Source organism: Streptomyces sp. NPDC058469 (assembly GCF_042721125.1).
GTDB lineage: Bacteria > Actinomycetota > Actinomycetes > Streptomycetales > Streptomycetaceae > Streptomyces.
Genome location: NZ_JBHXME010000003.1, coordinates 55,223 through 110,452, shown reverse-complemented (window position 1 = coordinate 110,452; position 55,230 = coordinate 55,223). Strand labels below are relative to the sequence as shown.

Here is a 55,230-nt window from a genome sequence, read left to right as displayed (position 1 = left end):
CTGGCTCCGGGGAGGGGTCCAGGTCGTCGTACGGCCAGCGGCAGTACGCGTACCTCCAGGGGAGTACGCGGGTTCGTTCCGGCTGCTCCCCCCATCCGTCGAAAACCTCTCGACGACTGTACCTACTAGTATGTACAGTCCCTCTATGAGCACCCCGGAGCGACTGATCGAGTCCACCCGCGAGCTGTTGTGGGAGCGTGGCTACGTCGGCACCAGCCCCAAGGCGATCCTTGAGCGCTCGGGCGCCGGGCAGGGCAGCATGTACCACCACTTCAAGAACGGCAAGCCGGAGCTGGCGCTGGCCGCGATCCGGCGGACCGCCGAGGAATTGTTGGCCGGCGCCGAGGGAGTACTCGACGGGCCCGGCACGCCGTACGAGCGGATCGAGGCGTATCTGCGGCGTGAGCGCGATGTGTTGCGCGGGTGTCCGATCGGGCGGCTGACGATGGATCCGGACGTGATCGCCAGCGCCGAGCTGCGGGAGCCGGTCGACGCGACGCTCGACGCGATCCGTGAGCGGCTCGCCGGAATCGTCGAAGAGGGCAAGGAACAGGGGCAGTTCGAGCCGGAGCTGGACGGGGAGGAGATCGCTGCCACCATCCTCGCGACCGTGCAGGGCGGGTATGTGCTCGCCCGCGCGTCCGGGTCACCGGCCGCCTTCGACACCGGAGTTCGGGGACTGCTCTCCCTTCTCTCGCCCATGTCTCGCCAACCCATGTCTCCCCGATAGGAGTTCAGATACGTGCGGATCAGCAGGAAGCACCCCGACACGCGGCAGGGGCCGGCGGAGAACTTCACCGGCACGGTGTGGCTCGACGAGATCGCCGCGCCCGAACCGCCGTCCCGGATACGGATGTTCAGCGTGCACTTCACACCGGGCGCGCACACCGCATGGCACACCCATCCGCACGGCCAGGTACTGCACGTGACGGAGGGCCAGGGGCTCGTGCAGCGCAAGGGCGGTGCCGTCGAACCGATCCGTGCGGGCGACACCGTATGGATCGAACCGGACGAGTGGCACTGGCACGGCGCCGCACCGGGCACGTTCATGACGCATCTCGCGGTCGTCGAGGCCGCGGAGGACGGCACCACCGCCTGCTGGTACGAGCACGTCGACCCTGCGAACTACCCCACCTGAGGAGGCACTTGATGCACGCGATGCAGTACGAACTGACCCTAGCTACATGGGCACCCTTGCATAGAGACTAACAGAGGGCCTGACCTGCGGAAACGCAGAAGCCCCGCCCCCTCCCAGGACCATGGGAGGTGAGCGGGGCTTCAGCCGCCCGAGCACCCTTGCGGATTGGGTGCCGTTCATCGGGCGGGTCCTCGTCCGTCCCAGGGGATACGCAACCACGTAGAGGCGGACGAGGAGTTTCGGGGCCGGCACCCGCCCACCGCCACGGGGGAGGCAGTGGGCGGGTACCGGAGCCCTGCCCACCTCCTCACGGCAAGGAAGCGGGCAGGGCCTTTCCAGCTCCGACGCAGCCCGGAAGGTGCCAACCGGCCGCGTCGGGTCCTCGCCCTCGATCGTTTGTCGATCAGCACATCGAGGGCGGGGAGTCGGGACGCAAGCAGGAACCGGGAGGGCCGACCTCACCAGCTGTCCGGTTCCTGCCACGCCCTCCGCGCGCCAACTGCACAGGCAGCCGGCGAGCGGGCTAAGGGGGCGGCACAAGCGACGTCGGGCGGTAGCCGGGGCCCCAGAAATAGGTGCCGGTCACCGTCTGACCGTCGTCGCCGAGGATCATTCCGCAGTGGACGACGTCCCCTTCCGCGCATGCGTGGGGTGGCTCGCCGCACGTCACAGTGACGCTTCTGAAGTCGGGCTCAAAGCCGAACTGCGCCAACCACTCCGGATCACTGGGGATCGTCTCCGTGACGCCACAGACAGGCTCGTCCTCGTCCTCGTCAGTCACTGCGAGCCCCGCCCGGTATGACGCGGAAGTTGGCCTGTCGCACGGTGCGGAACCTGTCGTGCCCGCGCTCCTTGGCGTGAAGCTCCGCCCACACGGAAGCCTCCGACCCGTTGCCGAGGGGCTCGTGCTCCATACATCCGGCGCACTCGACCCATTGACGCGTCGGGACGGCGCCTAGTTCGACGTCGCTGCGCACCATGGGGAAGGGATCAACCGTCATTGGAGGTACCGCCGTCCGCCTCATCCATGGGGGCGGGAAGTCGTTGCCCCCTGGACTCAGCAACTCTCAGCACGCCAGCCAAAGACTCTGATAGACGGACCGCCATGTACCGCACTTCAACAGTGGGAGTTACCGGGTCGCCGAGGACTTTAGCCGCTTCTGCGAGTAGCTCCTCTCCAGCTTCGAGCATCGCCGACTCGTAGTTATCAGCAAGTCGGGACATGATTCCGCCTGCGTCGTCGGTGCTCAGCAATGCGGGCTTGCCCTCTTCGGTCCACGGCAACAGTCGGGGCCGACCCGTTGGGACGTATGTGTGTTCGCCGCCGGTTCTCTGCATGAATTCGGCCCCCTCGCCGTTGGTCGGTAAGGGGACCGTACGATCGGACACACCGTCAATCCACACGCGGAGCGCGGTAGTTTGCCGACGCCGCGGAGAGAAGTAACACGGAGCGTGGTACTTAGCCGGCCACTCCTAGGAACTCGGCCATGCTGCGCATTTCTTCGGTCAGCGTGCGTTTCCGGGTCGAAAGAATGTCCGTCATCACGCGACGCGCCATCGGTTGGTGTGTCAGCCACACGTCGGCAGCGTCGCGAAGGTGGACTAGTTCGTCCATGGCGTCCTGGTGCGAGCCGAGAAGCACGTGAGCACGGGCCACGTCGAGGCGATGACGGCCGTAGTTGTTTGTGCTCAGCCGTCCGAAGTTCTTCACGCCCTTCGCGCTCAGCGGACCTTCATCAGCGCGACGCAACACGCCGCGAGCGTCGCCTACGAGCGCAAGATCTTCAATGGCCTTCGCTTCAGCCGTCACTGGACCGAAGGCACTCCAGTGCGTGGGGAATGAGGTGTGTTCCCGTTCGAGCGCGCCCCCGGCGGTCTTGGCCATGCGGCGAGCGTGCTTGGCCACGTCGTCACGGTTGTTGCGACGTGCGGCGGCAGCCACCCTGAGCCACAACTCACCCCACACGGCTAGCTGTGCAGGTGTCGCCTCAGACATGCGTGGTTCCATCTCCGCTGCTGTCTGCGCTGCGAGTTGTTCACTCTCGTCGAACCTGTCCTCACGCAGCAGAAGCCACCCGAGACCCACGATTCCAGTCGCTGCCAACTGCGTCTGACCAGTCTCGCGCGCAAGCCGGATCGCTTCCGCCAGTGCGAAGTACGCCATGTCGTACTGACGGACCTGAGTGAGGTACTTGCCGGCGAGCAGAAGTGCATGAGCCCGCGCGATCATGGCGTGCTGCTGCTCCTCGCCCTCCAGGGTGCTGACTGCTGCCTCAGAGGCACGCAACAGCTTCGGGAGGGCTCGCGCAACGGACGTGTACTGGTCCGCCTGATAGAGCGTGTGGCCGTCCTGTACGCCCTGCCGGATGGCGGACGGATCCTCGGCTTCGGCCGGCTCCGCTAGGGACGCTGCAAGCCCAATGGGCGGCATGAGCGCGCGCCTCAACTCCGCGAGGTAACGACGGTTCGCTTCGTCCGCCGGACCGACCACAGAAGTCGGCGCCTCGCTCGCGAGTAGGGCAGACGTCGTCACGCTCAGAGCCCCGGCAAGGATCGCGAGGGTATCCATGCTGACGTGTCCGCCCTGCTCGACCTTGCGGACCGTGCTCAGGGACAGGCCCGCAGCTATGGCAAGCCCCTCTTGGGACAACCCGGCTGTGCGTCGGTACTTCTTGACGTTGTCGGCCAACCCGGTAGACATCGGCACCACCTCACCAACAAGCGTATGCCCGCGCCGGGCGTGCGCGACGCGGGTTACTCACGCTTGCGGACGCGGGACGTCAGACAGGGAAGCCGAGCGCGCGCATGCGACGTCGGTACGTGCGTCCCGCCTCCGCTGAGCAGTAGCGGCGCACGCGCCCGGCGCCGGGCGTCTGCTCCAGTTCGGTCGAGCAGTGCGGGCACGTGACGACGATCTGGCTCTTCGTGCTCTTCGTGTAATCCATGGTCGGTCCTCTCAGAAATGGGGAGGGCCGGCCCCATGTCGGAGCCGGCCCGAGTGTGCGTCAGACGTAGCGACCGGCGTTGATGGCTGCGCCTGTCTCTGCGTCCCGCACCGTGATGCGGTGGTCGACGATGTCCGTGATCTCGCGGTCGCCCACCCACACGTGGTTTTCAACCATGATGTTGGGGGTTGCTCCGCCCCCGCTCTTTGCCGCGCGGATGTCGTCCCACTGGGATCCGGTGAACACGGGCTCCGGGGATCCGGTTCCGTTGGCGACGAGGGAAAGGCCCGTCGGGAGCATTCCGCCGTCGTCGTACCAATGCGGCGAACGCGCCATCCACTTGGAGTAGGCGTTGGCCGGCGTGCCGTAGCGGTCGTCGATGTAGCCGAGACCCCAACGGATCTGCGTGGCGTAGTTCGTCAGCCAGTCGGAGCCGGCGGACGCCATCTTCGACGCGGGCAGCGCCTGCGGGATGCCGTAGGCACCCGACGAGGGGTTCTTCGCCCGGTAGTTCCACCCGGACTCGCCGTTCCACAGGTTTTTCAGCGGGCCGAACTGCCCCGCATCCCAGCCGTGTTGGCCGAGCATGCCCTTTGCGTACTTCTGCGCCGTCCCCGCCGCTCCAGCGGTGAAGCCCTTCGATCCCGTCAAGTACGGCATCGGGTCGACGGACTTACCGTTGACGCGCGCCTCCAGGTGGAGGTGCGGACCGGTGACGTTGCCGGTCGCGCCGACCTTGCCGATCTCCTGACCTTGCGTCACGTGCTTGCCGACGGACGTCAGGATCTTCGACATGTGGGCGTAGAGCGACGCCAGGCCGCCACCGTGACTGAGGATCACGTGGTTGCCGTACGGTCCTCCGCTCGCTGCTCCCGTGACGTCACCGTCGGCCACAGCGTGAACGGCTGTCCCGGTCGGTGCCGGGAAGTCCAGGCCCGTGTGATGACCGGAGGACCACATGGGACCGGAGACACCAAAGCGCGTGCCATAAGGGACGTTGACGGGCTTGATCCACTGCCCGCCTCCCCCGCCTCCACTGGAGAACAGGGATTCAGCCGCAGTGACGATCTTGTCCTTCAGTCCAGCAACCATCTTCGTCGGGTACTGCGTCAGCGCCTTGCCCATGTGGGAAGTACCAACGCCGGCCGACACCTTGTTGAGGATCGGAGTCGTGAGCTTCTTCCACACCGACGAAGGGTCGGAGAGTAGGTTCGCTCCGGTCTTCGCCCAGTCGACGCCCTTGCCGACGACGTCAGAGACGGTGTCCTTCGTCCAGTCCCAGACGCCTCCGAGTACTCCGCCGGATTCGAGGAGCTGCGTACCCGCCTGGCGGTGCAACGCTTGCGCGCGTCCCCGGTACTTCGGATCCGTCGGGATGACGTACTCCGGGTAGCGCGGATTGCCCTCGCCGACGATTGCCGTCGGACGATTCGTCACCATCGGGCGGGCAGTTCCCCAGCCGCTCCCGACGGTTCCGCCGGCTTCAAGCAGCTTGGGTGCGGCAGGGAGTTTCGAGAGTCCGACGAACGAGGCGACCTTGTCCCAAACGGCCTTGATGCCGTTCGTGTACACCCATTTGATGATGAAGTTGACGGGCGTCTTGGAGTGGTCGACTACGTCATCCCACGCGGCCTTGATGTTCTTGCCCATGGACTTGAAGGCGCTGGCTATGTCGTCGACGATGGGCTTAACGCCCTTGTCGTACAGCCACTTGAACTTGCCTCCGAGCCACTGGATTCCGACCCAGATGGAGGAGAACGCCGGGGAAAGCCAGTGTTCCCACAGTGCCTTGAGCTGAGCGCCGATCCATTCGGATATCGGCTTGATCGCGTGGTCGTAAAGCCACTTGAACTTGGCGCCGACCCACTGGATCGCATCCCACATGCTCTTGAAGAACGGCTGAAGCTGGTTCTTCCAAACCCACTGCGCCAACGCCCCGATGAACCCGAGAGACGGCTTGATAGCCTTCTCCCACAGCCACACAGAGATCAGTCCGAGAGCCTGGAACGCTATCCACATGGGCGCCAGGACAGCAACTACCACGATCGCGAACATGATCCGGGCTGCCAGCCAAATAGCCTGGAAGACTGGTCCAATGGCCTTCTGCCACAGCCATACGGCGATGTCTCCGACCAGCTTGATCAGGAGCCACATGCCCTGGAAAACGGGCTTGAGTGCCTTCTCCCAGAGCCATAGAGAGGCCGTCTTCAGCCAGTCCCACACGACCTGAATACCTTGGCGGAACCACGTGAAGTGGTTGTAGGCGAGGATGACCGCGAGGACAACAGCACCAATCGCGAGAGCAATCCACCCCCACGGGCCGGCAGCCGCGATGACGTCGAATGCGGCCATCGCGCCGTTCACGATGAACTGAGCCACCGCCCACAACTTCGTTGCGACGTACAGGCCATAGATCCCGATGACCAACTCGGGCACGTTCGTCGCAAGCCAGCCGACGCCTTGCGCGAGTCCGTCGATTGTCTTCAGTAGCGGGCCGGATACCGGTGACAGGGCTGTTCCGATATCGAGAACCGCGTCCGCGATCTTCCCGAATGTGTCGGCGAGGAGTGGTGCCTTGTCTGCCGAGTACGACAGGAAGTGCTCGAATTCAGGTGAGCCCTTAAGTCCCTTGCCCCAGTTGGCGAACCGTCCCGTGATCCGCTGCATGGTGTCGGATATCGACCCCATGTGCGGGAGGAAGGCGTCGACGACCCCCGCCATTCCGGTGACGATATTCCCGAATGACACGCCAAGCCCGATGATGGCCGGCTTCGCGTTCTTGTTGATGTCGCCCTTGAAGCCACGCCAGAAAGGCGACTTCAGGGACTTCGACGCCTTGTCGAAGAGGATCCCGACTGCGTCCGCGGCACCCTTGACGAGGGGCGTAAGACCAGGGAGCGCGCTCTTTGCTCCGTTGACGCCGCGCGTGAAGAGCGGGAGGACGTCAGGCTGAAGTGACAGGGACCAGGCCTTGAAGGCGGACGTCAGCCCCTTCGGTCCTGCAAGGGAGTCGTAGAGGTCGCGTTGTTCGGGAGTGAGCTTGGCGAGTGCCTTGCGGTAGTCGTCGGTCGCATTGGCGCTCTTCGTCGAGGTATCGACCCCGGACAATTGCGCGGACTGGAGACCTCGTTCAGCAGACGCGACGGCCTCCGCACCCTGCACCTGCGCGTCACGGACCTTCGCCCGGTCGTCGGCAAGAGTGCGCTCCTGATCGGCAACCTTCTCGTTCGCTTGCCGGACCTGGTCTTGAGCCTGCTTTACCTGCTTACTGCCGTTGACTCCCGCCTTGTTGGCGTCGTCGACGGATTTCTTCAGCTCAGCGTTCTTCGTTTTCTGTTTGTCCGTGTTGCGTACGGCCTCGTCGTAGGTGAGCTGCGCGCGCTGACGCTCAAGGTCCGTCGACGTAGGGTCGGCAATCGTCTTGGCGAGATCGGCCCGCGCCTCATTGACGCGGAGCGTCGCCTCGCGCTGGTCCAGCATCCCGTCAAGGAGTTGGTCGTTCAGATCCTTCAGGGTCTGCGCTGCGTCGGAACGGGCCTGCGTGAGGTCCAACTCAGCCTGACGCGCGCCTCGTTGGGCGTCGGCAAGGGACCGCTCAGCGTCCTCAACCTGTTGGTTCGCCTGCGCGACGGCCTGCGATGCCTGACGGTGCGCGCCGGCGAGAGAGGCCTGAGCGTTTGCCAGCGTCAGCGCCTGTTGGGCAGCCTTAACCGACGACGCCGCGGAATTGTCCGTCGCGGTCTTGCTCTGCTGCTCCGCGGCCGTTTTCTGCTGGATTACGCTCGTGACGCCCTTGATTGCGGGAATGGCAGCGAGCGCCAGCGCGCCCACCCCCGCGCCGGCCGCGACTGCTGCCGACGCGATGGCGCCAATTCCCGCCGCACCTACGGGCACTATCGGGATTGCTGCGACGCCAGCGACCGCAATTCCGAGCCCGCGCAATGCGGCCATCGCTCCGGCGGAATCGACCTTGACGCGGATCCGTACGTCGTCCCCATCGACTCCGTTAATCGTTCGCTGGACTTCAGCCAACGCAGCGCGCGCAGCAGCGGTATCGGCGGTTACCTGAACGGTCGGGTGTTGAGCGGCCAACCGCTCCAAACGGGCGTTGATGTCGGCGATTTCCGTGAGCGCCGCGCCGGCGTCCAGGTCAATTCCGACCGTGCGACCGGACAACGACTGAATGCGGGCGCGCAAACGGTCGAGATCGGCGTTCAATCCCGTATCGCCAAGCCGAACGTCGGCCCGTGGCAGGGACCGCATTGCGGCTTCCAGTGAGCGCCTGACGGACTCGCCTAGTGCGCCGCCGATTTGCCCACCCTGACGCGTGGCACTTACCCGCGCGCGCTGACCTCCCAGGGTTACACCATCGGGAATGGCGATGACGAGGTTTCGGGCGATGGCGTCGCCCATCCGCCGGCCCGCCTCTTCCCCAACCCGGTCAGCCGCGGGGAGGACGATGGCCTTGAGCTTATTGTGGAAATTCGGCGCGATGGGGACGACGTCGACGGCCGCTCCGCCGACGATATCCAGATCACCGGCCATGGATCGACTCCAGTAGCGGGCCGACCTGAAGCGGCGTTGTGCGGCCGTTCAACAGCCGTTGGAGGGCGTTTAGATGCTGCCACGACGCCGCAACGTCGGGCGACGGCTCGGCGGTTTCCAGGGCTCTGCGGAGCCATTCGGCGTCAGCGCAGGCATCGCCGCAGTAAACGGCGGGAAGCGGCGCATCGCGGATCATCACCAGCTCAACATGGAAGTTGCAGCCGTCCCGTGCACATGTGTTTTCGTCGGTCATGAGATCTCATTCCGGGCATAGAAAAGGCCCATAGCTCGTCAGCTACGGGCCTGCAATTCGGGCTATGGAGTTGTTGTTCTCGTCGACGTCAGGGGCGCGGGGCGTCCTCCAGGAATATCCCGGAGACGAACTCCCGTGCATTCGTGCGGGCGTCCAGGAGATCGGACAGGCGGATAAGCTCCGCAGCCTCCAGCGGGTTGCCATCGCGTGATGCGACGCGCGCACGCATGGTCCAGGTGAAGCACGAGGAACTGCACCAGTGCGAACGACCGGAGCGCCCTCCCTTACGGCGTCGCACGCTCCGCTCGAAGCGGCATCCTGACCGACGGCACGTGGATTCCGCCGCGTACTCCATGACTCCTCCTGAGGGCATGCAAAAGCCCCGAGGAGATTCTTCGGGGCTGGGAACGCTTTTAGGCCTCTGACCTGCGGTTTGTAACGGTAGAAATTCGATCTTCCGCCTAGCGCTTGATCGTCTCGGGCACACGATCCGCCTCGTCCGCCGCGCGCCAGGACCCCCAACGGGGCGTCAGGGGCCGCTATAGGGGCGCCTGGAGGCGTTACGTCTCAGGTCCCCAGACCCGTACAGACAGCGAGACCCAGCACCTTTACGATTCGGAGATACTCCCGGAGGGGGTCACCCCCCTGGGTCCGGGCTAGTCGATCTTCGCTGCGAAGCCGGCACGAGGCGGGCGACGATGACCGTCAGCAAGCTCGCCCTTGATCTCCAGGCGACTCGGCACGAGCGTGATCTCGCGCGAGCGGATCACACTCCTGACAGTGCTAACGTGGCGTCGCTGAGACCGTGATGGTCGACGCGGCGGCGTATAGCGTCGCCTAAGACCGTCTCCGCGATGGAGGCGTCAGAGCTCCGCGACGGAGCTTGAACGGGTTGCTCACTCAAGCAACGGCCCTGAGTAAACAGGGGCCCAAACGGCGTGATGCCGTCAGGGACCCAAACTCTGTAGATCCTCCGTGATCTCAACGACATGCACCGCAACGGTGCAGCGCGCAGCTAGGGCCCTGCGCACTGACAGGTCACCTGTCGTCGTTGAGGTTGCTCACGCTTCCTCTCACGACACGTGGCACACACCGTTGCCGAGGAGAGCTTGTCGTGTGGTCCGTGCTGGGCGAACTCGCCCTAGCTGCACCATGGTTGGTTGGAGTGCTGGTGACTGCACTCTTCCTGATCGTTCTCGTCTCCCTGCCGCTCAGCCTGCATGGCTCAGCGGCCAATGAGAGACCGGAGATCATCCGTGCGCTTGCCGACTTATGGAGGTTCTGGCGCCGTTGACGTCAGCCCTGTCCGAGCGAACTCACGTGGTCGAGTCGCACCTTGTGCACCTTCGTCGACACGGCCACGGTCAGCGAGTTGGGCCACTGGTTCCCGCCCGCCGGCCAGCCGGCGAGTGTCTCGGTGACGTACGTCAGCGTGCCGGCGAGCGTCTGCCCACCGATCAGGTTGACGCTCACGGCCGTGCCGTTCAGCGCGATGGCCTGGTCACGGATCGTCGACAGGTACTCGTCACCCGTCAGCGTGTGGGTTGTGGGGTAGGCGGTCATCGGGACTCCATGCGGTAGGTGCGGGTAGCGAACGGGTTCCGCCCGTCCGTCACTGCGGGGCGCACCTCAGGGCGACGCCCCTCGTCGTCCAGGCCGTTGCGGTCGCGGTAGAGCGCAGCGCCTGCGCCCACCGTTCCGGAGCCGTTGCCGCCCGCGACGTCGCCTCCGCGGTTCCCACCGACGCGGGGAGCCGAAGGGGCAGGCGGGGTGAACTCCGTCAGGAACGCGTCCGCGTCCGCGCTGAGTTCCTCCGGGGTCTGCCCACGCAGGCGCGCGCACATGACCGGAGTCAGCCCCTTGGACTGTCCGGCTGCGAGTTGCTCGGGGGTTGGTTCCATGTCGTTCCTTCGGTCAGTAGGAGAGTGCAGGGGTTCGCTCAGCACCGGTCAGTGCCGGCGCGGGGGGAGTTGGGATCGGCGTCACGGTCGGGCGGTACCGGGACGTCTGGTCGTCGGTGTAGGAGATTGGATCCGTCGCAGCCACTACGTGCGCTTCGAGATCCGTCGCGGATGTCGGCACGTACGTGGTCCCGACATCGGCCAGGAACAGGAGGTACACCTCCGTGTACCGCTGCGAGCGCATGGCCTCCAGTGCGAATCCTGGAACGTCGTCGAGCCGAGAACGGATCTCGCCGTGCCCGTCGCTGCGCCAGGCGCGAACCTTCCGTCGCTCCTCGTCGAACCCGCCCACTGCGTCACCCGGACGCAGCCGCGGGAGGATCAACTCCCACTGCGCTGCACGGATGTTGGTCAGGTCGACGAGGAGTCCCTGAAGGCGCCCCCACGCCTCCACAACGGCGCCTCCCGCCTTGATGGCAGCGTCCGCGCTCCGCACGCCCGCGAGCACCTCCGCGGCCTCCCTGGCGTCGCTCAGGACGTCGTCCAGGCGCGTGCCGAGGTGTTCCAGAGCGTCAGCGGAGTACAGCACCCGGGTGTCGTACGCCAACAGCTCAGTGGACTTCTTCGCCTGGTCCCTGGCGATCCGCTCCGCGTGCCACTCGGAAGCTTCGACATGCGCCTTCGCAGCGCGCTTGCCAACGTCCCGGGGCCATGAGCCGTCAGCCTGGAAGGCACGCACGGCAGCGTCGATGACCTCATTCCGCGCGACGTCGGGGACGACGCCTGACGGGTGCTCGCGGAGACGCTTCTTCGCATCCTCCAACAGCGCCTCCGTGCGCGCGATTTCGGGCACTACGGCGAGCGCCGCGGAGAGTTCGGGATTGGTGGTCATGAGTGCCTCTCAGGGCTTACAAGAAAGGCCACTGACCCGAGTTGGTCAGTGGCCTGGTGGTGTGGCGTAGGGCGCCATTGCGGAGCGTCCCGGAGCAACTCCGCGCGCTGCGCCCGTCGCTGCCTCACACGGGCACGGATGGCGTCGGCCGACGCCGCATAGCGCCGACGCTCAGCAGCGTTGCAGCAGTCACGGCAACGTCGCCTGAGCCCCTGCCTGCCGAGCGCGTCACGCTGGAAGTGAGCAACGGTCCGCGGGAGTTGGCGCCGGCACACGGGGCACGGCTGATCCTGTTTCGGTGTGGGGACGTCGCACATCGACATGGCGTCCTCCGTTCTGTCCGTCTGGCGAATGGATTTGAAATAAGAAAGGCGCCACCCGGAGGCAGCGCCTGAAAGTTGAAGGTCGGTGGCGGAGCACGTCGACGAGGAGCGCGACCGGAGGAGAGTACGGGCGGCTCAACACGGACGAGGCTCAACGCCACCGACCTAGCGTCGCTGCGCGAGAGGAGGAGCAGCAGCGACGCAGCTTGCAGGAGGAGCCGCAGCCCACAGCTCGCGGAATCTCCTCCTACTACTGTTATGGGGTAGTAGTGACGCGACTTTCGGTTCATCAGGCGACTTAAGTCTCTAAACGGGCATGAGTCGATACATAACCGTTACTCACGAGCGCTTGACTCCCGTCACCGTGCGTGACAACTCGCTAGACGACACAGAGGGCGCCCCGTGCGCACCCGACACGCTCGATGGACTCGTTCCCACACTCAGGACGGGAGGCCCTCCAGCGGGCACGCAAGGGCCTTCTCGGGCCTCGTCCGCCCCAGCGCCTCCGTCGGCCTCCGCGCGCAGCGTCGACGAGGGGCCGCGGACAGAGTGAGGTCCAAATCGCCAAACTAACTGCCATTTTCCTTTCTCTCTTAACGCGTCTTAGAGAGAAGTGAAGTTAGGGGTTAGTTTGTCATTTTGGCACCCAGAACGGCCCCACGGTAGACGCAGTGTGACGACGAGGCGGAAACTGGTAACGCTCCGCACATACTCCTGAAGTGCATGCACCCCGCACGAACTTCCGGGCCAGCCGCGGAGGACGTCGACGAGGCCCCGGAACGCGCAGAGACCCCGTGCCAGCCGAGCCGACGCGGGGTCTTCCGTCACAGATAGTTACTTACTCGCGGCCTCTTCCGCGGCCATCTTCCCGCGGAGGTAGTCGGCGTTCCACGCGACGTCTGCGGGGTCCTCGTCGAGGGCGCCACGGATAGTGGTCCGCGCCCACATCGCGCGGTCGGCAAGGCGTCGGTCGTCGACGTGGTCACCCGGCACCGTGAGTGCCTCGTGGACGGCCTCCAGGAGGGCGCGGAGGTCTTGCGCCTCCGCGCTCATGCGGCGACCGCCGAGAGCCCGTGGAGCGCCACGCCGGCAGCCGTGGCAACGCAGGAGGGGCACACCGGGGCCGCCCACATGCCGCCGACGTAGACCGGGGCCGCCTCGTCGTCGTCCTCCAGGCAGTGAGCGCACGTCTTCACGGGCTCGAAGCCGTACAACTCCTGAGTGCCGATCGAAAACATATCGGCCTCCCCAGCCTCCACCCCCAGAACGGCGCTCGGGACGGAGTCGAGCCACGTGTCACAGAGGACGACGCCCTCATAGTCGGTGACGTCGTACGCCATGCCGACCGCGACGCGGGCGGGGAGGCCGAGACGGTCGGCCACATCGAAGGCGAAGGCGGTGAGGTCTTCCAGGTCCACGGGGGTGGTGGTGTTGCCGACGACGAGAATCGTGTTCCGTGCCATGCTGAGACCTCCAGTAATGGAACGAAGGGCCCGCTGCGTCCGCCAAGATTCTGCGGGCCCTTCGTCTTGCTTGCGTCGGGGTGTGGCTACACCTTAGGCGCGGGTGTAGCCACACCGCAACCCTTCGGTGTGGCTACACCTCTGCTACCGTCCCCCCATGCCCAACCAACCGAAGACACCAGTCAGCCGCTTCCGTATCGACGCGGAGTTGTGGAAGGCGTTCGACGACGCTGTACCTGACGACACAGATCGCTCAGACGTCCTGCGACGCTTCGTCGCGTATTACTGTCGTCGGCCCAATGCCAAGCTCCCCGAGCGCCCTCCAGCGGGACCGTGGAGCGAGGCACCGTAGACAGCGCAGAGCCCCCGTCGGGACGATCCGACGGGGGCTCTGTCGTGCGTGGCTAGTCAGCAGCCGGCGTAGCCCACGTGATGTCGCATCGCACGTCACCGATGAACGGTTTTCCGCGGAGCCCTCGCGTCACGGACACGCTGTCGATGGCCAAGCGGATCAGGTCACGCCTCAGGGCGTCATCTGCCCCATCCCACGCCGCATGCAGCACGTCGGAGTCGTCAAAGATCGTCAGATCAACGGCTCCGCTGAACTCCGCAGCTCGATTCCCCGCGGTGACAAGGTCCGACTCCGCCTCCGCTACGAGGCGGGGGTAGAAGCGACCCATGGCTCCGTCATAGATACCCGCCTTACGGTCCTCTGCGAGGCGCTCCAGGGACCGTTCAGCGGCTTTCACGGCTCCAAGCGCCTGGCGGTGCTCTTCCGTCTCCTCAGGCTTCGTAAGAGCTACCCACCGCTCCGCCACGGCCAGCATGAGTGGGTCGGCATTGTCGATGTCAGAGCTGACGACTGCGCCTATCCACTCCTCGAAGATGTACGCCTCTATCAGCGACCGCATGGCCGACGCCGGCTCTGCGCACGGTTTCCCAACGGTGTAGTTGAGGCAACGGTACGAGCGCCCGTGAATCGCCGTACCGCCCCCGCAGCTTGCACACCGGAGAAGGCCTGACAACAGGTGCTTCACCTTGCCCCGTTGATACTCCGGAGCAACGGGCAAGTGCCCCGCCACGGCCAGGCGGGCGCGCTGGACGAGGTCGCGCGTTACGGGCTCCACCCCTTCCGCAAGCACGGACACCCGCTCACCCTGCTTGTTGCGGTAGGGAACGGATCGCCCACCCCTCGTCAGTGATACTGCCTGCCAGCCCTCGTACACGGGCACCTGCACCATTCGGTGGATCGTCGATCCACCCCAGGAAATCCCTTCAGGCGAGGGAATTCCTTCAGCGTTCAGCTCCTGCGCAATAGTTCTTGCCGACTTACCTTCGGCAGTCGATTCGAAGATTCGGATGAGCGTTGGCCACGTCGACGCGTGGCCAAGCTTGCGAGTCTCTTTGTCCACGATCCGCAAGCCGTACGGCGCAGCGCCCAGCCAAGCACCCTCCTCGCGCTGCTGCTGTTTCGTACCGCGAACCCGATGCGAGAGAAGAGCCGAGTACTCCCGTGCCTCCTCAACTCGATTGATGATGTCCCGACGGTCCCGGTCGTCCGCCGAATCAAGCCGCTCGTAGTCGAAGATGATCCGCTTGCCATCGTCCAGAAGCGGCGTGATGTCGTTAGAACTCCTGCGAGAGAATCGGTCGGCTGCGTAGCACCAGAGGGCAGGAACTTCTCCCGCGCGCAGGGCATTAATCGCGCTGACGAATCCGGGGCGTACCGTGTCGGTGTACGCACTCAGGTTGTCGGTCCATACCTTCCGGACGGTGTAGCCATTCTCGTCAGCCCACCGACGCCCGCGATCCTCCTGAGCGCGGAACGTCAACGCCCGCTCCCTCTGCCGCGTGATGGCGGACTTCCGCAAATACAGGTCAACCTCTTGTGTCACAGCCCCTCCCCTGTTTCGGATCGTACATGCAAGGGTGTCGCTGCTGTCCTGCCCGGCGATTACGACATGGACATCATCCGGGGCCGGGTCGCGCGGGTCGGGCATCTGCTCGACGACTGGGACGGGCTCGGCTTCAAGACGTATCTGCTGCGTGAGCGCGGGGTGCACGGTTCGCCGGTCAACCAGTATGCGCCGTTCTATCTATGGAACACGGTGGAGGGCATGAACCGCTTCCTCTGGGGCGGCGCCTTCCAGGGGCTCGTCAACGACTTCGGGCGGCCGGATGTGTTGCAGTGGACGGGCCTCGCGTACGAGGAGGGCGGTGCCGCGGGCTCGCCGGTGGCCGTAGCTGTGCGGCAGCGCCAACGGATAGCAGGGAGTGGGGAGTTGGCAGCGGTGATGGAGGACGCGGTGGGAGAGACCCGGCGGCTGGCCGGGGAGGACGGTGCGGTGCTCGCGGCGGCGGCCGTCGACCCGCACAGCTGGGAGCTGGTCCACTTCTCGCTCTGGGAGCACGACACGCCGAAGGCGGAGGGGGACGTGTTCCAGGTGCTGCACCTTTCGGCGCCGGGGCGGGGCGGGTTACCGCGGGGTCGGCAGTGGTGAATGCCCTTGTCCGTACGGTACTTGGGGATGTGGACCCGCGACTGTTGGGTATGTGCGACGCGCACGACCATCTCTTCATCCGCAGCCCGCAACTCCCCGGCCGGGAGCTGGGCGACGCCTCGGCCGCGCGGGCCGAGTTGACCGCGTTCCGTGCCGTCGGCGGGGGCGGCGTCGTGCAGTGGACGCCGTACGGGATGGGTCGGCGGGTCGCCGATCTGCCGTCGCTGTCCCGGTTCACGGGTGTGCACGTGGTCTGCGCGACCGGGTTGCACCAAGCGGCGCACTACAGCCCTGAGTTGCTGGAGAGTCTGCGCGGCAGACTGGCCGAGGTCTTCGTCGCCGAACTGACGGAAGGCGTCGGTCCGACCGGTGTCCGCGCCGGGATCATCAAGGTCGCGGGCGGCTTCCACGGCCTCGACGCGCACGCCCGCTGGACGATGGCCGCCGCGGCCGAGGCCCACCGCGCGACGGGCGCGCCGATCGCCGTCCACCTGGAGCTGGGCACGGGTGCCCTCGACGTACTCGACCTGCTGTGCGGCAAGTTGGGGGTGGAACCGCACCGGGTGGTCCTCGGCCACCTCAACCGCTCCCCCGACCCGGTGGTCCAGCGACAGGCCGCCGACGCGGGCCCCTACCTGGCGTTCGACGGGCCGTCCCGCGCCCACCACGCCACGGACTGGCGGATGCCGGACGCGATCCGGGCCCTGGCCGAGGCCGGCTTCGGAGACCGCCTGCTGCTCGGCGGGGACACGGTCGTCGCCGACGCGCGCTCGGTGGACGGCGGCCCGGGAATGCCGCATCTGTTGCGGCGGGTTCGGCCACGGCTCGCGGTGGAGTTGGGGGAGGAACTGGTGCAGCGCGTCTTCACCGAGAACCCGGCGCGGGCGTTCGCGGTCGAGTGGCGTTGAAAGAGATCCGGTGAAGCCGAACTCGCTTGACAACGAGAGCAGTTGAGAGGAAGGAGACCCCTCATGCCCTTCGTCCGTATCGACGCGCTGCGCGCCGACCCCGCGCGGCTCGACGCGCTCGGCCGTGCCGTGCACGACGCGCTGGTGGAGACGATCGGGATTCCGGACGACGACCGGTTCCAGGTCCTGGTCGGTCACGACGGCGCCCACAGCACACTCCGCTACGGCGGCTATCTCGGTGTCGACCGCGACGACGGGATCGTGTTCGTCGCGAGAACCATGCGCTCCGGGCGCGGCCCCGAGCGGAAGCGGGCGCTGTACCGGCGGATCGCCGAACTCGCCCACGCGTACGCGGGGACCGAGCCCCGGAACGTGTTCGTCACGGTGACCGAGAACGAGTCGGTCGACTGGTCGCTCGGTGAGGGGGTCGCGCAGTACGCCCTCTCGTCGGCGGCGGTCGCCGAGGGCTGAGCCGGGCCCGCTATGTTCGACGCGAACATCGAACATGTGGAGCTCGTGTGCAGACGACGACGGTTTAGCCGCCGAGAGCGGCGGAAGCGGATGTCGCGGCGGCCGGGTGGCCCCGGTCCTGGCCGCTCATGCTGCTCGGGGCAGCGGTCGTTCCGGGGCTGATGCTGTTCGTCGTCGGGCGGTGGCTGGACGCGCCGGCCGTGCAGGCGTGGCGGACCGTGTGTCTCGCCATCACCACGCAGGCGCTGCCCTTCCTGCTGCTGGGTACGGCCCTGTCGGGGGCGATCAACGCGTTCGTGCCGGCGCGGGTGTTCACGAAGGTGCTGCCCAAGCGGGCCGTGTTCGCCGTGCCGGTGGCCGGGATCGCGGGGGTCGTGCTGCCGGGCTGTGAGTGCGCGTCGGTGCCGGTCGCGAACAGTCTGATCGGGCGTGGGGTCACCCCGGCCGCCGCGTTCGCGTTCCTGCTCTCGGCGCCCGCGATCAACCCGGTCGTGCTGACCGCCACCGCGATCGCGTTTCCCGCCAGCCCGGTCATGGTGCTGGCCCGGCTGCTCGCCTCGCTCGCGACCGCCGTGGTGATGGGCCGGCTGTGGCTCTGGCTGGGGCGTGAGGAGTGGCTGCGGCCGGTCGCGCGGCACACCGGGCACCGGCCGGGGCACAGCCGCTTCACGGAGTTCCGTACCGGCTTCCAGCACGACTTCCTGCACGCGGGCGGGTTCCTGGTCGTCGGTGCCATGGCGGCGGCGACCTTCAATGTCGCGGTCCCGCGCTCCGTGCTCGACACCTTCGCCGGCTCGCCCTGGCTGTCGGTGCTGTTCCTGGCCGCGCTCGCGATCATCCTCGCGGTCTGCTCCGAGGCCGACGCGTTCGTGGCGTCCTCCCTCACGGGCTTCTCCCCCACTGCCCGGCTCGCTTTCATGGTCGTGGGCCCCATGGTCGACCTGAAGCTGATCGCCCTCCAGGCGGGCACGTTCGGCCGGGCCTTCGCGGCCCGCTTCTCCGCCGCCACGACGGTCGTCGCGGTGCTGTCCAGCACGCTGATCGGAGCCGTACTGCTGTGAGACGACCCCTCCAGGTGACCCTGCTCGTCCTCAGCGGTCTGGGCCTGCTGCACGCCTCGCTCTTCACGGACCTGTGCCTGCGCTACGTCAAGCCGAGCATGCGCCCTATGCTCGTCGTGTCCGGGTTCCTGCTGATCCTGCTCGGCATCGCGGAGGCATGGTCTCGGTCACGGCAGAAACCGGGCGTGGACGACCATCACATGGGCCACGACCACATAGATCAAGACCACATGGGTCAGAACCACACCGAACCCTCCGAAGAGCACATGGGCCACAACCACTCCAAGGTCCCCCGCGTCGCCTGGCTGCTCTTCCTCCCCGCCCTCAGCCTCCTCTTCTAGGCCCTACCCGCCCTCGGCGCCTACACCGCCTCCCGCGCCGCCACCAAGGCCGTCCCCGTGCAGGACGCCTTCGATCCGCTGCCCGCGACCTCGCCGCTGCCGATGACGTTCACCGACTTCACGACCCGCGTGCAGCAGGACCGCAAGCGGGCCATCAAGGGCCGCACCGTCCGGATGACCGGTTTCGTCACGCCCGACAAGGGATCCGTCTCCTGGGACCTGACCCGGATCATGATCTCGTGCTGCGCGGCGGACACCCAGTCCATCAAGGTGCGGGTCTACGGCATCCCGGCACTGTCCGCCAACACCTGGGTGACGATCACCGGGACCTGGCACGCGGGCGGAACCCTGGGGACGAGTTCCGCCGCGGCCGCGCTCGACGGCGTCACCGTCCAGAAGGTCGCCAAGCCGGTGAACGCCTACCAGGACGCCCTGCCGTTCCCGGCCTCGCGTTGAGCTAGGCCACCGAGATGTCCACCGACGGCCGCAGTTTCGCCGCCGCGGCCAGGGCCTCGTGCATGGGGTGGCTGTCGAAGGCCGCCAACAGGGCCTCGTCCGCCGGGAGTTCGGCGGCCGGGTAGGCGATCTGCTCGTAGGCCGCCTGGAAGCGCGGGCCCCAACGGCGGGCGCCCAGGCGGGCCGTGCGGGAGCAGTTGTCCACCATGTACGCCACGTCGCGGGCGTGCATGTACGGCAGCAGGGAGTCGACCGCCTCGATGACGGACTCGTTGACGATCTCCGACCAGGGGTGGCCGCGCTCGGCGAACTCGTCGACCTGGGCGGTCATCGTCGCCACGAACACCCCGGCGGTGAACGGCTCGACGGGCAGGGCCCGTTCGGCCCGGCGCCCCCGCACCTCGGCTCCCGCGGCCCACATCGGCGAACCGCCGATCCCGCTCATCTCCCGTGCCCCGAGCCGCCGTTCGGCGAGGACGACGCTGCGCAGCTCGGTGCCGTCGGCGACCTCGTCGTAGATCTCGGCGACGATCTCGCGGGCGGGGCCGTGGGTCGCCGAGTACGCGCGGTCGAAGACCTCGCGTCCGGCCGGGTCCAACTCCTCGCGGACGGCGCGGAGTCCGGCCTGGGAGATGGTGCGGGCGATGGGTCCGGTGACGTTCTCGCAGGAGCGCTCGTACGCGGTCACCGCGTCGTCGCCGGTCAGGCGGTAGTGCGTGAAGAGACTCTCGACGATGCCGTGGACGGCGCCGAGCAGGATGGCGCGTTCGCCCACGATGTCGGAGCGGTACTCGCTCTCCAGGGTGGTGCGGAAGGTGTACGGCGAGCCGAGCGCGACCGACCAGCCGAGCGCGCGGTCGGTGGCCCTGCCGTCGGGGTCGGCATGGACGGCGTAACTGCTGTTGATACCCGCGCCGTTGATCTCGGCGCCCTGCTCGTAGAGCCGGCGCACGGAGTCGCCCATGCCCTTGGGGCAGACGGCGATGACTCCGTGTCCGGGCGGGAACTCCCCACCGGTGGCCCGGAGATGACCGAGCAAGAAGCCGTGCGAGAGGCCGATGGTGGCGCCGGGCCTGAGGGCGGCGAAGATCTGCTCGTGGTGGGCGGCGAGGGCCGCGTCCGCGATGAGCAGGATCACCAGGTCGCTGTCGGCGGTGACCGCGAGCCAGTCGCCGAGCGTGCCGTTCTCCTCGGTGAAGCCGTGGGCGCGGGCGTCGGCCGCCGATGCCGAGCCGGGGCGCAGGCCGACGCTCACCCGGATGTCCGTACCGGCGAGGGAGTCGCGCAGGTTGCGGGCCTGGGCGCGGCCCTGTGGGCCCCAGCCGATGACGCCGATGCGGCGGACGCCGGCGAAGGCCTGCGGGAGCAGCGGAAAGAGGTGCCGGCCGCCGCGCAGGATGGTCTCCGTGCCGCCGGGCACGTCCATCGTTTCGAGGGCGAAGACGGCGGAGGTGTACGTGGTCGAGGTCATGGAGGAGTTGTAGGCTCCGGGCGGGTGTTGCGGCAAGCGCAACCTTCGCAGCGGTCTGTTGCGCGAGGTGAAAGGGCCAGGTCACGGTATGCGGGACGACCATCGGGAGCTACGGCTTTTCCTGCATCTGGCGCAGACGCTGAACTTCGGGCGGACGAGCCTCGACTGCCATGTCAGTCCGGCGACACTGACGCGGACCGTGCAGCGGCTGGAGGCCGGCCTCGGACACCGGCTGTTCGACCGCGGGGCGCGCGGGGTGTCCCTGACCGCGGAGGGGCACCGCTTCCGTGAATACGCCGTCCAGTCACTGGAGTTGTGGCGTGCCTACCGCGAGGAGCATCCCGACCCGGCCGAACTCACGGGCAGGCTGGCCCTGTTCGCCACGGTGACCGCCTGCCAGGCGCTGCTGCCCGACCTGTTGGCGCCCTTCCGGGCCGCACATCCGCAGGTACTGCTCGACCTGCGCACCGGCGACGCGGCGGCGGCGCTGGCCCGGCTCGACGAGGGTGAGGTCGACGTGGCGGTCGCGGGCATCCCGGCGCGGCTGCCGGAGCCGTTGGTGAGCCGGACGGTCGCGGTGACCGAACTGGTCCTGGTCACCGCCCGCGACCGTCCCGATCCGGGGCTCGACGGCCCGTTCGTCCTCCCGCACCGGGGTCTGGTCCGCGAGGCGGCCGACCGCTGGTTCCGCGTCCGGGGCACGACACCGGACGTGGCCTGTGAACCGGACGGCCACGAAGGGCTGTTGACCCTGGTCGCGCTCGGCTGTGGGACGGGCGTGGTGCCCCGGCTCGTACTGGAGAACAGTGCCGTACGGGAACGGCTGGCGGTGGTCGCGGCGGACCCGCCGCCGGAGCCGTTCCCGATCGGGCTGTGCGTACGGCGGGCGGATCTGCGCCGCCCGCTGGTGGCGGCCCTGTGGAGCCTCACGGCGCCGTAGAACCGCCAACTCGGTTGTGCGGGTGGTCAGTCCAGGTCCACCGGGCCGTCGTTCTTCTTGTCGTTCTTCTTGTCGTCCTTCTTCGCCTGGAGCTGGAGCAGGTTCTTGACCTCCTCGCCGGGGCGGCGGCCGTCGGGGTCCGCGCCGCTCAGGTTGCCCCGGACCGAGTCCAGGATCGTGAGGCCCTGCGAGACCAGGCCGGCCGCGATCTCGCCGAGGCCGTCCGCGCCGTTGAGGACGTTGACGTTGGCGCCGGCGAGGCCGCCCGCCGCTTCCTTCACGATCTGCGGGAGCTGGTCGATCAGCATCCGGTCGAGCGCGACGCGGTCGTAGGAGGCCGCCGCCTCTGCCTGGATCTTCATGCGCTCCGCCTCGGCGATGGCGAGCAGCTTGATCCGCTGGGCCTCGGCCTCGGCCGGCTTGACGATCTCGGCGACCAGCTGCTGCTGGCGCAACTCGGCCTGGCGCTGGGCCAGTTCGGTCTGCGCGGCGAGCACTTCCTGCTGGGCGTGGGCCTGCGCGAGCGGTCCGGCCTGCGCGGCCTGGGCCTGGGCGCGGTCGACCTCGGCCGAGTACTCGGCCTTGACCACCGCGGTCTGCCGGGCGTACTCGGCCTGGTTGCGGGCCGCGACCTGCTCCGCCTCGACCGAGGCCTGGGTGGCCTGCGCCTGGGCGATCTGGGCCTGCCGCTGGATGGCCGCCTTGTGCGGTGCGGACATGGCCTCGATGTAGCCGACCTCGCCGTCGTCGATCGACTGGATCTGCAGCGAGTCCACGATCAGACCGATCTTGGCCATCTCGACCTTTGACGTGTCCAGGACCTCGGCGGCGAGCTTCTGCCGCTCCGTGACGATCTCCTCGACCGTCATCGAGCCGATGATGGACCGCAGGTGACCGGCGAAGATCCGGCCGGTCAGCACCGACATCTGGTCCTGGTCGGAGAGGAAGCGCTGGCCCGCGTTGATGATGCTCTCGGTGTCGTTGCCGACCTTGAACGCGATCACGGCGCGGACGTGCAGCGCGATGCCCTGCCTGGTCACACAGGTCTCGGTGACCTCGGCCTCGCACATCGACAGCGTGAGAAAACGGGTCTTGCGGAAGACCGGGAGCACGAACTTTCCGTGCCCTGTCACCACTCGGAACGGCGCGCCCCCCAGTCCCCGCCTGCCACCCGAGATCAGCATCGCCTCATCGGGGGCGGGAACGCGGTAACCGAACATGTCTTGCTCCTCACTCTGCGCCGGCGGGTTCGCCGCCCAGCGCGTCCAATGGATCCGCCCACTCGATGACGTGCACGGCACGACGTCCACGGGACTCGATCACGAGCACCCTGGCCCCCGTGGGCAGGGGATCATCCGACCAGGCCAGGAATGTCTCGGAGCCGCCCCGGACCCGCACGAGGATCTCGCCGGGGCCCGCGCTCCCGCGGGTCTCGATGATCACCTCACCCGTGCATCCGATCACGGCCTCGTCCTGCGGCATCACCGGCCGCCTCCATCCTCTGGCCTTAGGTTTCCGACGATAGACCCACTCGGGTCACGGACCCAACGGGCCCACCACACACCTTTTGTACGGCGTCTGCCGGGCGACACCGTGCGCAGTCAGGACAGGGCCGCCAGCGGGTCGTCGAGGACCGGCTGCCACGCCAACTCGGCTGCCCCGACCAGGCTGTTGTGGTCGAGGCTGCAGGCGAGGATCGGCACACCCCCGCTCTGCCCCCACAGGCTCCGGTCGGCGACGACCGCGCGCAGCCGGTCCGGGTCGGCGTCCAGGAGCGTGCGGTGCAGTCCGCCGAGGATGATCCGGTCGGGGTTGAGGATGTTCACCAGGCCCGCGAGCCCCAGCCCGAGCCGGTCGATCAGGGCCTCGGCGGCCTTCCGGACGGCCGGATCGTCGTAGTGGTGACGGATCAGTTCGTTGGACTCCTGGAGCAGGGACACCTCGGGGCCGGGCTCACGGCCGGCGGCGGTGAGGAAGGCGAGCGGGTCGGCCTCGACGTCGAGGCAGCCCCGGCTGCCGCAGTGGCAGGGGCGGCCCTCGGGGTTCACGGTGAGGTGCCCGACTTCGAGCGCGAGGCCCGAACTCCCGGTGTGCAGACGCCCGTCGAGCACCAGGGCGCCGCCGACACCCCGGTGTCCGGTCGCCACACACAGGAGGTCGCGGGCGCCGCGGCCCGCGCCGTGCCGGTGCTCGGCGAGCGCGGCGAGGTTGACGTCGTTGCCCGCGAACGCGGGTCCGGTGAGGCCGGCCGCGCGCACGCACTCGGCGAAGATCCGCCGCACGGGCGCGCCCGCGGGCCAGGCCAGGTGGAGAGGGTTGAGCGCGAGCCCTTCGGGCTCGGCGACGGCGGAGGGCACGGCGAGCCCGGCACCGACACAGCGCCGGCCCGTCTCGCGCAACAGATCCGCGCCGGCCTCGACGACCGAGCCGAGCACCTTCGCGGGGTCGGCGTCGACGGTCTCGCAGCCGGGCGCCGTCGCCACGAGCTGCCCGCCGAGCCCTACCAGCGCGGCGCGGAAGCCGTCGGCGTGCACCTGGGCGGCGAGGACGACGGGGCCGTCATCGGCCAGCGCGAGCCGGTGCGAGGGGCGTCCCTGCGAACCGGCTGCGGCGCCTGGCCTGGCGTCGACCCTGATCAGGCCGAGGGCCTCCAGCTCGGCGGCGACCGCGCCGGCCGTCGCGCGGGTCACCCCCAGTTCGGCGGTGAGTACGGCGCGGGTGGGGGCGCGTCCGGTGTGCACCAGCTCCAGCGCGGGGCCGAGCGCGCTGCGGCCCCGGTCCAGTCGCGCTCTTGAGGTGGTCCCATCCCCCGCCGGCCGGGGGTCCGCCTTGCCGCTCATGAGGGCGAGTCTCCCATGATCCGTAGAGCGAGCCGTTGGGGGTCGTGTTCACAGTGGCGGCCGGTGGGGGCTTGTCGCGCCACGCGGCGGAGCCGCATATCGATACAGCCCCGCGCCCCTTCAGGGCGCGTCCCACTCCCCCCGTTCAAAAGCCACTCACTCTCAGCGTCACGTTCAGCCTGCCCGTCAGGCCCAACTCCCGTGGTCCTGTGCCCTCGTACACCCTCGGCACGCCGTGATAGGCGAGCCGGGACGGGCCTCCGAACACGAAAAGGTCGCCGCTTCTCAGTTCGATGTCCGTGTACGGCTTGGTGCGGGTCTCGGTGTTGCCGAAGCGGAAGACGCAGGTGTCGCCGAGGCTGAGGGACACCACGGGGGCGTCGGACTGTTCGTCGCTGTCGCGGTGCATGCCCATGCGGGCGTCGCCGTCGTAGAAATTGATCAGTGCGATGTCGTACGACGCCGTCGGCGCCCCCAGTGTGTCGGCGACCGCCCGCCTGCCCAGCTCGTCGAGCCAGGCCGGGAACGGTTTCACCGGCGTGCCGTCGCCGTCGGTCACCGTGCGGGAGTAGGCGTACGGGTACCAGTGCCAGCCCAGGCACACCTGCCGGGCGGTCATCGTGCCGCCGCCTGGGGTGCGGACCGTTCGCAGGCCGGCCGGGGGCCGGGCCCACTCGCGGCAGCCCGTCAGGAGGTCGCGCCGGCGGTCGGTGTCGAGCCAGTCCGGCAGGTGCACCGCGCCCGGCGCGACCTCCGTACGGGCCCTGGGAAACAGCTCCGCGTCCATGGCCCCATCCTGCCCGACCGGCCGTGAACTGGGACTCGGTTAGCCTTGGCGCACGATGGACGACCATATCGACCGAATGACGACTCCGTGGGGCGAGCACGCCCTGGCCCGCTTTCCCGAGGACCCGCGCGACCAGCTGCGTGCCTGGGACGCCTCCGACGAATACCTTCTGCGGCATCTCGCGGAACAGGACACCCCGCTGTCCGGCACGGTCGTGATCGTGGGCGACCGCTGGGGCGCCCTGGCCACGGCCCTCGCGGACCATCAACCAGTGCAGATCACGGACTCGTTCCTCACCCAGGAGGCGACGCGGGCGAACCTCGCACGGGGCGAGGCCGACGCCGATTCCGTACGGCTGCTCACCACCCAGGATCCGCCGCCCGAGCGCGTCGACGTGCTGCTGGTCAGGGTGCCCAAGAGCCTCGCGCTGCTGGAGGACCAGTTGCTGCGGCTGGCGCCCGCGGTGCACGCGGACACGGTCGTCGTCGGTACCGGCATGGTGAAGGAGATCCACACCTCGACGCTGAAGCTGTTCGAGCGGATCCTCGGCCCGACCCGGACCTCGCTGGCCGAGAAGAAGGCCCGGCTGATCCACTGCACGCCACGGTCGTCGGCCCGCGCCGCCAACCCCTGGCCGCACAGCTACGCCCTGCCCGACGGCATCGGCGCGGTCTCGGGCCGGACCGTGGTCAACCACGCGGGCGTGTTCTGCGCGGAACGCCTCGACATCGGCACCCGTTTCTTCCTCCAGCACCTGCCCTCAAGTCGTGGGCTTGGCAGCGTCGTTGACCTCGGGTGCGGCAACGGAGTCGTCGGTACGGCGGTGTCGCTGGCCGATCCGGAGGCCGAAGTCCTGTTCGTGGACGAGTCGTTCCAGGCCGTGGCCTCGGCGGAGGCGACATACAAGGCGAACGGGGTTCCGGGGCAGGCCGAGTTCAGGGTCGGGGACGGGCTGGTCGGGGTCCCGGCCGACAGCGTGGACCTCGTGCTCAACAATCCCCCGTTCCACTCCCACCAGGCGACGACCGACGCGACGGCCTGGCGGATGTTCTCCGGGGCGCGGCGCGCGCTGCGGCCGGGCGGCGAGCTGTGGGTGGTCGGCAACCGGCATCTCGCCTACCACGTGAAGCTGAAGCGGCTGTTCGGCAACAGTCAACTGGTGGCCAGCGACGCGAAGTTCGTGGTCCTGAAGGCCGTGAAGAGGTAGCGCGACTCAGCACGCGGCTCAGACCGGCCGGCAACCGGCGAATGGATCACTTGAGGCTGCGGCTGGTTGGTCGGCCATCCCGGCGATAGCGGCTGCGTGTCTGCCAGGTCAGCGTGCGAAGTGTGTCGAGGGTAGCGGCGAGGTAGAGGTAGAGGTCTACGACCCCTGCCGTTTCTCTCGGTGCAGCGCTGAAGCTTGGCGTAGCCGTTCACCCACGAATGCGGGCGCTCGACGGGTCAGCGCCTGCCGGCCTGGATCGGGGCGGGCACACCCTTGCGGGCGATCTCGGCAGTGAACCCCGACTGGGCTGTCAACGCACGGGACTTGATGCTGTCGTAGCCCCGGTCGAGGTGGACGTTCCCGGTGTCCGGCAGGGTGCCGACCTGCTCCTGCGCGGCGTCCAGAGTCAGTCCGAGCGGGGGCGAGTCATGGCTATCGGCCCCCTCGGAGATGATCCCCAACGGAACGCCGCGGGCGTCGCAGGCGGCGGAGCGCTTCAGCCCTGCTTGCCCCGGTCGACCGGGGCGAGAGCGTGCGGCGCTTCGGAAATCCCCTGCCGGGACCGCTCTTTGAGGCGTCGGCGGATGGTGCGGTCCGGGCATCCGGGCGTGGAGATCCGCTCGTAGCCGGAACCATGGACCAGCGCGGGCACGGCCGTCCTTCGTGATCACTGAGCGTAGAGATGACGAGCGTGAGGTACGCGCAGGGCGGCGGGTCGACCGACCCCGAGCTCAGGGCAGGTTCACCACGGGAGGTTCCCGGACCGGTCGATGAACTGTCCCGTCGGCCCGTCCGGGCCGATCGTCGCGAGGGTCACGATGGACTCCGCGCCGTCGGCGACGCTGTGTCCGAGGCCGCCGGTGAAGTCGGTCGCGGTCTGCCCGGGGTCTGCGGCGTTGACCTTCACGTCCTTCAGTTCCTTGGCGTACTGCGTCGTGAGCATCGTGACCGCGGCCTTCGAGGCGCAGTAGAGGGGCAGGGCGTACTGCGACTCGATCCGCGCCGGGTCCTGGGTCATGCCGAAGGAGCCCATCCCGCTGGACACGTTGACGATGACGGGGTTCGGCGACTGGCGCAGCAGCGGGAGGAAGGCGTGCGTGACGCGCACGATCCCGACGACGTTCACGTCGAGCACGGAGCTCATGTCGGCCGCGGTGTACTCCTCGACGGGGCCGACCTTGCCGAGGACGCCGGCGTTGTTGACCAGGACGTCGATCGTTCCCTCATGCGCGGCGACATCCGCGGCCGCGGCCTGGACCGAAGCGTCGTCGGTCACGTCGATCTGGACGAACCGGGCACCGAGCGCCTTTGCCGCGGCCTCACCGCGCTCACGGTGGCGGGCACCGAGGAGGACGGTGTGCCCCGCCTCGACGAGACGGCGAGCGGTTTCAAGACCGAGGGACTTGTTGGCCCCGGTGATGAATGTGGTGGTCATGCTGGCTCCTCCTGGTCCGAACAGCACGGTCGTGCGCTGTTCACGCACTTCATGCTGGGTCCCCGGGAGGGTTGGCGGGAGCTACGAAACTTCCTGGTACGGCGCGTACCACCCTGCGGCCTGGTCCACCGGACGAGGCGGAACGCGGGCCTTCATCCCTGGGGAGACATCCTCTGGACCCCGATGGCCGCGAGGAATTCGAGTTTGCTGCGGGCGTCGGTGCCTGGCTGCGGCGTGTACACCACGAGGCGGAGGTTCGTGTCCTGGGTGTTGAGGATGTCGGAGTTCATGGCGATGTCTCCGACATCCGGGTGCTGGACGAGTTTGTGCGCACTCTGGTGACCGCCCACCGCTCGGCGGCTCCACAACTCGCGGAACCGTGGGCTGAGGTTCAGCCTCGATACCAACGCCGCGAGGTCGGGGTCGTCGGGGTACCGGCTCGTCGTCGCGCGCAGGTCGGCGACGAGGGACTCCTCGAACGCCGCCCGCTCGGCCGCCGTCTGCCGGACCCGGGGCAGCTCACCCAGGAACTGCCAGACCAGGACGTTGCGATCTCCCACGCCGCGGACCGTGGGATCGCCGAAGGTGGCCGCGAAAAGCGGGTTCCAGTGCAGCAACTGCCAGGTGGCGTCGTAGATCGCCAGCGGGTTGCCGGCGAGCTGGTCCACGATCCGGTACAGGCTCCCTGGAATCATTCGCGGAACCCGGCTCGGATCCGCTGCGTGACCGGCCATGCGCAAAAGGTGGGCATGCTCGTCGTCGGACAGGTGCAGGGCGCGAGCCAGGGCCGAGCAGACCTGCGCCGAGGGTGTCGCCACCCGTCCCTGCTCCAGCCGGACCACGTACTCGACCGAGATGCCGGCCAGCGTCGCCAGCTCCGCGCGTCGCAGACCGGGGACCCGACGGGGTGAGCCGTGTGCGAAGCCCACCGTCAGGGGGTCCAGCCGGTCCCGCCACGCCCGCAGCGCGGCACCGAGTTGATCCATGCACACCATCCTCCCGCACACCCCGCCCCGCTGGGTGGTACGCGCTGTACCACGAAGCCCCGTAGCTCCCGCCGACGCTCCCCGGGGCTCAGTGTCGAGTCGTGAACGGCGCACAACGACGCTGTTCGGAGCCAGGAGGAGCAAGCATGACCACCACGTCGAACCACTACGTCACCGTGTTGTGGGAAGCCCGGGCCAAACCCGGGAAGGAAGCCGCGATGAAGGCGTTCATGACAGCCGCCGTCACCGCATCACGCCACGACGCGGGCAACATCGACTACGACGCTCACCAGGTCGAGGGGCAACCGGGCACGTTCGTCATCTTCGAGCGCTGGGAGAGCCGCGAGGCCCTCGACGGCCACCTGCACGCACCCCGCATGCAGGACCTGGTGCCCCAACTGCTGGAACTGATGGACGGCGGCATCGAGGACGGGATCCGCTTCCTGCAGCCGTTCCGCCCGGCACGGTAGGCCGACCCGGAGCACGGCGGTCGTGATCGTCGTGCTCCGACGCCCAGCGGTTTCGAGCAGCACGACGGCGGCGCGGGCACGGCCGTCCTTCGTGATCACTGAGCGCAGATCTCCATGACCACGAGGACCCGTGCCTGCTCTGCGTCCTGTCCCACACCCGATGCCTATTGCCGGTCGTTCTCAGCAGCGGGCTTCAGCTCAGCACGCCGATGATCCGGGCCACCTCCCCCGCCATCGCCTCCCGCCCCACGCTCAGGTACTTGCGGGAGTCGACCGCCTCGGGGTGTTCGGCGAGGAACGCGCGGATCGCGCCGGTCATCGCGAGGTTGAGGGCCGTGCCCACGTTGACCTTGGTGATGCCGCCGGCGACGGCCGCGGTCAGTTCGTCGTCGGGGACTCCTGAGGAACCGTGCAGGACGAGGGGGACGTCCAGGGTGGCGGTGAGCCGCTTGAGGAGGTCGTGGTCGAGGGCAGCAGTACGGGTGGTCATGGCGTGCGAGCTGCCGATGGCCACGGCGAGCGCGTCCACGCCGGAGTCGGCGACGAAGGCGCGGGCCTGGGCCGGGTCAGTGCGGGCGCCGGGCGCGTGGGCGTCGAGGGGCGGCTCGCCCTTCTTGCCGCCGACCTCTCCCAACTCGGCCTCGATCCACAGCCCTTGGGCGTGCGCCCAGTCGGCGGCGGCGCGGGTCGCGGCGAGGTTCTCGGCGTAGGGCAGGCGGGCCGCGTCGTACATGACCGAGCTGAACCCGGCGCTGTGCGCCTGCCGCAGCAGGTCTTCGCTCTGGACGTGGTCGAGGTGCAACGCGACGGGTACGGCGGCCCGTTCGGCGGCGGCGACGGCCGCGCGGGCGAGCGGGAGGAGGCGGCCGTAGCGGAACTTGACGGCGTTCTCGCTGACTTGGAGGACGACGGGGGCGCCGGTGGACTCGGCGCCGGCGATGACGGCCTCGACGTGTTCCAGCGTGATGATGTTGAAGGCGGCGACGGCGGAGTGGGCGGTGGCGGCGCGGGTGACGAGCTCGCCGGTGGTGACGAGGGGCACGGCCTGTCCTTTCCTGTCCTGGAGTTCCGGGCTTCAGGGAGCCTGTCCTGGAGTTGGAGTACCGGGGCTTCAGGGGGCGAGGATCACCGAGCGGGTGAGGTGGCGCGGCCGGTCGGGGTCGAGGTCTCGGTACGCGGCGACGGCGACCGCCAGGCGCTGGGCGCGGACGAGTTCGGCGAGGGGGTCGAGACCGCCCTCGATCCACAACCCGCCGGTGGCGACCACCTGTTGGGCGAGTCCCTCGGGCGCCTCGCCGAGCATCCAGGTGGCGGTGCCGTGGGTGGTGATGCTGATCGGTCCGTGCCGGTACTCCATCGCCGGGTAGGCCTCGGTCCAGGACAGTGAGGCCTCCCGCATCTTGAGCCCGGCCTCGTTGGCGAGCCCGACGGTCCAGCCGCGACCGAGGAAGGTGAACTGCGTGCAGGCGACGAGTTGTTGGGGCAGTTCGGCGGCGAGTGCGGTGTGGGCGTCGGCGACCACGGCGTCGGTGTGCAGGCCCAGGTGGGCGCGGAGCAGGGTGACAGCGGTGGTCGCGAACCGGGTCTGCACGACGGACCGTTCGTCGGCGAAGTCGAGCACGACCACCTGGTCGGCGGCCGTCATGACGGGCGTGTGCGGGTCGGCGGTGATCGCGGTGGTGCGGGCCCGCCCCCTCAGCTCCCGCAGGAGTTCCAGCACTTCGGTGGTGGTGCCGGAGCGGGTGAGGGCGAGGACCCGGTCGTACGAGCGACCGTGCGGGAACTCCGAGGCGGCGAAGGCGTCGGTCTCGCCCTGGCCCGCCCCCTCGCGCAGGGCGGCGATGGCCTGGGCCATGAAGTACGAGGTGCCGCAGCCGACGATCGCGACCCGCTCCCCCGGCGCCGGCAGCGCGTCCCGATATCCCGGCGCCTCCAACGCGGCGCGTATCCAGCACTCCGGCTGGCTGTTCAGCTCGTCCTCGACATAGGTCATGCCGTACCCCTCCCCGTTGATGCTTGTTCCTGCAAGATATAGCGAGCTTTCGAGCACAATCAAGCAATTGAACCAAGGGAGCGTGCGCTAGGGTCGCGGAGAATCGAGGAACGGAGAGTGCGGATGTCGCGCGACGCCCGCTGGAAGACGCTGCTGGAGCTGCTCGTCGAGCGCGGCCGGCTGGACGTCGAGGAGGCGGCCGCCGACCTCGCGGTGTCGGCCGCCACGATCCGCCGTGACTTCGACCAACTCGCCGAGCAGCAGATGCTGGTGCGCACCCGGGGCGGCGCCGTCGTGCACGGGGTGTCGTACGAACTGCCGTTGCGCTACAAGACCGCCCGGCACGCCTCCGAGAAGCAGCGCATCGCCAAGGCGGTGGCCGAACTCGTCGCGCCCGGCGAGGCGGTGGGCCTGACCGGCGGTACGACGACCACGGAGGTGGCCCGCGCCCTGGCCGTGCGCAGCGACCTCACCTCCGGAACGCCGGCGCTGACCATCGTGACCAACGCGCTCAACATCGCCAACGAGCTTGCCGTACGGCCCCAGTTCAAGATCGTGCTGACCGGCGGGGTCGCGCGCCCGCAGTCGTACGAACTCGTCGGACCGCTCGCCGACGGGGTGCTCTCGCAGATCACCGTCGATGTCGCGGTGCTCGGTGTGGTGGCCTTCGACGTGACGCACGGCGCGGCGGCCCACGACGAGGCGGAGGCCGCGATCAACCGGCTGCTGTGCGAGCACGCCGAGCGCGTGATCGTCGCGGCCGACTCCAGCAAGCTCGGCCAGCGGGCGTTCGCCCGGATCTGCTCGGCCGAGTCGGTGAACACGCTGGTGACGGATGCAGGGGTGGGGGCGGACATGGTGCGGCGGTTCGAGGAGGCAGGGGTGCGGGTCGTCGCCGTGTGACGGCAGAGCCGCGCCGGGCCGCCCCAGACACCCGGTCAGCGTTTAGTCAGGACTTCGAAGCGCAGGTGGGTGATGTCCGGCGACTCGCGCGTCCAGAGCCTGCGGAGTTCGACGGGACCGCCGAGGTGGTCGAAGAGCCGCTTGCCCGCGCCCAGCAGCACGGGGACGAGCATGATGTGCACCTCGTCCAACAGACCGGCGTTCAGGGCGTGTTGGGCAACGCTCGCACCGTGGACCCCGACGTCGCCGCCGGCGGCGGTCTCCTTGGCGCAGGCCACCGCGGACTCGATGCCGTCGGTGACGAAGGTGAACACGTCGGGGGCGACGACGTCCGCCGGATCGGGGGCGCTGTGGGTGAGCACGACACAGGGGACCTTCCCCACGGGCCCTCCGTCGCCCCAGCCTCCGTCGCCTTCGCACACGTCGTAGGAATGCCGACCCATGAGGACCGCGCCGACGCCGTCGGCCATCTCGGCGAGGACCCGGGCGTCGGTGTCGTCCATTTCCTGGACCCATCGGTGCAGGCGTTCGCCGCCGACGCCCAGGGGGTTGGCGCGGGTGTCGTCCGGGGCGGTGATGAAGCCGTCCAGGGACATGGACATTCCTGAGATCACTTTGTCAGTCATGTCAGGTAGACCTTCCGCGCCGCCCGAACTCATCGGTCGTCGCGGTGCCCACTCCATGCCGGACGGCGAGATGCGGGACGCCGAAGGTCGACGTCCCGCACCGCCGTACCGGTTGCGGTCCGTCAGCCGAAGACCTTGACGGCCTGGTAGTACGTCCACGCCGTGCTGTTGCAGGTGGTCGCTGTGGCACCGCTGTAGCCGGTGCACACGCGCTTGAGGTCTTCGTAGAAGGCGCTGTCGAGCCGCGACTTGTTGGCGCTGAAGGCGTTCGCGGCCTTGTAGTTGCGGTAGCCGAAGTCGTGGCGGGCGCAGGAGGTGGCGAAGGGGAAGCCGAAGGGGTTGTCCGGCGAGTCGGAGCAGTAGTCGGTGGACCAGTCGAACTCGTAGGCGGACCAGGCGGTTTGGTTGGCGCGGGCCGCGGCCCAGAGGTTGTGGCTCGACGCGCTGGTCTGGGTCCAGCTCGAAAGGACCTGGGGCTTGTCGGCGGGGGCGGCGGTGGCGGCTGTCGCGGTGGCGACGATGGCTGCCAGAGCCAGAGTCGAGGCGGCGAGACCGGTGGCGAGTCTGCGGTGCATCCAACACCTCCATGAGACCGCGATCCGCCCGTCGGATCGCAGGTCCATGACAAGATGATTTACACGTCGACCATGCCTTCACACCGCATGTGCCCCAATGACCCGTTAACTCTCGGATATACCAGGAGTTCGGGACATGAACCCCATGGGAGAAACCAGCAGAGGGGACACCCAACACCCCTGCTGCCGACCGGAGTTCACGTTCTCAGGACGGTCTCAGGACGGGGTGAGGGGCAGGTCGTCCGTGAAGGCGTTGACCGGTTGGGCGATGGGCCGGGTGCCGTGGACGTCGAGGGCCGCCGCCGCGGTTCGCGTGCCGAGCGCACCCTGGGTGTGCCAGGTTCCGGTGACGGCCAGCCAGGTGTTGGCGGGCGGGGCCGGGGTGCCGTACATGTGGACCTTGACGGTCTGGGCGTCCGCCGCGCAGCAGGTGAAGATGATCCGGGTCAGGTCCCAGCCGCCGCCCCGGACCGGCGTCGCGAACCCGGTCATCTCGACGCTGCGCCCCTTGATGGCCAGCGCCTTGTCCTGCTGGACCCGGGTGGTGAAGTCCGTGAGGGTCATCGGCAGCGGTGAGGTCGCGGGCAGTGCGGCGAACCCCTTCTGCTGTTTGACGGCCTCGCTGCCCGCGTGGGAGGCCGTGTAGGCACCGAGGGCGGGTGGGGCGTAGAAGAGGAGGCTGAGCGCGGGGAGGAAGAGCAGCCAGGCGATGCGGGGGGCGGTGGAGTGGTCGTGTCCATGGCCGTGGTCGTCGGCATGGTCGTGGTCGTGGGCCTCCGCGTCGCCGCGGTCGCGGTCGAACGCCGCGTGGGCCAGGCCCAGTAGCAGGAGGAGGGCGCCGGAGATGATCAGGAGCGGGCGCAGGCCCTCCTTGACGTAGCGCAGGTAGAGGTCGGTGAAGAGGGCGGTGTGCAGGAGGCCCAGGCCGGTCAGGACCAGGAGCAGTACTTGGGCGGTGCGCTTCACAGCAGGGCGCCTCCGATCAGGACGCTGGCGGCCACGGCCACGACGGTGGTCGCGGTGGAGAAACGCACCGCGAACGCCCGGCCGAAGGTGCCCGCCTGAAGGGCGATCAGCTTCAGGTCGACCATCGGGCCCACGACCATGAAGGCCAGCCGCGCGGTGGGCGAGAACCCGGTGAGCGAGGCGGCGACGAAGGCGTCGGCCTCGGAGCAGACCGCGAGGACGACGGCGAGTGCGGCGAGGAAGAGCACGGACAGCCAGGGCGAGCCGGAGAAGGTGTCGAGGACGGAGCGCGGGACGGTCACGTTGAAGGTGGCCGCGGCCATGGCGCCCAGCACGAGGAAACCGCCGGCGTGCAGGAAGTCGTGCTGGAAACCGAGCCGGAACTCCGTGAAGCGGCTCTGCCCCGACTGGTGTCCGGTGTGCCGTACGACCGGACGCAGCCACTCCTCGCGACCGAGCCAGAGCCAGAGCCAGCCCATGACGGCGGCGGTGGCGAGCGAGGCGAGGAGCCGGGCCAGCACCATGGCGGGGCTGGCCGGGAAGGCGACGGCGGTGGCGGTCAGCACGATCGGGTTGATCGCGGGTGCCGAGAGCAGGAAGGCGAAGGCGGCGGCCGGGGTGACGCCCCGGCGGATCAGGCTGTTCGCGACCGGCACGGACGCGCATTCGCAGCCCGGCAGGACCACGCCCGCGATGCCCGCGACGGGGACGGCGAGCGCGGCCCGCTTGGGCAGCACCTTGGTGAACAGGTCGGCCGGGACGAAGGCGTTGATGGCCCCGGACAGGGCGGTGCCCAGGAGGAGGAAGGGCAGGGCCTGCACGGTGATGGCCAGGCAGACGGTGCGCCAGGCCGCCACGGCGGGGTCGTTCAGCCACGGCGTGCCCGACAGCACGAGGGCCGCCGCCGCCAGGCCGAGCGCGATGACGAGCGCCGTGGTCGGCGGGGGTCTGCGGAGGACGCGGCGCCGTCGCTCGGGTGGGCGGACGGCGGCCGGGAGCACCGTCTCCGTCACATCAAGCAGCTCATCCGTTTTTGGCATTTTTGCTCCGAATGTCTGATGTTGTGACAGAACATAGCGAGGAGTACGGCCGCCGCCGCGCCCACACGCCGTTCTAGTGCGCCCGGACCCTCGCCAGCACGTCACGGATCAGGTCGGCGCTGATCGTGAAGTGGCCCCGGGCGATCTCCTCGGCGCGCTCGGGCTCGCCCGCCGCGATGGCCTCGTACAGGGCCTTGTGGTCCTCGCCGCCCTGGTGGAAGTGGGCCTGCTCGCCCTTGCCCCAGGGTTCGACCGGGAAGCCGAGGCTGATCCGGGCGAGCAGGTCCTGGCTGAGCATGACGATCTGCGGGTTGCCGGTGGCGGCGCGGACGGCCTGGTGGAAGGCGCTGTCCGCGGTGTGTGCGTCGCGCTGGGTGTTCGCGGAGAGGTACGCGGACAGGGCGTCCCGCATGGGTTGCAGGTCTTTGGCGTTACGGCGCCGGGCCGCCGTCGCGGCGACCATGCCCTCGACCAGGCCGCGCAGGTCGAAGAGTTGCTCGAACTCCTCCCAGCGGGGCAGCAGGGTGTGCCGGACGGCGGCCGCCGTCGACTCGGTCCAGCTGTCGCGGACGTAGGTCCCGCCGTTGCGGCCGCGGCGGATCTCGACGACGCCGACGGCCTGGAGGCGGGCGACCGCCTCGCGCACGGTGGGGCGACTGACCCGCAGCAGCCTGGTGAGTTCACGCTCGGCGGGCAGCCGTTCGCCGGGCAGGAAGTCGCCGACGGCGATCGCGGTGAGCAGCCGGTCGGACACCTCGTCGACCGCCGAGGCCACCCGCACCGGGCGCAGCGCGGAGGTCGGGGAGCCGCCGAGGAGGACGCGGTCGAGCACGCGGGAGAACTCGTCCCCCGCTTCGGATGCCTCAGGTACGGATGTCAGCTGTCCTCCCCCTTCAGTGCCGCTTCTGTAAACGCGGGCGGGCCACGTGAACTCGCCGTTACGTCTTGCCCAGTCCCCGCTAAAAGGTCTTGTGCGCTGACCTTTTACCCAATCACTATCGCAGCCATCCGTCCCACCCTTTTTCGTCCCGGCCTTCGTCTCAGCTCCTCGTCCCGTCCGACGACCGGCCGCGATCCCGCCTGTTCAACGGCCTGCCTGGGAGGCATCCGCGTGGCGATCCCCGAACCGAACCACACCGGCACCGTCGACTTCAACGGCCGGTCCACCTGGTACCGGATCACGGGCGAACCCGGCAGGACCCCCCTGGTCGTCCTGCACGGCGGACCCGGCGCCGGTCACAACTACACGCTCAGCATCGCGGGCATCGCCGAGCAGGGCCGCCCGGTGGTGCACTACGACCAGGTCGGCACCGGGCTGTCCACCCATCTGCCCGACGAGGGCGCGGACTTCTGGACCGTCCAGCTCTTCCTCGACGAACTCGACAACCTCCTCAAGGCGTTGGGCATCGCCGACGCCTATCACCTCCTCGGCCAGTCCTGGGGCGGCATGCTCGCCGCGGAGCACGCCGTACGCCGGCCGGCCGGGCTGCGCGGTCTGGTCATCGCCAACTCCCCCGCGTCCATGGAGCTGTGGCTGGCGGCGGCGGCCGAACTGCGTGGCCAACTTCCGCCCGAGGTCCAGCGCACCCTGCTCGCCCACGAGGCCGCCGGGACCACCGACCACCCGGACTACCTCGCCGCCGAGCAGGTCTTCAACGAGCGCCATGTGTGCCGGCTGACCCCCAACCCGCCCGAGGTGCAGGCGACTTGGGAGAACATCGCGGCCGACCCGACCGTCTACCACACGATGAACGGGCCGAACGAGTTCCATGTCGTCGGCACCATGAAGGACTGGTCCGTGATCGACCGGCTGCATCTGGTCAAGGCACCGACCCTGCTGGTGTCCGGCCGGTACGACGAGGCGACTCCCGAGACGCTGCGCCCGTTCGCCGACCACATCCCCGACGTGCGCTGGCACATGTTCGAGCGCTCCAGCCACATGCCGCACGTCGAGGAGGAAGAGCTCTACCTCCGGGTCGTGGGCACGTTCCTCGACTCCACCGACTGATCCACCGGCGGATCCCTCGACCGGCCCCTCGACCGATCCGCCGCCTGATTCTCCGGCCGACCCAACAGCCGTTCCCCCGACGGGAGTTCCCTGGATGTCCCGCACCACGAGACGAGGCGCGTTCGCCGCCGCCACCGTCGCCCTCGCCCTGACCACCGCCGCCTGTTCGTCCTCCGGCAGCGGCTCCTCCGACCCGGCCACGTCCACGTCCTCGTCGGCGTCCGGCTCCTCCGCGTTCCAGCCGCAGCACAAGGGCGGGACGCTGAAGCTCGTCGCCCACGCGGCCGCCGGCAGCCTTGATCCGCAGGTCAACTACACGTTGCAGTACTGGCAGTTGTACCAGTCGATGTACGACGGGCTGCTCTCCTTCAAGAAGGTCGGCGGCCAGGAGTCGTTCACGGTCGTGCCGGACCTCGCCGTGGCGCTGCCGAAGGTCACCAACGGCGGCAAGACGTACACCTTCACGCTCCGCAAGGGCATCAGCTTCTCCAACGGCAAGGCGCTGACCACCGATGACGTGGTGGCGTCGTTCCAACGCATCTTCAAGGTCTCCAGCCCCACCGCCGGCACCTTCTACAACGGCATCGTCGGCGCCACCACCTGCTTGAAGACGCCCGCGTCCTGCACGCTCAAGGGCGGGGTGACCGGCGACGCGAAGGCGAACACGGTCACCATCAACCTGACGGCACCGGACTCGGAGTTCCCGTACAAACTGGCCGTCCCGCACGCCAGCATCGTGCCGAAGGACTCGCCGACGAAGGACGCGGGCACCAAGCCGCTGCCGACGACCGGCCCGTACACGGCGGCCTCCTACGACCCGAACCGCGCGCTGAAGCTGGTGCGCAACCCGCACTTCAAGGAGTGGTCGCGAGAGGCCGAACCGCAGGGGTACCCGGACCAGATCGACTACACCTTCGGGCAGACCGTCGAATCCGAGGTCACCGCCGTGGAGAACGGCCAGGCGGACTGGATGTTCGACCCGCCGCCCGCCGACCGGCTCAACGAGATCGGCACCAAGTACACGTCCCAGGCCCATGTGAACCCGCTGACCGCGTTCTACTACACGACGCTGAACGTCAACATGGCCCCGTTCAACAACAAGTTGGCGCGCCAGGCCATCAACTACGCCGTCGACCGGTCCGCCGTGGTGCGGCTGTACGGCGGCACCAACCTCGCCTCCCCCGCGTGCACGATCCTGCCGCCGGGCTTCCCCGGGCACGTCGACTCGTGCGACTACACCAAGGGCGGCGGCACGACCTGGAAGGCCGCCGACCTCGCCAAGGCCAAGGCGCTGGTGAAGCAGTCCGGTACGGCGGGGCAGGCGGTCGGCATCGTCGTGCAGGACGACGACGTCAACAAGTCGATCGGGCAGTACCTGCAGAGCCTGCTCACCCAGCTCGGCTACAAGGCGACGCTGAAGCCGCTGTCGGCGAACATCCAGTTCACCTACATCCAGAACACGAAGAACAAGGTCCAACTCGCCCTGACGTCCTGGTACCAGGACTATCCGGCGGCCTCGGACTTCCTCAACGTGCTGCTGTCCTGCGCCGCTTACCACCCCGGCAGCGACTCCAGCATCAACATCTCGGGCTTCTGCGACCAGGGCATCGACGCCAAGATGCAGACCGCGCTGAAGACCGCGCAGACCGACCCGACGGCGGCGAACAAGCAGTGGGGCGCGATCGACCAGGCGATCATGCAGCAGTCGCCGGTCGTCCCGCTCATCAACCCGAAGATCATCGACTTCACGTCGAAGCGCCTGGGCAACTACCGGTTCAGCAAGCAGTTCTACATGCTCGTGGGCCAGACGTGGGTCAAGTGAGCACCGCCGTACCCGAGTTGGCCATCGCGGAGGTCCGGCGCTCACCGGGCCCCTGGCGGACGGCCGGCGCCGACCTCCTGCACAACAGGTCGGCGCTGGCCGCGGCCGTCGTCCTCTTCCTCGTCGTCCTGGCGACCCTGTGCGCGCCGCTGTACGCCCACCACATCGCCCACACCGACCCCTTCCAGTCCCACGTCTCCGGCACCACGGTCGTCGGCGGCAGGACCGTGCCGGTGCTCACCCCGAGCAGCACCGGCCTCGGCCTCGGCGTCACCCCGATCGGGCCGACCTGGGACCCCGCCCACTATTTCCTCGGCGCCGACAACCAGGGCCGCGACGTCATGGCCCGCCTGCTCTACGGCGGCCGGACGAGCCTGTTCATCGGGTTCACCGCGGCGCTGCTCACCTGCGCCCTCGGTACGGTCGTCGGAGTCGTCGCCGGGTACGCGGGCGGCGCAGTGGACGCCGTCATCTCCCGTGTCCTGGACGTCATTTGGGCGTTCCCGGTGTACCTGCTGGCGATCTGCCTCTCGGTCGTTCTCCTAACCGACGGGCTGCATCTCGGGCCGCTCACGGTGGAGGCGGGAAGTCTCTGGCTGCCGATCGCGATCATCGCGGCGATCTATGTGCCGTACATCGCAAGGCCGTTGCGCGGTCAGGTGCTGGTGCTGCGCAACAAGGAGTACATCCAGGCGGCCATCGGGTCCGGGGCGCCGACCGTGCGCATCCTGCGCCGCGAGGTCCTGCCGAACGTGCTGCCCACGGCGATCGTGTTCGTACCGCTGATGACCGCGCTGGCCATGCTGACCGAGTCGGCGCTGTCCTTCCTGTCCGTCGGTGTCCAGCCGCCGGACGCCAGTTGGGGCACGATCATCGAGGACGGACTCGGGCTGCTCTACACCCGGCCCGCCGTGACGATCGCGCCCGGCCTGCTGATCGCGCTGACCACGGCGGCGCTCAACGTCCTCGGCGACGGGGTGCGGGACGCGCTCGACCCGGGCGCCCGGCTGCGCGGAGGGGTGTGAATCTGATGCTCCGGTTCATCGTGAAGCGCTTCGCGTCCGCTCTGCTGGTGATGTTCGCGATCAGTGTGCTGGTCTTCCTGATCTTCTTCGCCACACCGGGAGTCGACCCCGCCGCCCGTATCGCCGGGCGCAATGCCGACCCGGCCACGCTCGCCCAGGTGCGGCACTCCTTCGGCCTCGACCGCCCGATGCCCATCCGCTACTTGCTGATGATGCGTCACCTGCTGATCGACCGCGACCTGGAGTCGTTCGTCAACCGCGGCTCCCGCGTCATCCCGCAGATCGTGCAGGCCACCCCGGTGACCCTGTCGCTCGTCATCGGCGCCGCGCTGATCTGGATGACGGCGGGCATCGTCATGGGCACCGCCGCGGCGGCCCTGCGCGGCAAGGCGGCCGACCCGCTGATCATGCTCGTCGGCGTGGTCGGGGTCTCGCTGCCTGCCTACTGGCTCGGCGAGGTCGTCAACCTCATCACCCAGAAACAGCTGCACAGTTCGGTCTTCTCCTGGGTACCGCCACCGGGCTACGTCGACCTCAGCCACGACCCCGGCCAGTGGGCCCTGCACCTGCTCTTCCCCTGGCTGACCCTCGCGCTGCTGTATGCCGGGATCTACGCCCGGCTGCTGCGCGGCGAGGTCGTCACCGCGCTGACCGAGGACTACGTCCGCACCGCGCGGGCCAAGGGCCTCTCCGAGCGGCGCATCCTGATCCGGCACGCCCTGCGCTGCTCCCTGATCCCGATCGTGTCGCTGTTCGGCCTGGACTTCGGCGCGCTCGTGGGCGGCGCCGCACTGCTCACCGAGGTGGTCTTCGGCCTCCCCGGCATCGGCAAGCTCACCTTCGACGCCCTGCAGAACCTGGACCTGCCCGTGATCATGGGGACCGTCCTGTACGCGGCGTTCTTCGTGGTCCTCGCCAACGCGCTGGTGGACATCCTGTACGCCCGACTCGACCCGAGGGCCCGCCATGTCTGACCAACCTCTGCTGGACGTACGCGACTTGAGGGTGTCCTTCCGCACCCGCCGAGGCTCCGTCACCGTCGTCGACGGCCTGTCCTTCTCGGTGTCCCCCGGCGAAATCCTGGGCGTCGTCGGCGAGTCGGGCTCGGGCAAGAGCGTCTCGATGCTCGCCGTGCTCCGCCTGCTGACCAGTCCGAACGTGACCGTCGAAGGCGAAGTCAGCTTCCGTGGCCGGGACTTGCTCACCCTTCCCGACAAGGAGATGCGGGCGGTGCGGGGCCGGGAGATCGCCATGGTCTTCCAGGACCCGATGACCGCGCTGACCCCCGTGTACACCGTGGGCTGGCAGATCGCCGAGCAGATCCGGGCGCACGAGAAGGTGTCCCGCAAGGAGGCCCACGCGCGTGCCGTCCGTCTGCTCTCCGACGTCGGCATCCCCGACGCGGCCTCGCGCGCGAACGCCTACCCGCACGAGTTCTCCGGCGGCATGCGCCAGCGCGCGGTCATCGCGATGGCCCTCTCCTGCGGCCCCGCACTGCTGATCGCCGACGAACCGACCACGGCGCTGGACGTCACCGTCCAGGCCCAGATCCTCGACCTGATGCGGGAGTTGAACACGCGGGGCTCGGCCGTCGTCCTCATCACGCACGACATGGGCGTCATCTCACAGATCGCCGACCGGGTCCTCGTCATGTACGGCGGCCGGGCGGCCGAGGAGGGCCCGCGCCGGGCGGTGTTCCACGGACCGCGGCACCCGTACACCTGGGGGCTGCTGGACTCGGTGCCCCGCGTGGGCGGGCCGCGGCTGCGTCGGCTGCCCACCATCGCGGGGATGCCGGTGGCGCCGGGGAGCCTGCCGGAGGGGTGCGCGTTCGCGCCTCGGTGCCGGTTGCGGCACGAACGGTGCGAGGAGCGGCCCCTGTTGTCGACGAACACCGGTGACAGCGCACACCGCGACGCCTGCTGGCTGCCCGGCGACGACCGCGCCTCGCTGCGCCTGACCTCACGCGCGACGGCGACGGACGTACCGGACATGGAACGAGAGGCGACACCGTGACCGCGCAGGAGATCACGACGGAGGGCGACGGCAAGGTGCTGTTGCGCGCCACGGACGTCACCAAGCACTACCCCCTGCGCGCGGACGGACTCTCCCCGCGTCGCAGAGTGCTGCGGGCCGTGGACGGTGTGTCGTTGGAGGTGCGCGCCGGTGAGACGCTCGGCATCGTCGGCGAGTCGGGCTGCGGCAAGTCCACGCTCGGCCGCTGTCTGGTCCGGCTCACCGAACTCACCGGCGGCCGGGTCGAGTTCGACGGCCGGGACATCAGCAGCCTGTCCACGCGACGGCTGCGTCCCGTACGTCCGGGCATGCAACTGGTGTTCCAGGACCCGCAGGCCTCGCTCAACCCCCGCCGTCGCGCCGGGGACATCGTGGCGGAGCCACTGCTCGTGCACCGCTACGGCGACGGGGCCGCCGTGCGCCGTCGGGTCGCCGAACTCTTCGACGTCGTAGGACTGGCGGCGGCCCATCTGGACCGGTATCCGCACGAGTTCTCCGGCGGGCAGCGTCAACGCATCGGTATCGCCCGGGCGTTGGCGACGAACCCGAAGCTGATCGTCGCGGACGAGCCGGTGTCCGCGCTCGACGTGTCGATCCAGGCGCAGGTGTTGAACCTGTTCGCCGATCTGCAGGAGGAGTTCGCGCTCACCTACGTGTTCATCGCGCACGACCTCGGGGTGGTCCGTCATGTGTCGGACCGGATCGCGGTCATGTATCTCGGCGAGATCGTCGAACTCGCCGAGACCGAGGCCCTGTACAAGGAGCCCGCGCATCCCTATACGCAGGCGCTGCTGTCGGCGGTCCCGGACATCGACGACGGCACACTCACCGATGAGGTCCCCCGGGAGCGGATCGTGCTCACCGGCGAGGTGCCGAACCCGGTGGACAAGCCGACGGGGTGCCCGTTCCGGACCCGGTGCCCCTACGCGCGTGAGCGCTGCGCCACGGAACGACCCCGGCTGACTGTGACGGCCTCCGGTCGTCACACCGCCTGCCACTTCCCCTTGATCGACTGAGGGTACGAAGGGCGGACCCTGCATGATGGCCCGTATGCACCTCCGCATCGACGCCGTCGACCTGCCCGGCCGCACCTTCCCCGCCCCCGCCGACAAGCCCGTCGCGACGTACGACGACGTCCACGTCGCCGTGCAGCGCCGGGACCGGCCGGCCGAACTCCTCGACCCACAGCCGGGAGACGCCGCGTCCGCGACCTGGACGCTGGAGTGCACGGCGGAGGCCACGCCGGACGGCATCGTGGTCACGGGCCCCTATGTGCAGCACCGGATGGGTCTGCGGTTCGTCTATCTGTCGTGGGGGACGGTCGATGCGGCCGGTCTCTTCACGATGTTCCGGCGCGCCAAGCTCATGCTCGACTCCGTGCCCGAGGACGTCCTGGCCGCCGCCGCGCCCGACGGTCTGCTGGTCGGCCGGCTCGGTCTGACCGACGCGAACGGCGGCCCCCTGTGCGCGCGGGTCGATCCCCCGCACATCACCTGGACCGCCGCCGCCCTCTAGCTCTCGGTCAGGACGCCGAGTCCTTCTTGTTGGTCGCCGCCCGGTACGCCTGGGTCGGGGTCATCGGGACGCCGTTGAGGCTGACCGTCTTGTAGGTGCTGACCTTGGCGCAGGACTTCGACTGGTCGGCGGTCGAGGCCTGGGCGTTGGAGGTGGCCGCCTTGGTGTCGGCGGGGGCCGGGGACGAGGTGGAGCCGGGGTACGCCGTGCCGCTGGGCCAGTCCGTGCCGATCACCAGGGTCAGGCCGGTGCCGGTGCCCTGCTTGAGGTGCGAGGAGCCGAGGCCGATCGCCTTCGCCACCGTCTGGGCCTCGGCCTTCTGTCCGGTGCCGTAGGTGAGCGTGCTCGTGGTCGCGCTGACGGAGGCGTTGCCCGTGGTGGTGTCGGAGCTGAAGCCGCCGTCTATCAAGGAGGTGGCGACCGTGGAGGCACGCCCGCTGATGCTGGTGCCGTTCTCCACCGTCACGGCGATCTGGGCGGCGGGTACGGCGACCGCCGTGGCCGTCGCGGTGGCCGCCGCGGACTTCTTGCCGGAGGAGTTGGTGAGCGACTGGTCGTTGGCGATGGTCGCGAACAGGCTCTTCGCCGCGGTGGCGGGCACGACCCGGTCGGCGTTGTTCGGGTCGGCGCCGGTCTGCATCGTGGTGAACGTCATGCGCTTCGTGGGGACCTTGTCCAGGTCCGTGGCGAGCCCGATGAGTTTCTTGACGGTGCCGAGGCCCGTGTCCACGGTGAGCGCCTTGGTGGCGGCGTCGGCCAGGTTGTAGACCGCCGTGGGGTCGGTGAGCGTGCCGGCGCTCTTGAACTTGCGGATCATCGCGCTCAGGAACAGGTGCTGGGAGACCGTACGGCCCAGGTCGCTGCCGTCGCCGAAGCCGTGCCGGGAGCGGACGAACTCGAGCGCCGCGTTGCCCTTGAGGGTGTGGGTGCCCTTGGCGAGCTTCAGGTGCGAGTAGGTGTCGTAGACGTCGGCATCGACGCACACCGAGACGCCGCCGACCGCGTCGGACATCTTCACCACGCCGGAGAAGTCCATCTGCACGAAGTGGTCGATGGTGATACCGGTGAGCGCGTGCACGGTCTTGACCTGGCACTCCTGGCCGTACTGCAGCGCGCTGTTGATCTGGCCGTAGTAGCCGGGTGTCGACTGGCTGCTGTCCGGGTCCTTGCAGGCGGGGACGTTGGTCATGGTGTCGCGCGGGATGCTCATCACGGTGGCGTTGGAGCGGTCGGCGGAGATGTGCACCACCATCTCCACGTCCGCGTTGCCGTTGCCGGTCTGCACGCCGGTCGCCGAGCAGCCGCCGCCGAGCTTGCAGTCGGTCGCGCTGCTCCGGGCGTCGCTGCCCATCACCAGGAGGTTGATCGGCGTACGGCCGAAGGCGTCGGCCTTCTCCTTGCCGCCCGCGCCGTCGTCGATCGCGACGCTGTTGATGTTGCCGTTCAGGTGCTCGTAGAACCACCAGCCGACGCCGGCGGTCGCCATGATCAGCACCGACAGGGATATCGCGCTGATCTTCAACACCCGCTTGCCGCCCCGGGTCTGCTTGACGCGGCGGCGCGAGGCGGTGCGACCGCGCGCGCGGGATCCGCCGCGCGGGGTCTGCCGGGCCGCGGCGCGGGCGGCGGCCCGGCCGCCGGTGGGCAGCGGTTCGTCGGCCTCACCCGCACGTGGCCTGGGCACACCTCGTGTGCGGCTGCGCGTGGCGTGTCCCACGGGGCCGTCCCCGAGGTCGGTCATCTGGCACTCCCACATAACGGTCGGGCCGTTCAGGCCGTCGGTGCTGCGGCCAGGGGCGCGCGGCCGTGTCGGGCGAGGCGGGGTTCCCGTCTCTCTTGCGTGGTTGCGCAATATAACAATCTCAGATGAGAACCCTGTAGGGCCTTTCTCATTTACGGGATATCCTTTTACGTCAAACTCGGTCAACTGATCGGAATCCGTGCGGTGGTGATGGTCATCGGGGTACCGGTCACGGCGATGAGGTAGAAGCGGGGATGCGACCCGCCCGGCGCCCGCCGGACACCGCCGGGCGGCTTCACTACGTACGTCGCGGAGGCGTGCGGGGCGAGGGACGCCGGGCCTCCGGAGGCGGTCCACCAGTCGGAGGCGCCCTGTCCGAGGCGGCTGGCGAAGTGGGGAGTGAGCCGGGTGCCGGTGATGTTGACGACCCGGACCACGAGCCGCGTGATGTCCCGGTGTCCGGCCCGCTCCGTGAAGCTCGGTGTGACATTCATCCGCAGCGGCGGCGCACTGGCCGCGGCGACCGTCGCGCACAGCACGGCGGGCGTGACGAGCGCCACCGCGAGGATGCCCTTGGCCCGGTGTCCGGTCACGTGCGGGATGCGGGGCTGCCAGGCCGAGGCGAGCGCGGAGGCGGGGACGGTGGCGGCCGCCGCGAGCCACAGCGGGGTCATCATCAGGAAGTAGCCGTCCTGGGACCGGGTGGCGAGATAGAAGCTCAGCCAGGGCAGCACGGTGAGCGCCGGGCCGAGCCGTCGTACGAAGAGCAGCGTGGCGGCGAGCAGGCCGAACAGGAGCAGGATGCTGCCGTAGGAGTAGTAGTCGAGGTGCCTGCTGCCCGCGGTGAAGTAGTACGAGATCCCCATGAGGCCCTGGCCGTGCAGGATCGCCTTCTGGGTGAGCGGGAGCAGCAGGCCGTGCAGCCAGGTGTGGAAGTCCTGGGTGGCGAAGTAGGCGTTGATCGCGGCCCAGGTGAGGGCGGCGGTGCCGGTGTAGCGGGCGACCACGCCTAGGGCGAGCCGGGGGCCGAGGTCGCCGCGTCGGACGGCGTAGAGGCCGATGAGGAGGAACGGCGTGAGGAACCAGGCGAGTTGCTGGGTGGCGCAGGCCGCGCCGAGGCAGAGGGCCTGGACCACTCCGGGGAGTCCGAGCCGGCCGCCTGCTCCGGTGTCGGGCCAGCGGACCACCACCGGGATGAGGAGCGCCAGGGCGAGGACGGCGGGGTAGCCGGAGTAGGCGTAGCCGGGCAGGAAGCCGAAGCCGAGGCACACGGCGGTGGCGCCGGACCGCCAGGGGACCGGGAGCCGCCACCACAGCAGGACGGCGCCCCCGAGCAGCGCGCCGGTGGTGACGAGGGTGGCGGCGGCCGTCGAGTGGACCACGGCGTGGACGGGGGCGGCGAGCAGCGCGGTCAGGGGCGGATAGCCGTAGGTGTAGTCGGCGCCGCCCGACATGGTCTTGGTGATGCCGACCGCGGAACGGTCGAACAGCCACGGCCAGGGCTGGCCGTAGACGGGGTGTCCGCGCAGGATCTCGTGGGCGGCCTGCGCGGTGAGGACGCCCTCGTCGGTGCCGGCGTGGTTGAGCCAGTAGCCGCAGAGCACCAGCACGACGGCGAGCAGCAGGACGCCCGCGTCCACCCGGATCAGGGTGCGCCGGGTGCGTGCGGTGAGGGCCAGGACGCCCGCGACGAGGATCCCGGCGTAGCAGACGGAGATGATCGCGGCGACGGGCGGGTGGGACGCCATCGCCCTGGTCCAGGCGTCTCGGGTGCCGATGAACAGGCTGATCGCGGCGATCAGCGTCATGCCCCGGTGCGGCTGCTGCGGCGCCGCGGGCTCGGTCGCGAGTGGCCGGGTTCTCGGCGGCCCCGCCGTGGAGGGCGCGTCGCGCCGCCTCAGCCGGAGAGCACCGCCGGCGCGGGGACCGTCATCCATGGCGTCCTTCTCCTTCCGTCTCCTTCCGTCCCCGTCGATCGGCAGTTCGCGCCGGGGCAACCTCCACTACACGTCGTAGAGGTGAAAGGAGCCGCCGAGGTTCACCGGCGGAAGGGAAGAGCTGGGGAAGAAAGTAATGACATACAGGGCGCGTTGACGCGTCAGCCGAGGTCGGGCAGCGCCCGCCGGGCCACCTCGCGCGCGTCGTCCGGCGCGACACCGAGCATGCGCAGCAGCATCTCGGCGAGGTTCGAGGCCGCTTCCTCGCCGTCCAACTCCGGCTCGGCGAACCGCAGTTCGAGCAACGCCAGCAGAGAACCACCCAGCGCCGCGACGGCCACGGTCGGATCGGCGACGGTGAAGCGGCCGGAGGCGACACCGGCCTCCAGGTCGCGTACGGCGCGTGGGGCCAGGCCGCGGGCGGAGTGGATGTGGCGCAGCCCGCGGTGGCGCAGGACCTGCATCAGTTCCGGACGGGAGTCGGCCATGCGGCCACTGAGCCGCAGCCCGGCCGCGACGAGTTCCGCGGGATCGTCGATGCCCCGGAGGTGCTCGTCGAAGGTCTGGCCGAGTTCTTCGAGGGCGTCGACCACGGCCGCGTCGAACAGTTCCGTCTTCGATGCGAAGTGGTTGTAGAAGGAGCCGAAGCCGACGTCCGCGCGTTCCGCGATGGCCTGGATGCTCGCGCTGGTGTCCCCGGTCTCGGCGAGGATCTGCCGGGCCGCGCGGACGAGCGCCTGACGGGTCTCGGCGCGACGGCGCTCGAAGCGGTTGCGGGGCGGGGCTGACGTCGGCATACGCGCGAGCCTAGCAACGGGGCCTCGCATCCCACAGTTCTGATGAACCAATCAGTTCACCCCTGGGCGAGCTATTGCCGATGATGGAGTCAATGCTGATGATTTCATCATCACGGCGCTGCTGCCCGTCGGCGAGCGAGGAGACCATGGACGTCAGGACGGCCCGCCAGGACCTGCACAGCGAGCGGGGCGCCCTGCGCGGCGAACATCCCGGGCGCTCCCGGAACCCTGCGGTCAAGGTGGCCGACCTGGCCTGGCTGGAGTTCGAGAAGCCCGACCTGGAGCGGGCGGAGGTGTTGGCCCTCGACTTCGGCTTCTCCGTGGCGGCCCGCATCTCGGACGCCCTGTGGCTGCGCGGTACCTTCGCGGGCTCACCCTGCATGGTGATCCGGCGCGGCCGTACGTCCCGTTTCGTCGGCCCGGCGTTCCGCGCCGCCGAGCGGGCCGATCCGGACCGGCTGGCCCGGGCGACGGGGACGGACGTACGGGACGCCGATGTCCCCGGCGGCGGCAGGTCCGTGCATCTGCTCGACCCCTCGGGCCTCCCCGTGCGCGTGGTGCACTGCGCCGAGTCGCTCCCGGCACTCCCCGAACAGCCGCCCCTGCTCCTCAACTTCGGTGCGGATCACCGCCGCAGGGACACCGCGCAGCGCCCGCCCCGGGAGCCGTCCCGTATCCAGCGCCTGGGTCATGTGGTGCTGGAGACAAGGGTGTTCGGCCGTGCGCTGGACTGATATCTGGACACGCTCGGCATGATCGTGTCCGACTTCCTGTTCCTGGACGGGCGGCGCGACCGGGGTCCGACGATGGCGTTCATGCGGTGCGACGGGGGCGGTCCGGCCGTCGACCACCACACCCTCGCGATGCACCTCGGGCCGGGCAACGGCTATGTCCACTCCGCCTACCAGGTGACCGACCTGGACTCGATCGCCGTGGGCGGCGAGTACCTCAAGGAGCGCGGCTACAAGCGGAGTTGGGGCATCGGACGGCACATCCAGGGCAGCCAGCTCTTCGACTACTGGCGCGACCCCGACCACTTCATGCTGGAGCACTTCGCCGACGGTGACCTCTTCTCCCGTGACCTGGAACCCGGTTGGGCGCCGATGTCGGCGAGCGGGCCGGCCCAGTGGGGGCCGCCGGCCACGCGCGACTTCCTCGGCACGAAGCCGTCCCCCGCGAAGGTCCGTGACGTACTGCACGCCCTGCGCGGCGACAACGACCTCGACCCGGCACGCCTGTTGGGCCTGATGAAAGCGATGACCTCATGAGCACCAATGTCCTGCGAACAACCGATGGGTGGTGGGTGGTGCGGGGTGGACGCGCCGTCCGCATCGCGACGAAGGCCCGCACCACCGCCGAGCTGCTCGCCGACCGTGACGCCGTCCGCGAGGCCGTGGCAGCGGGCGAACCGGGCCCGCCCGTAGGCGACTTGGTCGCGTTGTCCCCGGTCACCACGCCCTGCCGGGTCGTCGCCCAGATGGTCAACCACCGCAGCCACGCCCGCGATTCGGGGTACACGGGCGAGGTCCCGCCCGCCTTCTTCCGCAAGGCGTCCGGCTCGGTGAGCGGCCCGGGCGAGGCCATCGTCCGGCCGTCCCATGTGAACTTCCTCGACTACGAGGTCGAACTCGGGCTGGTCATGGGGGCGTTGCTGCCGATCGGGACCGTGGTGGAGGAGCGGGACCTGCCGTCGTACGTCGCCGGGCTCGTCGTCACCGATGACGTGAGCGCGCGGGACGTGCAGCTGACGAAGACGCAGTTCTACGAGAGCAAGTCGTACCCCACGTTCACCCCGACCGGGCCGTACCTCTGTCTGCTGGAGCCGGAGGACTTCGCCCATCTCCTGGATCTGCGGCTGACGTTGAGCGCCAACGGGGAACCGCGACAGGACCGCACCCTCGCCGACATGATCGTGCCTCCGGCGCGGGCGCTCACGCTGCCGGCCCGGTTCCAGACCCTGGAACCCGGCGATCTGCTGCCGACCGGCACCCCCGGCGGCGCCGCGCTGAAGGCTCCGCCGACGGCCGTCGAGAAGCTCGGCGCGCTGCTGCCGCCGGCCGTGAAGTGGAAGGCGTTCTTCAAGAGCCAGGCCCGCAACCCTCGTTATCTGCACGCGGGTGATGTGGTGACCGCCGCCATCGCCACACCGGGCGGACGCATCGACCTCGGCGAGCAGCGCACCCCCGTGACCGACCCCCGGTAGAGAGGGTGGTGATTCAGCCACCAGGGATGCACCGTAACTCCTCGACCTCTTCACACGCTTGGGGGCCGGGCGGCGCCAACTCCCCCGCCCGTACGCCGTCTTGCAGGGCGAACTTTCGGACTCCCGCAGACAACAGTCGCGCCAACTCTGGATTTCCGGTGCGTTGCGGGATGCGGCAAATGGGTCCTATGCCACGTAACCAGTCCCCGTTCCCTTCATAGGAACCACCAGAGAACCGTTTCGGCAGGCCAGGTTGGGCGTCAGACGTGACGTGATTACACCGCATTAAGGATGGTGGCGTAGGGTGGCTGACCGTTAACTGTCGCATTCCTTACCGGACTTGACGGTTAATGTGCGCTGCGCGCCGTGTGTCCCACCCGGTTGATCGAGAGGACTCCGATGCCCGAAATCCCCTCCTATGCTGTGCCCTCGGAGCCCGGTCGAACGACTGGATCGGGCTCCGCGCGAAACAGACACGCCCGGTCCTCCGTCCAGGACGGACCGTCGGATTCGGCCACTCGGTCGCGCACGGTCCGGCTCGCCGTGCTGCCCGCCGCCGCGATGGCGATCCTCGCCACCGCCGTCGTCCTGGTCGTGCTGCGCACGCAGAGCGGTTTCGCCGACGGGACCACCTACACGGTGCTCGCCGTCGCCGCCGTGCTCGGTTGCGGAATTCTGTTCGCCGGCGTGCGGCTCGGGCGTTCCGAGGCCGCGGGGATCTCGCAGCAGTACGCGTCGCTGCGCCGTACGGTCGCCACCGGCCAGGCCGATCTGCAGGACGTGCTGCAGCGGCTGGAGCGGGGCGAGCCGGTGGAGCAGGTGCCGTTCATGCACCAGCCGCCCTCGCAGACCGACCCGCTCGGCCGGCTCACGTACGAGATAGGTGTGAGCCTGTGGCAGGCCCGTACCGTCGTCGCGCAGACCGCGCAGCTCGCCCGGGCCTCCGCACCGGACAGCGAGGAGCGCGTCGAGGTCTTCGTCAACCTCGCCCGGCGTCTGCAGTCCCTGGTGCACCGCGCGATCAACATGCTCGACCAGCTGGAGAACGAGGTCGAGGACCCGGAGCTCCTCAAGGGCCTCTTCCACGTCGACCACCTCGCGACCCGTATCCGCCGCCACGCGGAGAACGTCGCGGTGCTCGGCGGCTCGGTGTCCCGCCGACAGTGGACCCGCCCGGTGACGCTGACCGAGGTGCTGCGTTCCTCCATCGCCGAGGTCGAGCACTACTCCCGGGTCAAGCTGGTCCCCCCGATCGAGGGCACCCTGCGCGGCCACGCCGTCGCCGACGTCATCCACCTGCTGGCCGAACTCGTCGAGAACGCCACGACGTTCTCCGAGCCGCAGACCCAGGTGCTGATGCGCGCCCAGCGTGTGACCGCCGGTCTCGCCGTCGAGGTCGAGGACCGCGGACTGGGCATGCCCACACAGGAACAGGCCCGCGTCAACACACTGCTCGCCGAGCCGGACCGCATCGACATCAGCAAGCTGCTCGCGGACGGCCGTATCGGCCTGTACGTGGTGTCCGCGCTGGCCCGCCGGCACGGCATCGCGGTTCGCCTGCAGAGCAACATCTACGGCGGCATCCAGGCCATCCTGGTCATCCCGCGCGGCCTGATGGGCGACGAGCCCGGCCAGATACCCGCCCAGACGCACCACCAGGCGGTCGCCGACATGTCCCGGCCGGCCCAGGTCGCCCCGGCCCACCACCAGGCCGTACAGCCGGCCCCGGCCCACCACTCCGCCGCGCAGATCGCCCAGCCCGCCGCCCCGCCGCCCACGTTCCGCCAGCCGCTGCCCCCGGCCCGCACCGGGAACGCGCCGATGCCCGTCGTGCACCAGCCTCCACAGCAGCAACAGCACCCCAGGACCGTGGAGCCGTCGGCGCCGCGCGAGCGCGGGTCCGTGCCGTACGGCAGGGAGTCCCGCGACGACCGGCCGCGACTGCCCCAGCGGCACGCTCAGGAGCACCTCGTACCGGAGCTGCGTGACAGTCCGGCGCCCCGCAAGACCGAGGAACACGAGGTCGAGCACGATCCGGGACTGATGGCCATGTTCCGGCGCGGAGTCAGCCTCGCCGACAACGAACCCGACGAGCCTCCCACCGACAGCGCTCGCTGACCGCAGGCCCCGTTACTCGCAACAAGGAGAAGAACGCCACCGTGAGCGACATGCACGCCGGCCAGCAGAACCTCGACTGGCTCCTGGCGGGACTCGTCCAGAGGGTCCCCTATACCCGCAGCGCAGTGCTGCTGAGCACGGACGGCCTCGCGAAGGCCGCCGACGGGCTGGATACGGCGGCCGAGGCCGAGCATCTGGCCGCCCTGGCGTCCGGTCTGCACTCGCTGGCCCGTAGCGCGGGCGCGCAGTTCGCGCAGGGCGCCGATGTGCGGCAGGTGGTCGTGGAGCTGGACAGCGCGCTGCTGTTCGTGTGCGCCGCGGGCTCCGGCGCCTGTCTGGCCGTGCTGGCCGACCGTGAGGCCGACGCGGCCGTCCTCGGTTACGAAATGGCCATGCTGGTCAAGAGTGTTCGCCCGTATCTCGCCACGCCGGTCCGACAGCAGGGGGCCGGCTCGTCGATGGATCAGAGGCGCTGACCATGTCGGACGCGGAGGACGGGTCGTGGCTCGACGACGAGGCCGGGCGGCTAATACGGCCGTACACCGTCACCAACGGTCGAACCCGTCCCTCGGCGCACTTCGACCTGCTCACCCTTGTGATGGCCACCGGTACCAGGCCACAGAGCTATCTGGGCCCCGACTACGACCAGGTTCTCACCCTGTGCGACGCGCCCATCTCGGTCGCCGAGGTGGCCGCCCATCTGCGTCTGCCCGCGGTGACCACCAAAGTTCTGCTCTCCGACCTCGTGACGCACCAGGCGCTCTCCCTGCGCTCGCCGCGTGCCGTCGAGGCGGCCTCCCCGACCGACCGAAACCTCCTGGAGGCGGTGCTGCATGGACTACGTAAGCGGCTCTGACCCCTTCCCCACCGCCCTGAAGATCCTCATCGCCGGGGGCTTCGGGGTCGGCAAGACCACGTTCGTCGGTGCGGTCAGCGAGATCGAGCCGCTGAGCACCGAAGAACTGCTGACCTCGGTCAGTGCCCGCACCGACAGCCTGGTGGGCATCGAGGAGAAGTCGACCACCACCGTGGCGATGGACTTCGGCCGGATGTCCCTGGACAAGGAGCACGTCCTCTATCTGTTCGGTACGCCCGGGCAGGAGCGGTTCTGGTTCATGTGGGACGAGTTGTCGAACGGCGCGCTGGGTGCCGTGGTGCTCGCGGACACCCGTCGGCTGGACCACTGCTTCGCCGCCGTCGACTTCTTCGAACGGCGTGGCATCGGCTTCATCGTGGCCGTCAACGAGTTCGACGGCTCCTATCACTACGAGTCCGACGAGATCCGCGCGGCCCTCGACCTCAAGCCCGACGTACCTGTTGTGATGTGTGACGCGCGGCAGTGCAACTCCGGTACCCGCGTGTTGATCGCACTCGTACAGCATCTGCTCGCCTCGACTCCCGGCACCCCGCCCGCGGAGCTTTACCCGTCGCGCTGAGCCCACGCTCGACGCGACCGAATGGAGCCTGCATGTCAGCCCCGGTTCCCTACTCCACCCAGAATTCGTACGACCCGACCAGCCATCTGCTGCTGACGCCCGAGGACCGCGAGGCCACCGCCCGGGTGGCGCGGCTGCGCGAACTCGGCCTCGGGGACGCGCCGATCGCGGAGTTCGACGAGTTCGCCCGCAACCTGGCGCAGGTCACGGGCGCGCCGTTCTCGATGGTCAACTTCATCGACGAGAACCGTCAGTACTTCGCCGGTCTCTACGCCGGTGGCCGTCCGGGCGTCCAGTTGGCGCCGGACGAGCAGCCGGAGGTCGGCCGGACGATGACGCGTGATCAGGGGTACTGCCCGCACGTCGTCGTGCGGAAGAAGGCGCTGGTCCTGGAGGACGTCTGCGACTACCCGCGGTTCGCGGGGAACAGCGTCGTGGACGAGATAGGCATCCGCTCGTACATGGGCGCGCCGCTGATCGACTGGAAGACGGGCATGGCCCTGGGCACGATCTGCGTGGTCGACACGGACACCCATCCGTGGGGGCGCGAGGGTCTGGCGACGATCAAGTCGCTGGCACAGCAACTGGTCGACCGGCTCCACACGATGGAGACCCGGGGCGGGATCTGAGCCCGCTGCCAGGGCGGCCGCCGGGGCGAAGGACGTTCAAGTACGGGAGCCGCGGGCACAACGCTGTGTCCGTGGCTCCCCGGTGTTCAGCCCGCGTGCCCGGCCGTCTCCAACTGCCCCAGACGGCGCTGGGGTTGGACGGTCCGCACGAGGTCGGCCAGTCGCTCGGACCACTGGCCCTTGGCCGTGCCGAGGGCTACCTCGCCCAGCCTCAGCAGCTGGATGTCGGAGGTGCCGGCGGGGGCGTAGATGTGGTGGGCGTCGCGCAGATAGCGCTCCACGGGGCGGTCGGTGAACAGACCGCTGGCGGCGTGGATCTCCATGCTGTCACGGGCGGAGTCGACGGCCGCCTCGACGTTGAGGAGCTTGGCGTTCATCAACTCCGCGTCGCAGGACAGCCCTTGGTCGAGGAGGTGGACGGCGTGGTAGGCGGCCAGCCGGGCCGTCATCAAGCGGGACTTCATCCGGCCCAGCTTGAGTTTGATGTTGGTGAGGTCGCCGAGTGGTGCTCCGAAGCGCTCGCGCTCGATGCACAGCGCCGTCGTC

General features: G+C 69.0%; 52 protein-coding genes and 4 pseudogenes (1 of these 56 running past the window's edge). 25 read left to right on the top strand and 31 right to left on the bottom strand.

The genetic code is table 11. The features are described from left to right. Positions 1–145 precede the first annotated feature (145 nt). Positions 146–730 (top strand): TetR/AcrR family transcriptional regulator, encoded by a 585-nt coding sequence (locus ACFWP5_RS02945; RefSeq protein WP_384149278.1) that lies wholly within the window; start codon positions 146–148, stop codon positions 728–730. A 12-nt stretch (positions 731–742) separates the two neighbouring features. After that, entirely contained in the window at positions 743–1,138 is a 396-nt protein-coding gene (locus ACFWP5_RS02940; RefSeq protein ID WP_384149276.1) for a cupin domain-containing protein, read from the top strand. 523 nt (positions 1,139–1,661) lie between these two features. On the opposite strand, the gene ACFWP5_RS02935 is transcribed toward ACFWP5_RS02940, so the two are convergent. From ACFWP5_RS02935 to ACFWP5_RS02880, 12 genes are all read right to left on the bottom strand, one after another. After that, complete coding sequence (locus ACFWP5_RS02935; protein WP_384149274.1) at positions 1,662–1,919, bottom strand: hypothetical protein; 258 nt, start codon at positions 1,917–1,919, stop codon at positions 1,662–1,664. 209 nt (positions 1,920–2,128) lie between these two features. Beyond that, on the bottom strand, positions 2,129–2,476 hold the full coding sequence (locus tag ACFWP5_RS02930) for a hypothetical protein (protein WP_384149272.1): 348 nt from the start codon (positions 2,474–2,476) through the stop codon (positions 2,129–2,131). Between the two features lie 121 nt (positions 2,477–2,597). Further along, positions 2,598–3,839 carry a helix-turn-helix domain-containing protein gene (locus tag ACFWP5_RS02925; protein WP_384149270.1) on the bottom strand — a complete coding sequence of 414 codons (1,242 nt, stop codon included), beginning with the start codon at positions 3,837–3,839 and terminating at the stop codon, positions 2,598–2,600. 79 nt (positions 3,840–3,918) lie between these two features. Beyond that, positions 3,919–4,083, bottom strand: coding sequence for a hypothetical protein (locus tag ACFWP5_RS02920; protein WP_384149268.1), 165 nt, complete (start codon positions 4,081–4,083; stop codon positions 3,919–3,921). Positions 4,084–4,143: 60 nt separating this feature from the next. Beyond that, positions 4,144–8,628 (bottom strand): peptidoglycan DD-metalloendopeptidase family protein, encoded by a 4,485-nt coding sequence (locus ACFWP5_RS02915; protein WP_384149266.1) that lies wholly within the window; start codon positions 8,626–8,628, stop codon positions 4,144–4,146. Then, the gene (locus ACFWP5_RS02910; protein WP_384149264.1) at positions 8,618–8,881 is read right to left on the bottom strand and encodes a hypothetical protein; all 264 of its coding nucleotides are present in this window, start codon (positions 8,879–8,881) and stop codon (positions 8,618–8,620) included. The genes ACFWP5_RS02915 and ACFWP5_RS02910 overlap by 11 nt, the downstream gene beginning before the upstream one ends. Positions 8,882–10,177: 1,296 nt before the next feature. Further along, complete coding sequence (locus ACFWP5_RS02905; RefSeq protein ID WP_384149262.1) at positions 10,178–10,444, bottom strand: hypothetical protein; 267 nt, start codon at positions 10,442–10,444, stop codon at positions 10,178–10,180. Beyond that, complete coding sequence (locus tag ACFWP5_RS02900) at positions 10,441–10,782, bottom strand: hypothetical protein (protein WP_384149260.1); 342 nt, start codon at positions 10,780–10,782, stop codon at positions 10,441–10,443. Before ACFWP5_RS02900 ends, ACFWP5_RS02905 begins: the two co-directional genes overlap by 4 nt. Before the next feature lie 13 nt (positions 10,783–10,795). Beyond that, positions 10,796–11,674, bottom strand: a complete 879-nt coding sequence (locus tag ACFWP5_RS02895; protein WP_384149258.1) for a hypothetical protein — start codon at positions 11,672–11,674, stop codon at positions 10,796–10,798. A 1,157-nt stretch (positions 11,675–12,831) separates the two neighbouring features. Beyond that, on the bottom strand, positions 12,832–13,050 hold the full coding sequence (locus ACFWP5_RS02890) for a hypothetical protein (protein WP_384149256.1): 219 nt from the start codon (positions 13,048–13,050) through the stop codon (positions 12,832–12,834). After that, positions 13,047–13,460, bottom strand: coding sequence for a hypothetical protein (locus ACFWP5_RS02885; protein WP_384149254.1), 414 nt, complete (start codon positions 13,458–13,460; stop codon positions 13,047–13,049). The genes ACFWP5_RS02890 and ACFWP5_RS02885 overlap by 4 nt, the downstream gene beginning before the upstream one ends. 404 nt (positions 13,461–13,864) lie before the next feature. Further along, positions 13,865–15,355: a recombinase family protein gene (locus ACFWP5_RS02880; protein ID WP_384149252.1), complete on the bottom strand. Its 1,491-nt coding sequence runs from the start codon at positions 15,353–15,355 to the stop codon at positions 13,865–13,867. A gap of 48 nt (positions 15,356–15,403) precedes the next feature. Between ACFWP5_RS02880 and ACFWP5_RS02875 the strand changes: the two genes are divergently transcribed. From ACFWP5_RS02875 to ACFWP5_RS02855, 5 genes and pseudogenes are all read left to right on the top strand, one after another. After that, positions 15,404–15,961: a DUF4865 family protein gene (locus ACFWP5_RS02875; RefSeq protein WP_384149516.1), complete on the top strand. Its 558-nt coding sequence runs from the start codon at positions 15,404–15,406 to the stop codon at positions 15,959–15,961. Further along, on the top strand, positions 15,955–16,869 hold the full coding sequence (locus ACFWP5_RS02870) for a phosphotriesterase (RefSeq protein ID WP_384149250.1): 915 nt from the start codon (positions 15,955–15,957) through the stop codon (positions 16,867–16,869). The genes ACFWP5_RS02875 and ACFWP5_RS02870 overlap by 7 nt, the downstream gene beginning before the upstream one ends. 63 nt (positions 16,870–16,932) lie before the next feature. Continuing rightward, positions 16,933–17,340 (top strand): tautomerase family protein, encoded by a 408-nt coding sequence (locus ACFWP5_RS02865; protein ID WP_384149248.1) that lies wholly within the window; start codon positions 16,933–16,935, stop codon positions 17,338–17,340. Between the two features lie 80 nt (positions 17,341–17,420). After that, positions 17,421–18,401, top strand: a pseudogene (locus ACFWP5_RS02860) (permease); the annotation flags it as partial. Beyond that, positions 18,398–19,198 (top strand): annotated as a pseudogene (locus ACFWP5_RS02855) (TIGR03943 family putative permease subunit). The pseudogenes ACFWP5_RS02860 and ACFWP5_RS02855, both read left to right, overlap by 4 nt. Before the next feature lies 1 nt (position 19,199). On the opposite strand, the gene ACFWP5_RS02850 reads toward ACFWP5_RS02855, so the two are convergent. Beyond that, a complete protein-coding gene (locus tag ACFWP5_RS02850; protein ID WP_384149246.1) occupies positions 19,200–20,669 on the bottom strand; it encodes a ketol-acid reductoisomerase in 1,470 nt (489 codons plus the stop codon). Between the two features lie 88 nt (positions 20,670–20,757). Here ACFWP5_RS02850 and ilvY point away from each other — a divergent pair, with 88 nt between their 5' ends. Beyond that, the gene (gene ilvY / locus ACFWP5_RS02845) at positions 20,758–21,609 is read left to right on the top strand and encodes an HTH-type transcriptional activator IlvY (protein WP_384149244.1); all 852 of its coding nucleotides are present in this window, start codon (positions 20,758–20,760) and stop codon (positions 21,607–21,609) included. Between the two features lie 26 nt (positions 21,610–21,635). On the opposite strand, the gene ACFWP5_RS02840 is transcribed toward ilvY, so the two are convergent. The 4 genes from ACFWP5_RS02840 to ACFWP5_RS02825 form a co-directional block, all read right to left on the bottom strand. After that, the gene (locus tag ACFWP5_RS02840) at positions 21,636–22,829 is read right to left on the bottom strand and encodes an SPFH domain-containing protein (RefSeq protein WP_384149242.1); all 1,194 of its coding nucleotides are present in this window, start codon (positions 22,827–22,829) and stop codon (positions 21,636–21,638) included. Positions 22,830–22,839: 10 nt separating this feature from the next. After that, positions 22,840–23,091 (bottom strand): hypothetical protein, encoded by a 252-nt coding sequence (locus ACFWP5_RS02835; RefSeq protein WP_384149240.1) that lies wholly within the window; start codon positions 23,089–23,091, stop codon positions 22,840–22,842. A 119-nt stretch (positions 23,092–23,210) separates the two neighbouring features. Continuing rightward, complete coding sequence (locus ACFWP5_RS02830; RefSeq protein WP_384149238.1) at positions 23,211–24,449, bottom strand: ROK family protein; 1,239 nt, start codon at positions 24,447–24,449, stop codon at positions 23,211–23,213. Positions 24,450–24,594: 145 nt separating this feature from the next. Further along, positions 24,595–25,236: an alpha-ketoglutarate-dependent dioxygenase AlkB family protein gene (locus ACFWP5_RS02825; RefSeq protein WP_384149237.1), complete on the bottom strand. Its 642-nt coding sequence runs from the start codon at positions 25,234–25,236 to the stop codon at positions 24,595–24,597. 76 nt (positions 25,237–25,312) lie between these two features. Between ACFWP5_RS02825 and ACFWP5_RS02820 the strand changes: the two genes are divergently transcribed. Next, complete coding sequence (locus ACFWP5_RS02820) at positions 25,313–26,443, top strand: methyltransferase (protein ID WP_384149514.1); 1,131 nt, start codon at positions 25,313–25,315, stop codon at positions 26,441–26,443. 46 nt (positions 26,444–26,489) lie between these two features. Here ACFWP5_RS02820 and ACFWP5_RS02815 read toward each other — a convergent pair. The 3 genes and pseudogenes from ACFWP5_RS02815 to ACFWP5_RS02805 all read right to left on the bottom strand — a co-directional run. Further along, a pseudogene (locus ACFWP5_RS02815) lies at positions 26,490–27,095 on the bottom strand (IS5/IS1182 family transposase); the annotation flags it as partial. A gap of 90 nt (positions 27,096–27,185) precedes the next feature. After that, positions 27,186–27,878: an SDR family NAD(P)-dependent oxidoreductase gene (locus ACFWP5_RS02810; protein ID WP_384149236.1), complete on the bottom strand. Its 693-nt coding sequence runs from the start codon at positions 27,876–27,878 to the stop codon at positions 27,186–27,188. A 152-nt stretch (positions 27,879–28,030) separates the two neighbouring features. Continuing rightward, a complete protein-coding gene (locus ACFWP5_RS02805) occupies positions 28,031–28,864 on the bottom strand; it encodes a helix-turn-helix transcriptional regulator (protein ID WP_384149233.1) in 834 nt (277 codons plus the stop codon). A gap of 146 nt (positions 28,865–29,010) precedes the next feature. Here ACFWP5_RS02805 and ACFWP5_RS02800 point away from each other — a divergent pair, with 146 nt between their 5' ends. Next, on the top strand, positions 29,011–29,334 hold the full coding sequence (locus ACFWP5_RS02800; RefSeq protein WP_384149231.1) for a putative quinol monooxygenase: 324 nt from the start codon (positions 29,011–29,013) through the stop codon (positions 29,332–29,334). 193 nt (positions 29,335–29,527) lie between these two features. On the opposite strand, the gene ACFWP5_RS02795 is transcribed toward ACFWP5_RS02800, so the two are convergent. Together ACFWP5_RS02795 and ACFWP5_RS02790 are read right to left on the bottom strand one after the other, a co-directional pair. Further along, complete coding sequence (locus ACFWP5_RS02795; RefSeq protein ID WP_384149229.1) at positions 29,528–30,376, bottom strand: ketose-bisphosphate aldolase; 849 nt, start codon at positions 30,374–30,376, stop codon at positions 29,528–29,530. Between the two features lie 69 nt (positions 30,377–30,445). Continuing rightward, a complete protein-coding gene (locus ACFWP5_RS02790) occupies positions 30,446–31,327 on the bottom strand; it encodes an SIS domain-containing protein (protein ID WP_384149227.1) in 882 nt (293 codons plus the stop codon). A gap of 123 nt (positions 31,328–31,450) precedes the next feature. On the opposite strand from ACFWP5_RS02790, the gene ACFWP5_RS02785 reads away from it, so the two are divergent. Then, a complete protein-coding gene (locus tag ACFWP5_RS02785) occupies positions 31,451–32,230 on the top strand; it encodes a DeoR/GlpR family DNA-binding transcription regulator (protein ID WP_384149225.1) in 780 nt (259 codons plus the stop codon). A gap of 35 nt (positions 32,231–32,265) precedes the next feature. Here the strand turns inward: ACFWP5_RS02785 and ACFWP5_RS02780 are convergent, their stop codons facing one another. The 5 genes from ACFWP5_RS02780 to ACFWP5_RS02760 all read right to left on the bottom strand — a co-directional run bounded on the left by ACFWP5_RS02780 (position 32,266) and on the right by ACFWP5_RS02760 (position 36,269). Beyond that, positions 32,266–32,856: a dihydrofolate reductase family protein gene (locus ACFWP5_RS02780; protein WP_384149223.1), complete on the bottom strand. Its 591-nt coding sequence runs from the start codon at positions 32,854–32,856 to the stop codon at positions 32,266–32,268. Positions 32,857–32,978: 122 nt separating this feature from the next. After that, complete coding sequence (locus ACFWP5_RS02775) at positions 32,979–33,431, bottom strand: phospholipase (RefSeq protein ID WP_384149221.1); 453 nt, start codon at positions 33,429–33,431, stop codon at positions 32,979–32,981. A 216-nt stretch (positions 33,432–33,647) separates the two neighbouring features. Continuing rightward, entirely contained in the window at positions 33,648–34,397 is a 750-nt protein-coding gene (locus ACFWP5_RS02770) for a TIGR03943 family putative permease subunit (RefSeq protein ID WP_384149219.1), read from the bottom strand. Beyond that, positions 34,394–35,437: a permease gene (locus ACFWP5_RS02765; protein ID WP_384149217.1), complete on the bottom strand. Its 1,044-nt coding sequence runs from the start codon at positions 35,435–35,437 to the stop codon at positions 34,394–34,396. Before ACFWP5_RS02765 ends, ACFWP5_RS02770 begins: the two co-directional genes overlap by 4 nt. Before the next feature lie 73 nt (positions 35,438–35,510). Further along, positions 35,511–36,269: a FadR/GntR family transcriptional regulator gene (locus ACFWP5_RS02760; RefSeq protein ID WP_384149215.1), complete on the bottom strand. Its 759-nt coding sequence runs from the start codon at positions 36,267–36,269 to the stop codon at positions 35,511–35,513. 279 nt (positions 36,270–36,548) lie between these two features. On the opposite strand from ACFWP5_RS02760, the gene ACFWP5_RS02755 reads away from it, so the two are divergent. The 7 genes from ACFWP5_RS02755 (at position 36,549) to ACFWP5_RS02725 (ending at position 43,823) form a co-directional block, all read left to right on the top strand. Then, positions 36,549–37,445 carry a proline iminopeptidase-family hydrolase gene (locus ACFWP5_RS02755; RefSeq protein ID WP_384149213.1) on the top strand — a complete coding sequence of 299 codons (897 nt, stop codon included), beginning with the start codon at positions 36,549–36,551 and terminating at the stop codon, positions 37,443–37,445. Between the two features lie 94 nt (positions 37,446–37,539). After that, positions 37,540–39,267 carry an ABC transporter substrate-binding protein gene (locus ACFWP5_RS02750; RefSeq protein ID WP_384149211.1) on the top strand — a complete coding sequence of 576 codons (1,728 nt, stop codon included), beginning with the start codon at positions 37,540–37,542 and terminating at the stop codon, positions 39,265–39,267. Next, entirely contained in the window at positions 39,264–40,292 is a 1,029-nt protein-coding gene (locus ACFWP5_RS02745; protein WP_384149209.1) for an ABC transporter permease, read from the top strand. Before ACFWP5_RS02750 ends, ACFWP5_RS02745 begins: the two co-directional genes overlap by 4 nt. Positions 40,293–40,297: 5 nt before the next feature. Continuing rightward, complete coding sequence (locus ACFWP5_RS02740; protein ID WP_384149207.1) at positions 40,298–41,266, top strand: ABC transporter permease; 969 nt, start codon at positions 40,298–40,300, stop codon at positions 41,264–41,266. Next, positions 41,259–42,308: an ABC transporter ATP-binding protein gene (locus tag ACFWP5_RS02735; RefSeq protein ID WP_384149205.1), complete on the top strand. Its 1,050-nt coding sequence runs from the start codon at positions 41,259–41,261 to the stop codon at positions 42,306–42,308. The genes ACFWP5_RS02740 and ACFWP5_RS02735 overlap by 8 nt, the downstream gene beginning before the upstream one ends. Then, positions 42,305–43,324 (top strand): ABC transporter ATP-binding protein, encoded by a 1,020-nt coding sequence (locus tag ACFWP5_RS02730; protein ID WP_384149203.1) that lies wholly within the window; start codon positions 42,305–42,307, stop codon positions 43,322–43,324. Before ACFWP5_RS02735 ends, ACFWP5_RS02730 begins: the two co-directional genes overlap by 4 nt. A 34-nt stretch (positions 43,325–43,358) precedes the next feature. Further along, entirely contained in the window at positions 43,359–43,823 is a 465-nt protein-coding gene (locus tag ACFWP5_RS02725) for a DUF5990 family protein (protein WP_384149201.1), read from the top strand. Positions 43,824–43,830: 7 nt separating this feature from the next. Here the strand turns inward: ACFWP5_RS02725 and ACFWP5_RS02720 are convergent, their stop codons facing one another. The 3 genes from ACFWP5_RS02720 to ACFWP5_RS02710 all read right to left on the bottom strand — a co-directional run bounded on the left by ACFWP5_RS02720 (position 43,831) and on the right by ACFWP5_RS02710 (position 48,298). Next, positions 43,831–45,564, bottom strand: coding sequence for an LCP family protein (locus ACFWP5_RS02720; protein WP_384149199.1), 1,734 nt, complete (start codon positions 45,562–45,564; stop codon positions 43,831–43,833). A 182-nt stretch (positions 45,565–45,746) separates the two neighbouring features. Then, positions 45,747–47,501 carry a hypothetical protein gene (locus ACFWP5_RS02715; RefSeq protein ID WP_384149197.1) on the bottom strand — a complete coding sequence of 585 codons (1,755 nt, stop codon included), beginning with the start codon at positions 47,499–47,501 and terminating at the stop codon, positions 45,747–45,749. 161 nt (positions 47,502–47,662) lie between these two features. Next, positions 47,663–48,298 carry a TetR/AcrR family transcriptional regulator gene (locus ACFWP5_RS02710; protein WP_384149195.1) on the bottom strand — a complete coding sequence of 212 codons (636 nt, stop codon included), beginning with the start codon at positions 48,296–48,298 and terminating at the stop codon, positions 47,663–47,665. 146 nt (positions 48,299–48,444) lie between these two features. On the opposite strand from ACFWP5_RS02710, the pseudogene ACFWP5_RS02705 reads away from it, so the two are divergent. The 7 genes and pseudogenes from ACFWP5_RS02705 (at position 48,445) to ACFWP5_RS02675 (ending at position 54,684) form a co-directional block, all read left to right on the top strand. Next, a pseudogene (locus ACFWP5_RS02705) lies at positions 48,445–49,566 on the top strand (VOC family protein). Next, positions 49,563–50,501, top strand: a complete 939-nt coding sequence (locus ACFWP5_RS02700) for a fumarylacetoacetate hydrolase family protein (RefSeq protein ID WP_384149193.1) — start codon at positions 49,563–49,565, stop codon at positions 50,499–50,501. Before ACFWP5_RS02705 ends, ACFWP5_RS02700 begins: the two are co-directional and overlap by 4 nt. A gap of 543 nt (positions 50,502–51,044) precedes the next feature. Next, positions 51,045–52,619 (top strand): sensor histidine kinase, encoded by a 1,575-nt coding sequence (locus ACFWP5_RS02695; RefSeq protein ID WP_384149191.1) that lies wholly within the window; start codon positions 51,045–51,047, stop codon positions 52,617–52,619. A 50-nt stretch (positions 52,620–52,669) separates the two neighbouring features. Continuing rightward, the gene (locus tag ACFWP5_RS02690) at positions 52,670–53,095 is read left to right on the top strand and encodes a roadblock/LC7 domain-containing protein (RefSeq protein WP_384149512.1); all 426 of its coding nucleotides are present in this window, start codon (positions 52,670–52,672) and stop codon (positions 53,093–53,095) included. Positions 53,096–53,097: 2 nt separating this feature from the next. Then, positions 53,098–53,475, top strand: coding sequence for a DUF742 domain-containing protein (locus tag ACFWP5_RS02685; RefSeq protein WP_384149189.1), 378 nt, complete (start codon positions 53,098–53,100; stop codon positions 53,473–53,475). Then, positions 53,453–54,055: an ATP/GTP-binding protein gene (locus tag ACFWP5_RS02680; RefSeq protein WP_384149187.1), complete on the top strand. Its 603-nt coding sequence runs from the start codon at positions 53,453–53,455 to the stop codon at positions 54,053–54,055. Before ACFWP5_RS02685 ends, ACFWP5_RS02680 begins: the two co-directional genes overlap by 23 nt. 32 nt (positions 54,056–54,087) lie before the next feature. After that, complete coding sequence (locus ACFWP5_RS02675; RefSeq protein WP_384149185.1) at positions 54,088–54,684, top strand: GAF domain-containing protein; 597 nt, start codon at positions 54,088–54,090, stop codon at positions 54,682–54,684. A gap of 86 nt (positions 54,685–54,770) precedes the next feature. Here the strand turns inward: ACFWP5_RS02675 and ACFWP5_RS02670 are convergent, their stop codons facing one another. After that, positions 54,771–55,230, bottom strand: partial view of an acyl-CoA dehydrogenase family protein gene (locus ACFWP5_RS02670; protein WP_384149183.1) — the 3' portion only. Its footprint extends 776 nt past the window's final position; only the last 460 of its 1,236 coding nucleotides appear in the window; the start codon falls outside the window, past its right edge; it ends in the stop codon at positions 54,771–54,773.

Bases quoted from the DNA above. Each gene is read 5' to 3' on its own strand.
- ACFWP5_RS02945 (WP_384149278.1), top strand. From the start codon at position 146: ATGAGCACCCCGGAGCGACTGATCGAGTCCACCCGCGAGCTGTTGTGG.
- ACFWP5_RS02930 (WP_384149272.1), bottom strand. From the start codon at position 2,476: ATGCAGAGAACCGGCGGCGAACACACATACGTCCCAACGGGTCGGCCC.
- ACFWP5_RS02925 (WP_384149270.1), bottom strand. From the start codon at position 3,839: ATGTCTACCGGGTTGGCCGACAACGTCAAGAAGTACCGACGCACAGCC.
- ACFWP5_RS02920 (WP_384149268.1), bottom strand. From the start codon at position 4,083: ATGGATTACACGAAGAGCACGAAGAGCCAGATCGTCGTCACGTGCCCG.
- ACFWP5_RS02915 (WP_384149266.1), bottom strand. From the start codon at position 8,628: ATGGCCGGTGATCTGGATATCGTCGGCGGAGCGGCCGTCGACGTCGTC.
- ACFWP5_RS02910 (WP_384149264.1), bottom strand. From the start codon at position 8,881: ATGACCGACGAAAACACATGTGCACGGGACGGCTGCAACTTCCATGTT.
- ACFWP5_RS02905 (WP_384149262.1), bottom strand. From the start codon at position 10,444: ATGACCGCCTACCCCACAACCCACACGCTGACGGGTGACGAGTACCTG.
- ACFWP5_RS02900 (WP_384149260.1), bottom strand. From the start codon at position 10,782: ATGGAACCAACCCCCGAGCAACTCGCAGCCGGACAGTCCAAGGGGCTG.
- ACFWP5_RS02895 (WP_384149258.1), bottom strand. From the start codon at position 11,674: ATGACCACCAATCCCGAACTCTCCGCGGCGCTCGCCGTAGTGCCCGAA.
- ACFWP5_RS02890 (WP_384149256.1), bottom strand. From the start codon at position 13,050: ATGAGCGCGGAGGCGCAAGACCTCCGCGCCCTCCTGGAGGCCGTCCAC.
- ACFWP5_RS02885 (WP_384149254.1), bottom strand. From the start codon at position 13,460: ATGGCACGGAACACGATTCTCGTCGTCGGCAACACCACCACCCCCGTG.
- ACFWP5_RS02865 (WP_384149248.1), top strand. From the start codon at position 16,933: ATGCCCTTCGTCCGTATCGACGCGCTGCGCGCCGACCCCGCGCGGCTC.
- ACFWP5_RS02850 (WP_384149246.1), bottom strand. From the start codon at position 20,669: ATGACCTCGACCACGTACACCTCCGCCGTCTTCGCCCTCGAAACGATG.
- ilvY (WP_384149244.1), top strand. From the start codon at position 20,758: ATGCGGGACGACCATCGGGAGCTACGGCTTTTCCTGCATCTGGCGCAG.
- ACFWP5_RS02840 (WP_384149242.1), bottom strand. From the start codon at position 22,829: ATGTTCGGTTACCGCGTTCCCGCCCCCGATGAGGCGATGCTGATCTCG.
- ACFWP5_RS02835 (WP_384149240.1), bottom strand. From the start codon at position 23,091: ATGCCGCAGGACGAGGCCGTGATCGGATGCACGGGTGAGGTGATCATC.
- ACFWP5_RS02830 (WP_384149238.1), bottom strand. From the start codon at position 24,449: ATGAGCGGCAAGGCGGACCCCCGGCCGGCGGGGGATGGGACCACCTCA.
- ACFWP5_RS02825 (WP_384149237.1), bottom strand. From the start codon at position 25,236: ATGGACGCGGAGCTGTTTCCCAGGGCCCGTACGGAGGTCGCGCCGGGC.
- ACFWP5_RS02820 (WP_384149514.1), top strand. From the start codon at position 25,313: ATGACGACTCCGTGGGGCGAGCACGCCCTGGCCCGCTTTCCCGAGGAC.
- ACFWP5_RS02810 (WP_384149236.1), bottom strand. From the start codon at position 27,878: ATGACCACCACATTCATCACCGGGGCCAACAAGTCCCTCGGTCTTGAA.
- ACFWP5_RS02805 (WP_384149233.1), bottom strand. From the start codon at position 28,864: ATGGATCAACTCGGTGCCGCGCTGCGGGCGTGGCGGGACCGGCTGGAC.
- ACFWP5_RS02800 (WP_384149231.1), top strand. From the start codon at position 29,011: ATGACCACCACGTCGAACCACTACGTCACCGTGTTGTGGGAAGCCCGG.
- ACFWP5_RS02790 (WP_384149227.1), bottom strand. From the start codon at position 31,327: ATGACCTATGTCGAGGACGAGCTGAACAGCCAGCCGGAGTGCTGGATA.
- ACFWP5_RS02785 (WP_384149225.1), top strand. From the start codon at position 31,451: ATGTCGCGCGACGCCCGCTGGAAGACGCTGCTGGAGCTGCTCGTCGAG.
- ACFWP5_RS02780 (WP_384149223.1), bottom strand. From the start codon at position 32,856: ATGACTGACAAAGTGATCTCAGGAATGTCCATGTCCCTGGACGGCTTC.
- ACFWP5_RS02775 (WP_384149221.1), bottom strand. From the start codon at position 33,431: ATGCACCGCAGACTCGCCACCGGTCTCGCCGCCTCGACTCTGGCTCTG.
- ACFWP5_RS02765 (WP_384149217.1), bottom strand. From the start codon at position 35,437: ATGCCAAAAACGGATGAGCTGCTTGATGTGACGGAGACGGTGCTCCCG.
- ACFWP5_RS02750 (WP_384149211.1), top strand. From the start codon at position 37,540: ATGTCCCGCACCACGAGACGAGGCGCGTTCGCCGCCGCCACCGTCGCC.
- ACFWP5_RS02740 (WP_384149207.1), top strand. From the start codon at position 40,298: ATGCTCCGGTTCATCGTGAAGCGCTTCGCGTCCGCTCTGCTGGTGATG.
- ACFWP5_RS02735 (WP_384149205.1), top strand. From the start codon at position 41,259: ATGTCTGACCAACCTCTGCTGGACGTACGCGACTTGAGGGTGTCCTTC.
- ACFWP5_RS02725 (WP_384149201.1), top strand. From the start codon at position 43,359: ATGCACCTCCGCATCGACGCCGTCGACCTGCCCGGCCGCACCTTCCCC.
- ACFWP5_RS02720 (WP_384149199.1), bottom strand. From the start codon at position 45,564: ATGACCGACCTCGGGGACGGCCCCGTGGGACACGCCACGCGCAGCCGC.
- ACFWP5_RS02715 (WP_384149197.1), bottom strand. From the start codon at position 47,501: ATGGATGACGGTCCCCGCGCCGGCGGTGCTCTCCGGCTGAGGCGGCGC.
- ACFWP5_RS02710 (WP_384149195.1), bottom strand. From the start codon at position 48,298: ATGCCGACGTCAGCCCCGCCCCGCAACCGCTTCGAGCGCCGTCGCGCC.
- ACFWP5_RS02700 (WP_384149193.1), top strand. From the start codon at position 49,563: ATGAGCACCAATGTCCTGCGAACAACCGATGGGTGGTGGGTGGTGCGG.
- ACFWP5_RS02690 (WP_384149512.1), top strand. From the start codon at position 52,670: ATGCACGCCGGCCAGCAGAACCTCGACTGGCTCCTGGCGGGACTCGTC.
- ACFWP5_RS02685 (WP_384149189.1), top strand. From the start codon at position 53,098: ATGTCGGACGCGGAGGACGGGTCGTGGCTCGACGACGAGGCCGGGCGG.
- ACFWP5_RS02680 (WP_384149187.1), top strand. From the start codon at position 53,453: ATGGACTACGTAAGCGGCTCTGACCCCTTCCCCACCGCCCTGAAGATC.
- ACFWP5_RS02675 (WP_384149185.1), top strand. From the start codon at position 54,088: ATGTCAGCCCCGGTTCCCTACTCCACCCAGAATTCGTACGACCCGACC.